The 57,390-nt window shown below is 53.7% G+C and carries 58 protein-coding genes and 1 tRNA gene (1 of these 59 only partly in view); 13 read left to right on the top strand and 46 right to left on the bottom strand.

Annotated elements, in window-relative coordinates:
* The 19 genes from CVU69_03655 to CVU69_03565 all read right to left on the bottom strand — a co-directional run.
* Positions 1–470: the 5' end (the start) of a type III restriction endonuclease subunit R gene (locus CVU69_03655; protein PKN13103.1), read on the bottom strand. It extends 2,377 nt beyond the left edge of the window; the window shows 470 of its 2,847 coding nt (coding positions 1–470); it begins with the start codon at positions 468–470; its stop codon lies beyond the left edge, outside the window.
* A gap of 175 nt (positions 471–645) precedes the next feature.
* Positions 646–722: transfer RNA gene (locus CVU69_03650), tRNA-Pro, on the bottom strand.
* A 54-nt stretch (positions 723–776) separates the two neighbouring features.
* Positions 777–2,078 (bottom strand): phenylacetate--CoA ligase, encoded by a 1,302-nt coding sequence (locus CVU69_03645; GenBank protein PKN13102.1) that lies wholly within the window; start codon positions 2,076–2,078, stop codon positions 777–779.
* Between the two features lie 8 nt (positions 2,079–2,086).
* On the bottom strand, positions 2,087–2,836 hold the full coding sequence (gene livF, locus CVU69_03640) for a branched-chain amino acid ABC transporter ATP-binding protein (GenBank protein ID PKN13101.1): 750 nt from the start codon (positions 2,834–2,836) through the stop codon (positions 2,087–2,089).
* A gap of 5 nt (positions 2,837–2,841) precedes the next feature.
* Positions 2,842–3,594, bottom strand: a complete 753-nt coding sequence (livG, locus tag CVU69_03635) for a high-affinity branched-chain amino acid ABC transporter ATP-binding protein LivG (GenBank protein PKN13100.1) — start codon at positions 3,592–3,594, stop codon at positions 2,842–2,844.
* The gene (locus CVU69_03630) at positions 3,587–4,555 is read right to left on the bottom strand and encodes a branched-chain amino acid ABC transporter permease (GenBank protein PKN13099.1); all 969 of its coding nucleotides are present in this window, start codon (positions 4,553–4,555) and stop codon (positions 3,587–3,589) included. The genes livG and CVU69_03630 overlap by 8 nt, the downstream gene beginning before the upstream one ends.
* Positions 4,556–4,562: 7 nt before the next feature.
* On the bottom strand, positions 4,563–5,444 hold the full coding sequence (locus CVU69_03625; GenBank protein ID PKN13098.1) for a branched-chain amino acid ABC transporter permease: 882 nt from the start codon (positions 5,442–5,444) through the stop codon (positions 4,563–4,565).
* A 112-nt stretch (positions 5,445–5,556) separates the two neighbouring features.
* Positions 5,557–6,696 (bottom strand): ABC transporter substrate-binding protein, encoded by a 1,140-nt coding sequence (locus CVU69_03620; protein ID PKN13097.1) that lies wholly within the window; start codon positions 6,694–6,696, stop codon positions 5,557–5,559.
* 15 nt (positions 6,697–6,711) lie between these two features.
* Entirely contained in the window at positions 6,712–7,851 is a 1,140-nt protein-coding gene (locus tag CVU69_03615) for an ABC transporter substrate-binding protein (GenBank protein ID PKN13096.1), read from the bottom strand.
* A gap of 47 nt (positions 7,852–7,898) precedes the next feature.
* The gene (locus CVU69_03610) at positions 7,899–8,330 is read right to left on the bottom strand and encodes an amino acid-binding protein (protein PKN13095.1); all 432 of its coding nucleotides are present in this window, start codon (positions 8,328–8,330) and stop codon (positions 7,899–7,901) included.
* Between the two features lie 26 nt (positions 8,331–8,356).
* Positions 8,357–9,664 carry a phenylacetate--CoA ligase gene (locus CVU69_03605; GenBank protein ID PKN13094.1) on the bottom strand — a complete coding sequence of 436 codons (1,308 nt, stop codon included), beginning with the start codon at positions 9,662–9,664 and terminating at the stop codon, positions 8,357–8,359.
* Between the two features lie 17 nt (positions 9,665–9,681).
* Positions 9,682–10,260, bottom strand: a complete 579-nt coding sequence (locus CVU69_03600) for an indolepyruvate oxidoreductase subunit beta (GenBank protein ID PKN13093.1) — start codon at positions 10,258–10,260, stop codon at positions 9,682–9,684.
* A gap of 21 nt (positions 10,261–10,281) precedes the next feature.
* Entirely contained in the window at positions 10,282–12,051 is a 1,770-nt protein-coding gene (iorA, locus tag CVU69_03595; GenBank protein ID PKN13092.1) for an indolepyruvate ferredoxin oxidoreductase subunit alpha, read from the bottom strand.
* A 155-nt stretch (positions 12,052–12,206) separates the two neighbouring features.
* Positions 12,207–13,100 carry an exopolyphosphatase gene (locus CVU69_03590; protein PKN13091.1) on the bottom strand — a complete coding sequence of 298 codons (894 nt, stop codon included), beginning with the start codon at positions 13,098–13,100 and terminating at the stop codon, positions 12,207–12,209.
* Positions 13,097–14,797 carry a Na/Pi cotransporter gene (locus CVU69_03585; GenBank protein PKN13090.1) on the bottom strand — a complete coding sequence of 567 codons (1,701 nt, stop codon included), beginning with the start codon at positions 14,795–14,797 and terminating at the stop codon, positions 13,097–13,099. The genes CVU69_03590 and CVU69_03585 overlap by 4 nt, the downstream gene beginning before the upstream one ends.
* A gap of 195 nt (positions 14,798–14,992) precedes the next feature.
* Positions 14,993–15,286, bottom strand: coding sequence for an integration host factor subunit beta (locus CVU69_03580; GenBank protein PKN13089.1), 294 nt, complete (start codon positions 15,284–15,286; stop codon positions 14,993–14,995).
* Between the two features lie 115 nt (positions 15,287–15,401).
* Complete coding sequence (locus CVU69_03575) at positions 15,402–16,688, bottom strand: hypothetical protein (protein ID PKN13088.1); 1,287 nt, start codon at positions 16,686–16,688, stop codon at positions 15,402–15,404.
* 17 nt (positions 16,689–16,705) lie between these two features.
* The gene (locus CVU69_03570; protein ID PKN13087.1) at positions 16,706–17,275 is read right to left on the bottom strand and encodes an XRE family transcriptional regulator; all 570 of its coding nucleotides are present in this window, start codon (positions 17,273–17,275) and stop codon (positions 16,706–16,708) included.
* Positions 17,276–17,298: 23 nt separating this feature from the next.
* Positions 17,299–17,865: an XRE family transcriptional regulator gene (locus CVU69_03565; protein ID PKN13086.1), complete on the bottom strand. Its 567-nt coding sequence runs from the start codon at positions 17,863–17,865 to the stop codon at positions 17,299–17,301.
* A 193-nt stretch (positions 17,866–18,058) separates the two neighbouring features.
* Between CVU69_03565 and bioB the strand changes: the two genes are divergently transcribed.
* From bioB to CVU69_03545, 4 genes are read left to right on the top strand one after another with little or no spacing between them, the layout of a single operon-like run.
* Entirely contained in the window at positions 18,059–19,045 is a 987-nt protein-coding gene (gene bioB, locus CVU69_03560; protein PKN13085.1) for a biotin synthase BioB, read from the top strand.
* A gap of 1 nt (position 19,046) precedes the next feature.
* Complete coding sequence (bioD, locus tag CVU69_03555; protein PKN13207.1) at positions 19,047–19,760, top strand: dethiobiotin synthase; 714 nt, start codon at positions 19,047–19,049, stop codon at positions 19,758–19,760.
* Positions 19,761–21,110 carry an adenosylmethionine--8-amino-7-oxononanoate transaminase gene (gene bioA, locus CVU69_03550; protein ID PKN13084.1) on the top strand — a complete coding sequence of 450 codons (1,350 nt, stop codon included), beginning with the start codon at positions 19,761–19,763 and terminating at the stop codon, positions 21,108–21,110.
* A 28-nt stretch (positions 21,111–21,138) separates the two neighbouring features.
* A complete protein-coding gene (locus tag CVU69_03545) occupies positions 21,139–21,438 on the top strand; it encodes a ribosome assembly RNA-binding protein YhbY (GenBank protein ID PKN13206.1) in 300 nt (99 codons plus the stop codon).
* A 67-nt stretch (positions 21,439–21,505) separates the two neighbouring features.
* On the opposite strand, the gene CVU69_03540 is transcribed toward CVU69_03545, so the two are convergent.
* Positions 21,506–22,639, bottom strand: coding sequence for a deoxyguanosinetriphosphate triphosphohydrolase (locus tag CVU69_03540; protein PKN13083.1), 1,134 nt, complete (start codon positions 22,637–22,639; stop codon positions 21,506–21,508).
* A gap of 154 nt (positions 22,640–22,793) precedes the next feature.
* Here CVU69_03540 and rsmD point away from each other — a divergent pair, with 154 nt between their 5' ends.
* From rsmD to CVU69_03525, 3 genes are read left to right on the top strand one after another with little or no spacing between them, the layout of a single operon-like run.
* Positions 22,794–23,363 (top strand): 16S rRNA (guanine(966)-N(2))-methyltransferase RsmD, encoded by a 570-nt coding sequence (gene rsmD / locus CVU69_03535; GenBank protein PKN13082.1) that lies wholly within the window; start codon positions 22,794–22,796, stop codon positions 23,361–23,363.
* Entirely contained in the window at positions 23,360–23,854 is a 495-nt protein-coding gene (locus CVU69_03530; protein ID PKN13081.1) for a pantetheine-phosphate adenylyltransferase, read from the top strand. Before rsmD ends, CVU69_03530 begins: the two co-directional genes overlap by 4 nt.
* 20 nt (positions 23,855–23,874) lie before the next feature.
* The gene (locus tag CVU69_03525; GenBank protein ID PKN13080.1) at positions 23,875–24,066 is read left to right on the top strand and encodes a disulfide oxidoreductase; all 192 of its coding nucleotides are present in this window, start codon (positions 23,875–23,877) and stop codon (positions 24,064–24,066) included.
* Between the two features lie 79 nt (positions 24,067–24,145).
* Here the strand turns inward: CVU69_03525 and CVU69_03520 are convergent, their stop codons facing one another.
* Positions 24,146–24,985: an MBL fold metallo-hydrolase gene (locus tag CVU69_03520; GenBank protein ID PKN13079.1), complete on the bottom strand. Its 840-nt coding sequence runs from the start codon at positions 24,983–24,985 to the stop codon at positions 24,146–24,148.
* Positions 24,985–25,389: a PaaI family thioesterase gene (locus CVU69_03515; protein PKN13078.1), complete on the bottom strand. Its 405-nt coding sequence runs from the start codon at positions 25,387–25,389 to the stop codon at positions 24,985–24,987. Before CVU69_03515 ends, CVU69_03520 begins: the two co-directional genes overlap by 1 nt.
* 185 nt (positions 25,390–25,574) lie before the next feature.
* On the opposite strand from CVU69_03515, the gene CVU69_03510 reads away from it, so the two are divergent.
* Positions 25,575–27,839 carry an NADP-dependent malic enzyme gene (locus tag CVU69_03510; protein PKN13077.1) on the top strand — a complete coding sequence of 755 codons (2,265 nt, stop codon included), beginning with the start codon at positions 25,575–25,577 and terminating at the stop codon, positions 27,837–27,839.
* Positions 27,840–27,894: 55 nt separating this feature from the next.
* Here CVU69_03510 and CVU69_03505 read toward each other — a convergent pair whose 3' ends face one another.
* From CVU69_03505 to CVU69_03475, 7 genes are all read right to left on the bottom strand, one after another.
* Entirely contained in the window at positions 27,895–30,018 is a 2,124-nt protein-coding gene (locus CVU69_03505; protein ID PKN13076.1) for a DNA helicase RecG, read from the bottom strand.
* Positions 30,019–30,029: 11 nt separating this feature from the next.
* Entirely contained in the window at positions 30,030–30,230 is a 201-nt protein-coding gene (locus CVU69_03500) for a disulfide oxidoreductase (protein ID PKN13075.1), read from the bottom strand.
* An 8-nt stretch (positions 30,231–30,238) separates the two neighbouring features.
* Positions 30,239–30,715, bottom strand: coding sequence for a transcription elongation factor GreA (locus CVU69_03495; GenBank protein PKN13074.1), 477 nt, complete (start codon positions 30,713–30,715; stop codon positions 30,239–30,241).
* A gap of 149 nt (positions 30,716–30,864) precedes the next feature.
* Positions 30,865–31,311 (bottom strand): universal stress protein, encoded by a 447-nt coding sequence (locus CVU69_03490; protein ID PKN13073.1) that lies wholly within the window; start codon positions 31,309–31,311, stop codon positions 30,865–30,867.
* Between the two features lie 32 nt (positions 31,312–31,343).
* Entirely contained in the window at positions 31,344–31,727 is a 384-nt protein-coding gene (locus CVU69_03485) for a response regulator (GenBank protein PKN13072.1), read from the bottom strand.
* 92 nt (positions 31,728–31,819) lie between these two features.
* Positions 31,820–32,809 carry a UDP-glucose 4-epimerase GalE gene (galE, locus tag CVU69_03480; protein ID PKN13071.1) on the bottom strand — a complete coding sequence of 330 codons (990 nt, stop codon included), beginning with the start codon at positions 32,807–32,809 and terminating at the stop codon, positions 31,820–31,822.
* A gap of 21 nt (positions 32,810–32,830) precedes the next feature.
* Positions 32,831–33,841, bottom strand: a complete 1,011-nt coding sequence (locus CVU69_03475) for a capsular biosynthesis protein CpsI (protein ID PKN13070.1) — start codon at positions 33,839–33,841, stop codon at positions 32,831–32,833.
* Positions 33,842–34,137: 296 nt separating this feature from the next.
* On the opposite strand from CVU69_03475, the gene CVU69_03470 reads away from it, so the two are divergent.
* Positions 34,138–35,157 carry a hypothetical protein gene (locus tag CVU69_03470; protein PKN13069.1) on the top strand — a complete coding sequence of 340 codons (1,020 nt, stop codon included), beginning with the start codon at positions 34,138–34,140 and terminating at the stop codon, positions 35,155–35,157.
* Here the strand turns inward: CVU69_03470 and CVU69_03465 are convergent.
* The 8 genes from CVU69_03465 to CVU69_03430 are packed head-to-tail and all read right to left on the bottom strand — an operon-like array spanning position 35,127 to position 44,016.
* The gene (locus tag CVU69_03465; protein ID PKN13068.1) at positions 35,127–36,188 is read right to left on the bottom strand and encodes a hypothetical protein; all 1,062 of its coding nucleotides are present in this window, start codon (positions 36,186–36,188) and stop codon (positions 35,127–35,129) included. The two genes, CVU69_03470 and CVU69_03465, sit on opposite strands and share 31 nt — an antisense overlap.
* The gene (locus CVU69_03460) at positions 36,185–37,651 is read right to left on the bottom strand and encodes a phosphohydrolase (GenBank protein ID PKN13067.1); all 1,467 of its coding nucleotides are present in this window, start codon (positions 37,649–37,651) and stop codon (positions 36,185–36,187) included. Before CVU69_03460 ends, CVU69_03465 begins: the two co-directional genes overlap by 4 nt.
* A 38-nt stretch (positions 37,652–37,689) precedes the next feature.
* Complete coding sequence (locus tag CVU69_03455) at positions 37,690–38,040, bottom strand: histidine triad nucleotide-binding protein (GenBank protein ID PKN13205.1); 351 nt, start codon at positions 38,038–38,040, stop codon at positions 37,690–37,692.
* Positions 38,012–40,252, bottom strand: coding sequence for a hypothetical protein (locus tag CVU69_03450; GenBank protein PKN13066.1), 2,241 nt, complete (start codon positions 40,250–40,252; stop codon positions 38,012–38,014). Before CVU69_03450 ends, CVU69_03455 begins: the two co-directional genes overlap by 29 nt.
* On the bottom strand, positions 40,249–41,379 hold the full coding sequence (locus tag CVU69_03445) for a DNA repair exonuclease (protein PKN13065.1): 1,131 nt from the start codon (positions 41,377–41,379) through the stop codon (positions 40,249–40,251). Before CVU69_03445 ends, CVU69_03450 begins: the two co-directional genes overlap by 4 nt.
* An 18-nt stretch (positions 41,380–41,397) precedes the next feature.
* The gene (locus CVU69_03440; GenBank protein PKN13204.1) at positions 41,398–42,159 is read right to left on the bottom strand and encodes a TlyA family rRNA (cytidine-2'-O)-methyltransferase; all 762 of its coding nucleotides are present in this window, start codon (positions 42,157–42,159) and stop codon (positions 41,398–41,400) included.
* Between the two features lie 8 nt (positions 42,160–42,167).
* The gene (locus CVU69_03435; GenBank protein PKN13064.1) at positions 42,168–43,367 is read right to left on the bottom strand and encodes a 30S ribosomal protein S1; all 1,200 of its coding nucleotides are present in this window, start codon (positions 43,365–43,367) and stop codon (positions 42,168–42,170) included.
* A 34-nt stretch (positions 43,368–43,401) separates the two neighbouring features.
* Entirely contained in the window at positions 43,402–44,016 is a 615-nt protein-coding gene (locus CVU69_03430) for an isoprenylcysteine carboxylmethyltransferase family protein (GenBank protein ID PKN13063.1), read from the bottom strand.
* 330 nt (positions 44,017–44,346) lie between these two features.
* Here CVU69_03430 and CVU69_03425 point away from each other — a divergent pair, with 330 nt between their 5' ends.
* Both CVU69_03425 and CVU69_03420 read left to right on the top strand, forming a co-directional pair.
* Complete coding sequence (locus CVU69_03425) at positions 44,347–44,727, top strand: desulfoferrodoxin (GenBank protein ID PKN13062.1); 381 nt, start codon at positions 44,347–44,349, stop codon at positions 44,725–44,727.
* A 35-nt stretch (positions 44,728–44,762) separates the two neighbouring features.
* On the top strand, positions 44,763–45,326 hold the full coding sequence (locus tag CVU69_03420) for a hypothetical protein (protein PKN13061.1): 564 nt from the start codon (positions 44,763–44,765) through the stop codon (positions 45,324–45,326).
* On the opposite strand, the gene CVU69_03415 is transcribed toward CVU69_03420, so the two are convergent.
* Positions 45,323–45,856: a uracil-DNA glycosylase gene (locus CVU69_03415; protein ID PKN13203.1), complete on the bottom strand. Its 534-nt coding sequence runs from the start codon at positions 45,854–45,856 to the stop codon at positions 45,323–45,325. The genes CVU69_03420 and CVU69_03415 overlap by 4 nt on opposite strands.
* Before the next feature lie 269 nt (positions 45,857–46,125).
* Here CVU69_03415 and CVU69_03410 point away from each other — a divergent pair, with 269 nt between their 5' ends.
* Positions 46,126–47,034, top strand: coding sequence for a hypothetical protein (locus tag CVU69_03410; protein ID PKN13060.1), 909 nt, complete (start codon positions 46,126–46,128; stop codon positions 47,032–47,034).
* Here the strand turns inward: CVU69_03410 and coaBC are convergent.
* Genes coaBC through CVU69_03385 form a run of 5 tightly spaced genes read right to left on the bottom strand, consistent with a single transcriptional unit; the run spans position 47,031 to position 52,786 of the window.
* Complete coding sequence (gene coaBC / locus CVU69_03405) at positions 47,031–48,227, bottom strand: bifunctional phosphopantothenoylcysteine decarboxylase/phosphopantothenate--cysteine ligase CoaBC (protein PKN13059.1); 1,197 nt, start codon at positions 48,225–48,227, stop codon at positions 47,031–47,033. The genes CVU69_03410 and coaBC overlap by 4 nt on opposite strands.
* A 22-nt stretch (positions 48,228–48,249) precedes the next feature.
* Positions 48,250–48,882, bottom strand: coding sequence for an MBL fold metallo-hydrolase (locus tag CVU69_03400; GenBank protein ID PKN13058.1), 633 nt, complete (start codon positions 48,880–48,882; stop codon positions 48,250–48,252).
* Between the two features lie 3 nt (positions 48,883–48,885).
* Entirely contained in the window at positions 48,886–49,992 is a 1,107-nt protein-coding gene (locus tag CVU69_03395; protein ID PKN13057.1) for an HD family phosphohydrolase, read from the bottom strand.
* Positions 49,989–51,590 carry a hypothetical protein gene (locus tag CVU69_03390; GenBank protein ID PKN13056.1) on the bottom strand — a complete coding sequence of 534 codons (1,602 nt, stop codon included), beginning with the start codon at positions 51,588–51,590 and terminating at the stop codon, positions 49,989–49,991. The genes CVU69_03395 and CVU69_03390 overlap by 4 nt, the downstream gene beginning before the upstream one ends.
* On the bottom strand, positions 51,587–52,786 hold the full coding sequence (locus CVU69_03385) for a hybrid sensor histidine kinase/response regulator (GenBank protein PKN13055.1): 1,200 nt from the start codon (positions 52,784–52,786) through the stop codon (positions 51,587–51,589). The genes CVU69_03390 and CVU69_03385 overlap by 4 nt, the downstream gene beginning before the upstream one ends.
* Positions 52,787–53,004: 218 nt before the next feature.
* On the opposite strand from CVU69_03385, the gene CVU69_03380 reads away from it, so the two are divergent.
* On the top strand, positions 53,005–54,294 hold the full coding sequence (locus tag CVU69_03380) for a phosphopyruvate hydratase (protein PKN13054.1): 1,290 nt from the start codon (positions 53,005–53,007) through the stop codon (positions 54,292–54,294).
* A 142-nt stretch (positions 54,295–54,436) separates the two neighbouring features.
* Here CVU69_03380 and CVU69_03375 read toward each other — a convergent pair whose 3' ends face one another.
* From CVU69_03375 to CVU69_03365, 3 genes are all read right to left on the bottom strand, one after another.
* Complete coding sequence (locus CVU69_03375) at positions 54,437–55,792, bottom strand: adenylosuccinate lyase (GenBank protein PKN13053.1); 1,356 nt, start codon at positions 55,790–55,792, stop codon at positions 54,437–54,439.
* 90 nt (positions 55,793–55,882) lie between these two features.
* On the bottom strand, positions 55,883–56,659 hold the full coding sequence (locus CVU69_03370; protein PKN13202.1) for a dioxygenase: 777 nt from the start codon (positions 56,657–56,659) through the stop codon (positions 55,883–55,885).
* A gap of 85 nt (positions 56,660–56,744) precedes the next feature.
* Positions 56,745–57,281, bottom strand: a complete 537-nt coding sequence (locus tag CVU69_03365; protein PKN13201.1) for a protein yceI precursor — start codon at positions 57,279–57,281, stop codon at positions 56,745–56,747.
* Positions 57,282–57,390 lie beyond the last annotated feature (109 nt).

Here is a 57,390-nt window from a genome sequence, read left to right as displayed (position 1 = left end):
GCCATTGAAGCGCCGCCAAAATCGGCAGGAAGGCCGTCGGAGATCAGGGAAGCATCGAGCCACTTGGCGAGATTCTCAGGGCGATGGAAGGCAAAGACGTTGCGGGAGCGCGGCTCGGGATCGAGGCCGTTGGTGAAGCGGGTTTCAACACCCGTTGATTCGTAGCAGAAAGGGAGTGGATTGTGCCAGCGCGGCAGACCGGAAGGGAGGCCTTGCGTGTACTTGGCGGATTGAACTTCGACGCCGGTCAGGGTGCTGCCGACCTTCTTCGCCTCGATCACTCCGGCGGCCTTGCCGTCGATGTAGAGGAGGTAGTCGGCGAAACCGAAGCCGGGGAGCGGGAACTCGCGGATCGCCACCCCCCGCGCCGCATGGATGTGCGCGGCACTGGCATCCTGCACCGACCAGCCGGCGGCGGTCAGGAGGGTATCGATCTGAATGCGCGCTTCAGCTTCCGGTGCCGGGGTCAAGGTGCCCTCCCATGGGTAGATGATAAAAACATTCGAATTGTAAAAGCAAAATATACTAAATCATTTTCATCCTGACCAGCTTAATCTCATAGATCTGCATAGTCACTGAAATAGCATATGCACCCCAACGCAAATAGGCCACCTCTTTCGAGATGGCCTAAGTACTTGTTTGTTATGGTCGGGGCGAGAAGATTCGAACTTCCGACCCCCAGCACCCCATGCTGGTGCGCTACCAGGCTGCGCTACGCCCCGACGATGAACGAGGCGGATTATCGGCAAATCAGCCGCCGTTGTCAAGGCATTAATTTACATTATTCGCCGATCGATGACACGTTGCGCCTTGCCTTCGCTGCGGAGAATACTGCTCGGTTCCACCAGCTTGACTTTGACACCGATACCGAGGGCATTGGCAAGACGTTTTTCTGCGGCCAGGACAAATTCCCGCTGCCGCTTCATTTCATCAAAGAAGATCGACTCATTGACTTCGACCTGAACTTCGAGGCGATCGACATTATCGATCCGCTCAATCACCAACTGATAATGGGGTTCACACCCCTCGACCTGAAAAAGGATCTCTTCGATCTGGGTGGGGAAGACGTTGACCCCTTTGATAATTAACATATCGTCGCTGCGCCCCATGGTCTTCTGCATCCGCACCAGAGTCCGTCCGCAGGCGCAGGGAGCATAGTCGAGGCGGGTGATATCGCGGGTGCGGTAACGGATCATCGGGAAGGCCTCTTTGGTCAAAGAGGTCAAGACCAGTTCGCCGACACTGCCGGGCGGAAGGACTTCACAGGTCTGGGGATCGATAATCTCGGCGATAAAGTGATCTTCGAAGATGTGCATGCCGCATTTCTGCAGGCAATCGCCGGCAATCCCCGGCCCCATGACTTCGGAGAGGCCGTAATTGTCAGTGGCAACAATATGCAGACGCTCTTCGATCTGCCGCCGCATCTCTTCGCTCCACGGCTCGCCGCCAAAGAGGCCGACGCGCAGACTCAAATCCTGCGGCTTGACCCCGAGCTTCTCCATGCGATCAGCGATAGTCAGGGCATAGGAGGGGGTGCAGACGAGGACGCTGGTCTTGTAATCCTGCATGATCATGATCTGCTTGTCGGTATTGCCGCCGGACATGGGGATGACCGAAGCGCCGATCGTTTCGGTGCCGTAATGGAGGCCGAAGGCGCCGGTAAAGAGTCCGTAACCAAAAGCGATCTGCACGACGTCATCGTGCGTCACTCCGGCGGCGGTCATGAAGCGGGCCACCAGATTCGACCAGGTATCAAGATCGTGGCGGGTATAGCCGACGACGGTCGGTTTGCCGGTGGTGCCGCTCGAAGAATGAATGCGCACCACTTCCCGCAGCGGCACGGCAAACATGCCGTAAGGATAGTTAAGACGCAGATCCTCCTTCTCGGTAAAGGGGAGGCGGCTCAGATCGGCGAGGGATTGAATATCCTCGGGAATAATGCCGGCGGCATTGAACTTATTACGGTAACAGGAAACATTCTTGTAGACGCGATTGAGGGTCGCCTGCAGACGCTCAAGCTGCAACTGTTCAAGTTCTTCCCGCGGCATACATTCGTGTTGACGATCCCAGATATTCATAGCAGACCTCACTTCTCCCAGATCTCTTTCTTCTCTTTACCAAGATAAGCCCGCTGCACTTCCGGATTATCGAGAAGTTCAGACGCAACTCCAGACAGGATGACCTTGCCGGTCTCCAAAACATAGCCCCGGTCGGCCAGTTTCAAGGCAGCTTTGGCATTCTGCTCAACGAGGAGGATGCTCGTCCCCTTGTCACGGCACAGGGCGGCAATGACGCCGAAGATCTCCTGCACGACCAAGGGGGCGAGCCCCATGGAGGGTTCGTCAAGGAGGAGAACTTTCGGTTTGGCCATCAATGCCCGGCCGATGGCGAGCATCTGCTGTTCGCCGCCGGAGAGGGTGCCGGCAAGCTGTTTGCGGCGTTCACGCAGGCGCGGAAAGAGGATGTACATCTCCTCCAGATCCGCCCGAATGACTTTACGTGACTCGCGCCGCCGGAACCGGAGATAAGCGCCGAGTTCGAGATTATCCTCCACCGTCAGCGGTTTGAAGACCTGCCGCCCTTCCGGGACCTGCGAGATGCCGAGTTCGACGATCCGCTCCGGCTCACACCCTTCGATCCGCTGCTGGTCGTAAAGGATCTCCCCGGATCGGGCGGGAGTGACCGCCGAGAGGGTATTGAGCAGCGTCGTCTTGCCAGCGCCATTGGCACCGATGAGGGTGACGATCTCACCGCGATCGAGATGCAGGGAGACATTCTTCAGGGCGTGGACGGCGTTGTAATAGGTATTGATATTCTTGATTTTGAGAAATTCCATCGGCCCTACCCTTCCCCAAGATAAGCGGCGATCACCGCGCTATTGTCCTGAATCTGTCGCGGTGTCCCCTCGGCGAGCTTCTGGCCGAGATTGAGGACGACGATGGCGTCGCAGACATCCATGACCAGTTCCATGTCATGCTCAACCAGAACGACAGTAACGCCGCTGCTGCGGATCTTGCGGATCAAATCGCCGAGTTCCCAGGTTTCACGACTGTTAAGACCGGCGGCCGGCTCATCCATCAACATTATCTGCGGTTCGAGCGCCAGGGCGCGGGCAATTTCGAGGAGACGCCCTTTGCCGAAAGGGAGGCTGGCAGCGGACTGCTCGGCAAGATCGGCAATGCCGACATAGTCGAGGAGTTCAAGGGCGCGGGCGCGAATTCGCTTCTCCTCAGCCAGATGCCAGGGAAGCTTGAGAGCACAGGCAAGGATGCCGCAACGGCTCTTGGTATGCAGGCCGACCATGACGTTCTCAAGAACGGTCATCTGCCCGAAGAGTTCGATATTCTGGAAGGTACGGACCAGTCCGAGGCGGGCGAGTTGATCGGGGGGCAGGCCGCTGATGTCGCGACCGTTAAACAGGATCTGGCCGGCGGTGCGACTGTAGATGCCGCTGACGATATTAAAGAGAGTGGTCTTGCCGGCGCCGTTCGGGCCGATAACGCCGGTAATCTCCCCCTGACGAATGGTAAAGCTGACCTTGTCGAGCGCGATCAGTCCGCCAAAGACACAGGTGATCTCCTTGACTTCAAGCATCCGCGCCCCCCTTCCCGTTCCAGGACTTGCGGAGATAATTCCAGGCCAGAGTCCCGCCCTGAATCAGACCGCCGGGGAGGAAGATGGTCATGATCATCAGCAGAGCACCATAGAAAACGATGTCGTAATCATGAAAGGTACGGAGGATTTCCGGCAAAAGGGTAATCAGGGTGGCACCGAGGAAGGAGCCGTAGATGCTCCCCAGACCGCCGATTACCACCATGGTCAGGAGTTCAACCGAGAAATGAAAGCCGAAGGTACTGGGAGAAACGAAGGTGATGTAGTGGGCGTAAAGGCTGCCGGCGAGGGAGGAGATCATCGCCGAGCAGGCAAAGATCTGCACTTTGAGGAGACGGGCATTAATACCGAGGACCTGGGCCGCAACTTCGGAATCGTGAATTGCCCGCAAGGCACGGCCGATGCGTGAACGGGCAAGGTTGATCGCCAAAAGCATAACGCCGAGGGTCGCCCCCCAGACCAGATAATAGTTCTTCATATCGCTGTCGAAGCTGAAGCTGCCGACGCTCAGATTGGGGATACCGGGAAAGCCGGAGGGGCCGCCGGTGAGATCGACATATTCGTTGATGACGATATAAACAATGATGCCGAAACCGAGGGTCGCCATCGCCAGGTAATGCCCCTTGAGCTTGAGGATCGGAAAGCCGATGACAAAAGCAAGGGCGCCGATCGCCAAAGCGGCAAAAATCATCGCCAGCCAGGGGTTAAAACCGTGCGTCGTCGTCAGGATCGCCGAGACATAAGCACCGAGGCCGTAAAAGGCGGCCTGACCGAGAGAGATCTGCCCGGCAAAGCCGAGCAGCAGATTTAAACCGATGGCAAGCATGGTATTGATGCCGACAAAGACCAGGACATTGAGGATGTAACCACCCTGAAAGTAGAGGGGGGCAGCGACCAGGACCAAGGCAGCGAAGAGGGCAAATTTTAACAGTTCCCGTTGCATAGCGCTGCTAGACCCTTTCACTTGAACCGCGGCTGAAAAGGCCTTGTGGTCGGAAGAAGAGGATCAAGAGGAGGATGACAAAGGCGACCGCATCTTTATAGCCCGAAGAGAAACCGGCCCCGAGGGATTCGAGGACGCCGAGCAGGAGGCCGCCTATGACGGTGGGGAGACCGCTGCTCATGCCGCCGATGATCGCCGCACAGAATCCTTTGAGACCGAGCATAACCCCGACATCGTAAGAGGTCATGGTCAAAGGGGCGATGATAATCCCGGCCATGGCGCCAATGGCGGAAGAGAGGATAAAGGAGAACATGATCATCCGCCGCACATCGATACCGACCAGTCCGGCGGCGCGGCGGTTGACCGCACAGGCTGACATCGCTTTGCCACTGATGGTGTGGGAAAAGAAGAGCTTGGTGCCGATAATCAGCAAAATTGTGATAGCAAAGATCCACAGATGCTGCGGCAGGAGGGTTGCACCGACAAAGGAGATCGGATCGTCACCGGAGAAGGTCGGCAGGACGTGGGTATCTTTCCCCCAGGCGATCATCGCCACGCCGCGCAGGAAGATACTGCCGCCAATGGTGATAATGACCATATTCATCGGCGTCGGTCGTCGTAAGGGACGAATGGCAAAGCGCTCAAAAAGAACACCACACAGAGCTGTGACCACGACCGCGAGGAGAAAAGCGATCGGTAGTGCCAACCCCTGTTTATGAAAGAAGTAGACCCCCAGCATGCCACCGAACATAACAAACTCCCCCTGGGCAAAATTGATGATGCCGGTGGAGTTATAAATAATGGCAAAACCGAGGCCAATCAGGGCATAGATGGCGCCGGTGGATAAACCGGAAAGGATATATTGCGTCAATTGATCGGTTAAATTCATGCCGTTCCTGTAAAAACCGGCAGCGGAGGCAAAGTATGCGCCTGCGCTGCCGGTTGCTGCTTGCGGAATAAACTGTGAGTTCAATTACGAGGGTGTAGCGGTGTCGTAGTAATTAGTCAAGAGCCTGCCAATCGCCACCCTTGATCCGCACCAGGACAAAAGCATCCTTGCTGAGGCCGGCATGATCCTGGGCCGAGAAGTTGAAGACGCCGCCGATGCCGGCGAAGTTGCTGCTCTTCTCAATCTGCTCGCGAATCGTTTCCCGGGTGGTCGCCCCGGCTTCGATGGCGCGCCTGACCAGATTAATGGCATCCCAGGCGTGCCCACCGAAATGATCCCCGGCAACGCCGTAGATTTTCTGATAACTCTGCACATAACCGACCAGGGAGCTCTTTTGCGGATCGCTGGCCGGCAACTGCTCAGCAACAATGACTTTACCGGAGGGGAGGATAATTCCTTCGGCCGCATCGCCAGCAAGTTCGATGAACTTTTTAGAAGAGACACCGTGGCTCATATAAAGGGGAAGTTTAATCCCCAACTGCTTGACATTCTTGGCGATAACGGCCGGACCGGGATTGGTCCCCCAGCAGATGATCGCCTGGGCTTCACTGCCGCGAATCTTGGTGAGCTGGGCGGTCATATCCGTATCTTTAGGACCGTAGGTATCATCGACCACCAGGGAAATACCGTAGCCGGCGGCATGGTTTTTCAGCTGTTCACGGCCGGAAGCACCAAAACCGTCAGAGACCGTAAGGATCGCGACTTTATTGATTTTGTTCTTTTGCAGGTTTTCAAAAATTTTAATGACGGCGAGACCGTCGTTCTGGGCGGTCTTGAAGACCCAGGGTTTGACCGGATCGGTAATCTTGCTACCGGCAGCACAGGAGATCAAGGGAACCTTTTCCTTTTCAACGACCGGAATGACCGCCATCGTTTCACCGGTGGTACTCGGGCCGATGATCGCGACGACGTTGTCATCCTTGATGAGCTTGTTGGCAAGCTGCACCGCCTTGGTGGCGTCGCCAGCCGTATCGTAAGTCACGAGTTCGAGCTTGCGCCCCTTGATCCCGCCACTTTTGTTAATTTCATCGACCACCATCTGCGCCGTGTTGCGCTCCGGCTCCCCGAGAAAGGAGGGTGGACCGGTTACCGAAAAGAGGGCGCCGATCTTCAGCGGCTCAGCGGCAAAGGCCACAGCAGTCAGGAGCATTACTGCAAAAAATGTCAATAATTGCGCGGTCCGTTTCATCATCTCGCTCCTTGCTGATTATTGGGCAAGTGCCCAGTCGCCTTTAACAATCTTCACCATCTCGAAAGCCGAGAGATCGAGGCCATTGTGGTCGGTCGCGGACATATTGAAAACACCGGAGATGCCGACAAGATTGCTGCTTTGCTCGATTCCGCTGCGAATCTGCTCGGGAGTGGCGCCATTCTTCTTGATCGCTTCGGTAATCAGTAACAGACCGTCATACGCATAACCACCAAAAGTCGAGGACTCAACGCCGAAGGCTTTACGATAGGCGGCATCGTATTCCGCCAGGAGTTTGGCCTGGGGATCAGTTGCCTTGAGTTTATCAAAGATCGCCAACTTGCCGGCGGGGAGCATGACCCCCTCGGCGGCTTCAGGACCGGCCAGTTCGATGTATTTCTTGGAAGCGACGCCATGGCTCATGTAGAGGGGAGTGGTCATGCCGAGCTGCTTGACATTGCGGGTGACGACTGCCGGGCCGGGATTGGTCCCCCAGCAGATGATCGCATCAGCGCCGGCTCCGCGAATCTTGGTCAACTGTGCGGTCATGTCGGTATCTTTCGGGCCGTAGGTCTCATCGGCGACGATGGTGAAACCCTTTTTTGCCGCCAGAATCTTGAGCTGCTCACGTCCGGAAGAGCCGAAACCGTCAGAGACGGTCAGCAGTGCCAACTTCTTCTGTCCGAGTTTTTCGGCATGATTGAGAATTTTCTCTCCGGCAATCTGATCGTTCGCCGGAGTCTTGAAGGTCCAGGGGTTAGCCGGATCAGTGATCTTGATGCCGGCGGCACAGGAAATCAGCGGAATCTTCTCTTTCTCCGTCACCGGTTTCACGGCCATGGTCTCACCGGTGGTACTCGGTCCGACAATCGCCACGACCTTGTCATCCTTGATCAGGCGATTGGCAAGCTGGACAGCCTTGGTTGCGTCCCCGCCGGTATCGTAGATCACCACTTCGAGGAGGGAGCCCTTGACCCCGCCCTTGGCGTTGATCTCCTTCACCAGCATCTCAAGAGTGTTCTTCTCCGGTTCGCCAAGAAAGGCAGCCGGACCGGAGACGGCAAAGAGGGCACCGATTTTGATCGGTGCCGCCGCCTGAGCAGCGGCGGAGGTCAAAAGGAGTCCGATACATACTAGAAACACCTTGAATTTACCCATAGTTTTTCTCCTGTCCTGTTGACGGTTGTTGGTGGATTTTAAAGCTATTAAACGCTGTAAACGCGTTCGCCAGTCAAAATTGTCACCCCTTGATCATGCAGGCAGCGGATGGCTTCATCGGTATTGTCAAAACGGAAGATCATCACCGCACTGCCGCTGCAACGCTCGACAAAAGCATACATATACTCAACGTTCACGCCGCAGTTATCGAGAATGTTCAGCAAGTTAAAGAGACCTAGAGGCTGATCCGGCACTTCCACCGCCACGACATCAGTCATACTGACGGTAAAACCACGTTCACGCAGAATGCTCTTGGCAACTGCCGGTTGATCAACAATCAAACGCAGGATGCCAAAATCGGAAGTATCGGCTAAAGAGAGAGCACGGATATTGACACCCGCTTCACCGATCGTCCGCGTCACCTCGGCGAGGCGTCCTGATTTGTTTTCAATAAAGATCGAAATCTGTTCAACTTTCATGGCCTAACCTCCCGAAAAACCTGCCCTTACCATTTACGATTATCAATGACCCGCTTGGCTTTTCCTTCGCTGCGCTGAATCGTTTTCGGCTCCACCAATTTAACCCGGCTGGTGACACCGAGATTCTCCTTGATCTCCTTCTCGATCCGCTTGGCCAGGGACTGCAGCACCTTGATTTCATCGGAGAAGAGCTCTTCGCCGACCTCAACCTGCACTTCCAGGGTGTCAAGATTCTCTTCACGATCGACAATCAGGAGGTAGTGCGGCTCCACCCCTTCGACACGCACCAGGATCGATTCGATCTGTGAGGGGAAGACATTGACACCGCGAATGATCAGCATATCGTCGCTGCGGCCGCTCATGCGGGTCAGTCGGGCATGTGTCCGCCCGCAGATGCACGGGGCATAAGTCAGGCTGGTAATATCGCGGGTGCGGTAACGGATCAGGGGGATTCCTTCTTTGGTAATCGTCGTGATCACCAGCTCGCCCTGAGCCCCCTCGGGGAGGACTTCACCACTGTCGGGATCGATGATCTCCGGAATAAAGTGATCTTCCCAGATATGCAGCCCGCTCTTGGCTTCAATACATTCGATGGCGACACCAGGGCCCATGATCTCCGAGAGACCATAGATATCGATGGCATCGAGATTCAGCTTGGCCTCGATCTCTTTGCGCATCGCTTCCGACCAGGGCTCAGCGCCAAAGATACCAACGCGCAGTTTCAGTTTCTTGAAGTCGATCCCTTCCGTCCTTGCTTCCTCCGCCATGAAGAGGGAGTAAGACGGGGTGCAGGTCAGGACCGTGGAACCAAAGTCCTGCATGATCATGATCTGGCGCCTGGTATTGCCGCCGGAGATGGGGATGACCGAAGCTCCGAGGCGCTCGGCCCCGTAATGCGCCCCGAGTCCGCCGGTGAAGAGTCCATAACCATAGGCATTGTGGATGATGTCGCCGCGATGGGCGCCGGCAGCGACAAAAGAGCGGGCCATGAGGTCGCTCCAGTTGCTGATGTCCCGACTGGTATAGCCGACCACGGTCGGCTTGCCGGTTGTCCCGGAAGACGCGTGAATACGGACAATCTCTTCCATCGGTGCCGCAAAGAGGCCGTAGGGGTAGGAATCTCGCATGTCCTGCTTGGTGGTAAAGGGCAACCGCCGCAGATCGGCCAGGCTCCTGATATCGTCGGGAGAAATTCCGGCGTTATCGAAACTTTCTTCGTAAAAGGGAACATTGCGATAGACCCGTTGCAGGACCTGTTGCAGACGCTTGAGCTGAAGCGCCTCCAATGCCGGGCGCGGCAGGGTTTCGAACTCTTCGTTGAAGTAGCTGGCCATGCTCTCTCTCCTTGCGTTTACAGGGCACGGCCCATCTGAAAGGCGCGAATGTTGACCTCCAGAGCTTTGGCCGGGACCATCTTGCGCAGCGCGGCCAGCCAGTGCTCTTCAGCAATCGCCAGACGCTTTGAAACCGCCCCGAGAAGGACAGTGTTGGCGGCCTTGGGATTGCCGGCCTCACTCGCCAGATGGAGACCATCGACCAGGAGAAAATCGGGAAAACGACTGCGAATCCGGTCGGCGAGGTCGTCGGGATAAACCTCCTGGCCGAGGAGGACCGAGGGGGGCGGAATGCGGTAGTCATTGACCACCACCTTGGCCCCGGCATGGAGCAGGGGAAGATAGCGGTAGGCTTCCAGGAGTTCGAAGCCAAAGAGGACATCCCCCTCCCCTTCCGGCACCGTCGGCGATGCGACTTCGCGGCCGAAACGGACATGTGAGACAACACTGCCGCCGCGTTGCGACATGCCGTGAATCTCGCTCTTCTTGACGTCAAAGCCGGCGAGCATGAAGGTTTCGGAGAGGATCTCCGAAGCGAGCAGGGTCCCCTGTCCACCGACGCCGACCAGCAGAATATTAGTGACTTTATCGTTCATCGTTTAAATTCCTCGTCAAGGTCAGTTGATCGCGTCGAATTTACAGAGCTGCTGGCAAACCGTACAGCCGGTACAAAGGAGCGGGTCGATATAGGTCTTCCCCTTCTTGCCATCGCTGGAGGGTTGCCACTCAATCGCCGGACAGCCGAGCCGCAGACAGGCTTTGCAGCCGGTGCACTTATTCTGATCGACAGTGAGGATCTTCCCCTTCTCGAAACGACACTCCCCCTTAATCAGACAGCAGGGACGATTGGTGATGATCACCGACGGCTCCGGACGCTGCATTTCAGCCTCCAGCACGGCGCGGGTGGCGACAAGATCATAGGGGTCGACGGTGACAACGTTCTTGATGCCGAGGGTGCGGCAGAGCTCGGCAATATTGACTTTCGGTGCAGGATCACCATTCAGGGTAAAACCGGAGGCCGGAGTCTCCTGGCGACCGGTCATGGCGGTGATACTGTTATCGAGGATCAAGACCGTGGCCGGCGATTGATTCCAGGCCATCTCCATCAAGGAATTCACCCCGGTATGCATAAAAGTTGAATCACCGATGACCGCCACGACTCGCTGTTGCTCTTCAGGCGGCAGGGCGCGAACGATGCCGGAAGCGGTACTGATCGACGCCCCCATACAGACGCAGGTATCCATGGCGTTCAAGGGCGGCAGAAAACCGAGGGTATAACAGCCGATATCGCCGGTGACATAAGCATTAAGGCGATTAAGGAGATAAAAGACCCCGCGGTGCGAACACCCCGGGCACATGTTCGGCGGGCGTGGCGGCAGCTTCTCAGCCGCTAGCGGTGCTAAGACGCTTTTCGGCAGCAGACCACCCTGCTCCAGTGCACTGCGGATGCGACCGGGGGAGAGCTCGCCGCAAAGGGAAAAGAGCGCTTTGCCGGTGACGTCAAGTCCCATCGCCTTGACCTGCTCTTCGATGAAGGGATCGAGCTCTTCGATCACAAGCAAGGTCTTGACCTTGGCTGCAAAGTCACGAATCAGGTCATGCGGCAGCGGATGAACCATGCCGAGCTTGAGGATCGAGGCTTCCGGAAGGATTTCCCGCACATATTGATAAACGACACCGGAGCAGATCACCCCGATCTCCGCGGAACGGATCTCGCTGCGGTTGATGGCGGCGGTAACACCCCAGCGGGAAAGGTTGACAATGCGCTCTTCGACCTTGGGGTGACGCACCCGGGCATTGCCGGGGAGCATGACCAGCTTTGCGGCATCTTTAACCAGGGCCGGCGCCGGCAAATTATCAACCCGCTCCCCCAGAGCCACGATCGACTTTCCATGAGAAATACGAGTGACACTGCGCAGCATCACCGGAGTGTCAAATTTTTCAGAGAGTTCAAAGGCAAGGCGGGTAAATTCCTTGCACTCCTCGGAATCAGCCGGCTCCAGCATCGGAATTTTCGCAAATTTAGCGTAGTTGCGGCTGTCCTGCTCGTTCTGCGAAGAGTGCATCTCCGGATCATCAGCCACCACCAGCACCAGCCCGCCGCGCACTCCCGTGTAGGACAGGGTGAAGAGAGGATCGGCGGCGACGTTGACGCCGACGTGCTTCATGCACGCCAGAGCACGAGCGCCGCCAAAAGAGGCACCGATAGCAACTTCGAGGGCAACCTTTTCGTTCGGCGCCCAGGATGCGTCGACCTCACTGTAGTTGATGACGTTCTCGAGAATTTCGGTGCTCGGGGTGCCGGGGTAGGCCGAAGCAACTTTGACACCGGCTTCATAGGCCCCACGGGCGATGGCTTCATTGCCGGAAAGAATGGCGCGGTCCATGCGATTCCTTATAAAATGGTTTCAGTGATTAAAGAACGATGAATGAGCTGAAAATGAAACGGCATATTAATCAAGAACGGGCCTGGTTGTCAATCAAGAGAACCGGCCCGAACGATGATACTCAACATGTTTAGCTAAAGGAGAAATCCATTTCATCACATGGAAAGAAGGGTCCCTTCCAGCAAACCGAAATCACTGATCCGCAACTCATCCTTGTCCAATAATTGCATAAGAGCCAGGACGATATCAGCGCCATGGACAATCAAATCACCACGGCCCTTTTCTATACCGGGAAGAAGTTCACGTTCAGCTGCAGATAAAGGGAGGAGACGCTGATACAGGGAAAGCAGAGCGGACCGGGATAACAAATAGTTATTAATCCGTTGCCAGTCATACTCGGTCATGGCGAGATCAAAGGCGGCCAGGGTTGTCACTGTCCCTGCCGTCCCTACCAGTTCACAATCTGCGCCGGCGAGGAGGGAATGAAAACCGGCAACGCGCAGATCGTCAGCCAGAACGGCCAGCATCTCTGCAATCACCAACTCAGGATTGGGCGTTTCTGCGAGACTGACGACGCCCAAAGGATAGCTCTTCTGCCAAAGACGTTGCCGGTCTTTGATGACAATAAGTTCCGTGCTGCCACCGCCGATATCAAAAATCAGTGCCTCTAGCGGTGGCGGTTGCAGGCCGGAAAGAACCCCGGCCGAACTCAAGGCCGCCTCCTCGTCCCCGTTGATAATTTCAACAGAAATACCGGTATGCGCCAGCACATCAGCAACAAACTGCTCGCCATTAACCGCGCGACGAACGGCTTCGGTGGCGACTGCGCGGGTACAAACCGGCTTTGTCTGGTCAAGAAGTTGTGCAAAGGCTTCAAGGGCTGACAGGGTCCGCGCCCGCGCTGCGGCAGCGAGCCCTGACTGAGGATCATATCCGCCCGCAAGCCGGGTGATGTGACGAAAGTATTGGTGAGGAACGACTTGTTCGCCAACAACTTCGCCGAGCAGCAACCGCACCGAATTACTGCCGATGTCGATAGCCGCCTTCACTTTTTATCCCCGCTGAGACACCTGGCAACACTGAAAGCGTGATCGGAAATTTTTTCAAGGGCCTGAATCATATCGATATAGATGAGGCCGGGACGAACCGCACATTCACCGGTTGTCAGTCGTTGCAGGTGGTCATTGCGCATCTTTTCTTCACTGCGATCTATAAAGTTCTCTCGGGTTTGGGCCTCGGCCAGGACGTCATCGGCACCGGTATCCAGCGCCCCAACAACATAATCGACAAATGCAACCGTCTCAACAGCGAGAGCATCGAGTTCACGCCGGGCAATTTTAGAAAAAACCACCTGCCATTCCTGTTTACGCAGCGACAGACGAACCAGGGTCTGACAATGGTCACCGATTCGTTCAAAATCGGCAACCATGTGCATCATCAGGGCCACTTCGCGCGCTGATGTATAGGATGAGAAACGATGCGATAACTCAACGAGAAAACTGATTAACTCCTTTTGCAACAGGTCGAGGAGATTTTCATAGCGGGTGAGTTTATGTAACCTCTCGGACTTCTGATCGCCGAGATAAAGCCTGGTTTCATGGAGCGCAGCCTGCGCCGTCTGCGCCATGCGGCGCAATTCCGAGCGCGCCTGGGACAAAGCAATGGGCGGGGTGTTCAGTACCCGATAATCGATAAATTGCAGCCCATACTCGTTGACCGTCTCTCTCCCGCGGATAAAGTATGTCGTCAGTCGCGTAATCTGCTGCAGAAACGGAAGAAAAAAGAGAGCGGCAAAAAGGGCAAAAAAGGTATTGGCATTAGCAAGGTGACGGGTAATAAAGGGTTTTTGTCCCAGTGATACTTGGTACCACTGTGTTTGCTCAAAAGTTGTCACGACATAATCTGCATCGCCGGGGGAAATAAAAGAGATAATCCCGATAAAATAAGGAAAGAGAAGTGCAATAACACCGGCCGCAGCAACGACAATCAGGAATTGCGCGGCCGCTACGCGGCGAGCAGCGAGAGACCCGTGAATAGCGGCAATAATCGTTGGTGCACAAGAACCAATATTGGCACCAAGGATCAGGGCAACTCCGGAGGCAAAATGAAGATGGCCACTGGCACCTAAAGCAATGATCAAAGCAATAACGGCAGTAGAATTCTGCACCAGAGCCGCCAAAAGCGCGCTACAGACAACGCTTAACCAGAGATGATTCTGCAGAACACTAATGAGCTGGCCAAAGGCGGGATTGTCCCGGAGCGGTTCAAAAGATGACGTCATCATCGCCAAACCGAGCATTAACAACGACAACCCGAAGAGGACGGAGGCCGCATCACGGAGGTAGGTCTGGCGAGCAAAAAAACGCAAAAAAACGGAGACAACAAGGAGAGGGAAGAGCATCCAGCCGGGATTAAAAGCTATAAACTGCAAAATAAGACTTGCACCGATGCTCGCACCAAGAACGACAGCAATACCATCAACCAGGGAGATAATCCCATGACTGACAAAGCCGATAGTCAAGACAGCAGTGGCTGCGGAGGATTGGGTGAGCGAAGTAATTGTGAGACCGAAGAGGCAGCTTTTCAGACGATTTTTAACCAGTCCGGCAATAATAAAACGCAGACGTCCACCGGCAATATTTTGCATCCCTTCCGTCGTTCGCGTCAAACCAAAGAAGAAAAGGATCAAGCCGCCAATAAAAGCAAAAAAAGAGGCATGCGAAAGCACGGGAAGGGAATTGAGCACCGGAGTTACTTCATAATCTTATAGAGAGAAATGAAAAGACCATCTATTGATCTCCTGTGTATTTTCGGTAATTTATAGCATTCAAGAAAAGAAAATCAACCATACGAACAAAAGTAACCGCATATAAAAAGGACCGACTTTCGTCGATCCCTTACTTTAATTTGAAACCTTTCTCTTTTGCTATCGGCACGAAACTTATCTCGCCTGGAAATCCTCTCCGTTGACCCGGTCGCGTAATTCTTTTCCGACTTTAAAAAAGGGAAGTTTCTTCGGCTCAACGTGAATCGATTCGCCTGTTTTAGGATTACGTCCCTGATAGGATTTGTAGTCTTTGACAACAAAACTACCAAAACCGCGAATTTCGATTCTCCCCCCGTCAATCAATGTTTTGGACAGAGCAGAAAATATCGTATTGACGATCTCTTCTGATCTTTTGTAGGTTAATTCCTTTTCTTTCGCCAGCGCCTCGATTAATTCTGATTTATTCATCTTTTTCACCCCTATCTGAAGAATTAGATGGCCGGAAGGAAAATAATTTTAAACTTTTTCAAGAATAGCTTAAAGCGTCAAACTGTCAACAGAAAGGTGAATAAACTAAAAAAAATCAAGCACTGCCCTTGAGTAACTGGATGGCATTTTCACGTAATGATCCGTCTATCGAATCAGCTTCAACAAAAGCCCGAAGTATCTGCTTTGCCTCTTTTGTCCATCCCAGCGCTAAATAAACCCGGGCAATGTGATAACCCCATAACGGGTTTGTCGGTTCTCCCTTGGCTGCATTTTTAAACATTTCCAGAGACTTCTGCAAGTTTTTCTTGTGTCGCAACCAAAAATCTGCCAGCTCGACATTGGCGCCACCGGAACAGCCTCCTCCTACCGGGATTGAACTTAAAACTCTTTCCGCTTCATCAATACGGCCCTGCTCTTCCAGGGTGCGTGCAACAAAGACCATGAGCTCGGGTTCGTTATGACCAAGTCTTAAAGCCTCAGTTGCATGCTCAAAGGCTTTGGCTGAATCCCCTTGCGCCTGACAAATGACCGCAAAGCGCGCATGGCAATAATCGGGCATGCAATTCGCCTTGAGCATTTGTGACAACAAATTACCCGCAGCAGCGAAATTCTGGTTTCCGATATGAAGATCAACCAGGGTCAGTGCGGCAAGGACAAAAGCCGGATTCAAACTTATCGCCTGTTGCAAAGCCTTTACGGCCTCGGAATATTGCTTTCTGCGCGCAAAGAGCGTCCCAGATTCATAATAAAATATATCATTATATTCATTTGCCGGTACCTTCAAGAAGAGGGCTAACGCTTCATCATCACTCTCCTCATGCGCCAGAAGGATGGCTTGCCGCATCAGTGTTGAAAGTTCCAGGTAACGGGGACGCAGATCAACCGGGTAAGCAGTGAGCACCAGTTCAAAACGGGTTTCTTCATCAAAAGCACCTGCAAGCTCAGTCGGCGCCACAGCACCTGAATCAACCGTTCCGCAACAGGAAGAGGAACAACTGCGCTTGCTGACAGTGGCCTTCTGTGCTGGTATATTGTCCGATAAAACAGTATTGCCACCGCCGATACGTAAAAATTCAGCATCTATTAATTCCCGCAGCGCACAGGAACGAACCAACTGCCGGGCAAGATCAAAATGCTCGATACCACGACGAAAATCATCGGCACGCAGAGAAGCTAAACCTTCCTCAAAATTGATACGAGACAAATTTTCAGCCGCGACATCGACAAGCTCGCGCAGCTCTGCTTGATCACCGGCCGGCAAAGAATTATCCTCTAATGCCGATGCAAAACTGAGAACATCAGCCCAACGCTCCTGATTTGAAGCTTTGCGAATTTCATCCAGTGGATTACAGGAGCCAAACCAACGCGAGAAAAATGACATGTTTTTTCCTGCCTGCGCTAAAGTGTTGTAAAGGGCGAAAGAGTCCAGATTACTTTGGTCTCACCATTTCCTGAATTATGCCAACGATGGGGGAGATGTGACTTGAAGGACAAGCTGTCGCCAGCATAAAGTTCATGCGTCTCATCGGCAATGGTTAACGACAACTGGCCTTGCATAATATATATCAATTCATCCCCTGGATGGTACATATTCTTTTCGCCGCTGCTCCCTCCGACCTTGATCGTACAAAAAAAAGACATGAATTGCGGGTCGCGCAGTCCGGAAGTAAACGACTCGGTCCGCATGTTTTCAGAGGGATCATCATAAATCGTCGTATCCCTTTGCCCCGGACGTGAATATACGATTTCATGCGTGTGCGAAACTTCCTCGACAAAATAATTAATACTTTTATCAAAGACGCTCGCCAACTTCATCAGAATTTCGACTGAGGGGATTGTCAACCCTCTCTCAATGCGCGAAATCATATTGGATGAAACTCGTGAACGCTCCGCCAATGACTGAATGGTCAAATTACGCTTCAAACGGATATTTTTGAGTTTTTTGCCGATAATTTTTTTAAGTTTCATTTTGTCAGCCAGTCAAAAAAGGTTTAACGCGACACCGAGGGGGCAGGTGAAACGACCCAGAGAACCTGGGCACGGCCCGGACTCAAATTTTTCCAGCGATGTGGTCGAGAAGCTTTAAAGGCGATCGAGTCACCGACATTAACAAGGTATTCTTCTTCATCGACAAAAAATGCCACCGACCCTTCCAGGACATAAGCAAACTCCTCGCCGGAATGAACCATCCCCCCCTCCCCGCTATTACATCCCTTTTCGAGGATATCGATAAAAACAGAAAATCCCGGATCACGAATGCCTTGCGTGAGACTGAAAATCTGATGTTTGTCCTCAAAGAAGAAGATCGGTTCCCCCTGCCCGTTCCGGGTATGCACGAGCGTAGACCCTTTTTCTGCTTCTTCGATGAAAAAATTCATACTCATGCCGAAGGAGGAGGCAAGACGCATAAGAATTTCCACCGACGGCGTTGTCAAACCCCGCTCTATGCGTGAAATCATATTGGATGAAACCGCGGCACGTTTCGCCAACTCCTGAATCGTCATGTCATTTTTCAGGCGGGTCGCCTTGAGCTTCTGTCCGATAATACTTTTGATCATAGCACCACCAATGCAAGAATTTAGAATGATGTTTTATCATTCCATTTAATGACAGTCAACCAGATAGCAGGAATTTAAATTTAATCATTCATAATCCTGATTGTAAACCAGTAAAAGCAAATGTGGTTGACAAGTGGATTTCACTGCATGTAATCTTTGAAAGATAAATTCAACAAACAGACTGGATGTTCTAATGTTTTCATTCCCTTCGACTCTTTATCAAAAAGCCAAACAACGGATCGCCCCTTCTCATGACGAAGCACTGCAGATTTTACACTCGCAGGGTGCGGATTTAACGGCCATCTTTGCGGTTAGCCAGGCGTTACGTGAAGAATCTTTCGGCAACACAATAGAACTCTGCTCGATCATCAACGCTAAATCCGGGCGCTGTGCCGAAAATTGTGCTTTCTGTGCCCAGTCGAGCCACCACACCAGCACTGCCCCGGTCTTTCCGCTCAAATCACAGGAAGAGATCGTCCAGGGGGCGCGGCAGGCGGCCAGCGAGGGGTCGCACTGTTACGGCATTGTCACCAGCGGCACCCGGGTCAAGGCCGGGGAAGAATTCGAGCGCATCCTTGCTTCCCTGCGCGATATCCGCACCACCACTGTCATCGACCCTTCCGCCTCCCTCGGCCTTCTCGACCCCGCCAACGCCGCTGCTTTGGCTGCGGCTGGCTGCGTCACCTATCATCACAATCTCGAAACAGCGCGCTCATTCTTCCCGCAGATTTGCAGCACGCACGACTACGAAGAAGATGTGCAGACCGTACAGGTCGCCAAGGCGGCAGGAATGAAAGTCTGTTGCGGTGGCATCTTCGGTCTCGGTGAATCACTGGAACAGCGGGTTGAACTCTGTCTGACCTTGCGTGAGCTCGATGTCGACTCCATCCCCCTTAACTTCCTGAATCCGATCCCTGGGACGCCTTTAGCCGATCTTCGGCAGCTCACCCCTCTTGACTGCCTGCGCATTATTGCTCTCTTCCGCATTGTCCACCCGACAAAAAGGATCAGCATCTGCGGCGGTCGTGAACAGAACCTGCGCGATTTCCAGTCCTGGATCTTCATGGCCGGAGCCAGCGGCACCATGATCGGCAACTACCTCACCACCACTGGTCGCGATCGTGAAACAGATCTGCAAATGCTCCGTGATGCCGAGGTGAGTGTCAATGTCTGCCGTTAATCTGCCCTTTAAAGGGATCTTTGTCACCGGCACCGACACCGGCGTCGGCAAGACCATGGTCAGTGCAGCATTGGCGCATTTCTTAACAGAACGCGGTCTCAAAGTCGGCGTAATGAAGCCGGCCGAGAGTGGTGTCAGCGACCCGTCGTGCCTTGGCGACGATGGTAGTCTGCTGCAATGGGCCGCCAGCAGCCAAGACCCTGTGGAGGAGATTTCTCCCTACCGTTTACGCGCTCCCCTGGCGCCAGCACAAGCAGCAGAGAAGGAAAAATGTTTCATCGACTTTGCCAGACTGGTCGCGACGGCGCAAAAGCTAGGTCAGCGCCACGATTTTCTTATCATCGAAGGCGCCGGCGGGCTGATGACCCCCTTGTCCGGCGGATTGCTGATGGCGGATCTCGCCAAAGCGATCGGACTCCCCCTGCTGGTCGTGACCACCGCCCGACTTGGCACTCTCAACCAGACTCTACTGACCATCTTTGCCGCCCAGCAGATGGAAATTCCGGTGGCCGGTTACATGATCAACCGCATGCCGGCTCAGCCGGACGAAGCTGCGGAAACGGCGCCGCATACCCTCTCCTCCCTCGCCTCGGCCGATATCCTCGGAGTCCTGCCGGAGGTGGACGGTGCTGATCGGGACAAGGTTCTCACCCTCAGTGCCGCCCTCAAAACCCTGCCATCCCTCCCCTGGCTTATTGCGGCAATCGGAATTTAGATGACTAAAGCCGAACTTATCCGCCTTGATCGCGCCCACGTCTGGCACCCCTGCACACAGGAAAAGGATCACGAACTCCTGCCGCCGATCCCCATCGCCCGTGGCGAAGGTTCCTGGTTGATCGATGTCGATGGCAAGCGCTATCTGGATGGCGTCTCTTCGTGGTGGGTCAACCTCTTCGGCCACAATCATCCCCGCCTCAATCACGCCCTGAACGAACAGGCTGGCAGGATCAGTCACCACATCTTTGCCGGCTTCACCCACCAGCCGGCGGTGGAACTTGCCGAGCGTCTCTGCACCCTGGCGCCGGGAAATCTTTCCCGCGTCTTCTTTGCCGACAACGGCTCCTCAGCCATCGAAGCAGCGCTGAAGATGTCCTTTCAGTACTGGCAGCAGACCGGTAAACCCAATAAGAGACGCTTCCTTTCCCTGAGTGAGGCCTACCACGGCGAGACCCTTGGCGCCCTGGCCATCGGCGGCTGTGAACTCTACCGTGACGTCTACCGACCACTCCTCCTCGATACTCTGCAAGCAGCGGGTCCGGACTGTTTCCGCTGCCCCTACGGATTGTACCGCGACAGTTGCGACGCTGAATGTTTTGCCGCCCTTGAACAGATTGCGGAAGCGAAACAGAATGAGATCGCTGCGATCATCGTCGAACCGCTGATTCAGGCCGCTGCCGGGATGCGGATCTACCCGCCACGTTACCTGCAAAAGTTGCGAATCCTCTGTGACCGCCTAGCGATCCACTATATCGCCGATGAGATCGCCGTCGGTTTTGGCCGCACCGGCAAGATGTTCGCCAATGAACATGCCGGCATCGGCCCCGACCTCCTTTGCCTCTCCAAAGGAATCAGCGGCGGCTATCTCCCCCTTTCAGTGGTTTTAAGCACCGAGGAGATCTATCAGGCGTTCTACGACGACTACCCGACGATGAAAGCCTTCCTCCATTCCCACTCCTATACCGGGAATGTTTTGGCCTGCGCTTTGGCAGTGGAAGTACAAAAGATCTTTGCCGAAGAGAACATTCTGGGGCAACTGCCGGTAAAGATGGCCCGCTTCGACGCCGCAGCTTCTCATTTTTCAGCATTAGAAAATGTCGGAGAATTCCGCCGCTGCGGCATGGTGGCGGCGATTGAACTGGTGCAGGACAAGGCGACGAGGAGCGGATATCCCTGGCAGGAACGACGCGGCTATCAGGTTTACCAGCAGGCCTTGCAACGCGGCGCGCTGTTACGGCCACTGGGGAATGTCATTTACTTTATGCCGCCCTTGACGATCAAAGTAGAAGAGCTGGATTTGTTGCTGGAAATCGCCTATGATGCGCTCCTTACAGTAACCAACCCATAAAATGCTTTCCAAGGACAAGACAAATATTATGGCAACTAAAGCTCTCACTGGCAAACAGGCCCGCTTTTTGCGCGGACTCGGACATCATCTCAACCCCATCGTCATGATCGGTCGCGGCGAACTTAGCGACGCCGTTCTGCGTAGCACTGACGAGGCACTTAAAGTCCATGAACTGATCAAGGTCAGACTTCAGGAAGGGTGCGAACTCGACCGCCGCGAAGTCGCAGCTCAACTCGCAGAAAAGAGTGACGCGCAAATCGCGCAGATCCTTGGCAAGACCTTCCTCCTGTATCGTGAGGCGGAAGAAAAGAAGATCATCCTGCCATAAGTCGTTTTTTCAAAACACAACGCAAAAGGCCGTCCAGAGGGACGGCCTTTTGCGTTGTGTCGCTTCTTTAGCTGCGTTCGTAGGGATCAAAAAGGCGCTGATATTCGTCGAGAGCAAACCGATCGGTCATGCCGGCGATATAATCGCAGATAACCCGCTCCCGTCCGTAAAGATCGAATTTTTGCTGGTATGGGCGCGGCAGCAAGGTCGGGTTTTGACAATAAGTTTGAAAGAGCTGGGTTAAAAAGCGATCCGCCTTGATCCTCATCCGTTCAACTTTGTGGTGGCGGTAAAGATGCTGGAAAAGGAACTGTTTGAGTTCGCGATTCTTTTTCTGGAGATCACCGCTGAAACAGATGAGATTTTTTGGCTGACGCCGGACCTGATCGAGAGTGATGATATCGAGATCGGCGAGACGGGTGCGCGTCGTCGCGACCAGATCATCGATAAAGACGCCGATAAGATGGCTGATGGTTTGATAGATTTTACGTTCCTGCTGTAAACCGGGATATTTGCTGTCGACAATTTCCGAGGTTTCACGCCACAAAGTGATGTCATCAAGTTCCGCGGGACAGATGAGGCCGGCCTTGATGCCGTCATCAATATCGTGATTATTATAGGCAATTTCATCGGCAAGATCGATAATCTGCGCCTCAAGGGTCGGTCGCCATTCCGGGTGGTAATCCTGCAGTTCCGGAGAACGGCCGCCGTCATATTCCGATGAGTGCTTGATGATCCCCTCGCGCGTTTCCCAAGAAAGATTGAGCCCGTTGAACGCGGGGTAGCGCTCTTCAAGGGTCTCGACAACCCGCAGCGACTGACGATTGTGCTCGAAGCCGCCATGATCGACCATCAAACGATTCAAGGTTTCTTCACCGGTATGACCGAAGGGCGTATGGCCGACATCGTGTGCCAAAGCCAGCGCCTCGACAAGATCTTCATTCAACTGCAGGCGTCGGGCAGTACCACGGGCGATCTGTGCTACCTCCAGCGAGTGGGTGAGACGGGTACGGTAATAATCCCCTTCGTGATTGACGAAGACCTGGGTTTTATATTCGAGAAGACGAAAGGCTGCACAGTGGATAATGCGATCGCGATCCCGTTCAAAAGCCGGACGATCATCTTTGAGCAGCTCCGGGTGAGTCCGTCCCAGACTTTCACTGCTGCGGGCTGCGTAAGGGGCAAGATCGGGTCTTTCCATAAGGAAAACTGCACTCCTTCAATCGTAATCAGCTGATACTACGAAAAGTTATAGCCTTACCACGGCGGGGAATCAAGCCGGAATCGGCGGTTGACGCCTTCAGGGGGGTGTGTTAATTTTTGTAAGCTTTTAAAAAGATTGGAAAGGGCAGAGATTGCGAATTATTAGCGGCCGGGCACGCGGCAAGAAACTGGTCGAATTCGCTGGCGCTCAAGTCAGACCGACGGCCGATCGGATACGGGAAGCTCTCTTCAGCATCCTGACCAGTCGCCTAGGTTCCCTGCAGGGATGCAAAGTTCTCGACCTTTTCGCCGGGACCGGCGCCCTCGCCCTCGAAGCATTGAGTCGCGGCGCTCAAAGCGCTCTTCTTTTGGAGGTCCATCCGGAATCGATCAAAATCATCCAGACCAATATCGAGGGCTGCCGCATGCAGGATAGTGCCCGGGTTCTGCGTGGCGAACTCCCGGCAGCGCTGCCGCTTGCGGTAAAAAGTGGCCCCTTTGAGCTGATCTTTCTCGATCCGCCTTACGCTCAGGGCCTGGCGCAGGCCACATTGATGCAAATTGCCGCCCTTGAACTGCTCAGCACCATAGGGATCATCGTTGTTGAAACAGCCAAAGGGGAGATTCTCCCCGAAAAGATCGGTTCCCTGCTCCGTACTGACCAGCGCCATTATGGCGTCAGTTCCATCACTTTTTTTGAGAGGACGACATCGCCGGCATGAAACACCACATCGCCGTCTATCCAGGATCCTTTGATCCGATTACCTACGGTCACCTCGACATCATTGATCGCGGCCTTGAAGTCTTTGACGAACTGATCGTCGCCATCGCCCGCAACTCCGGCAAGCAGGCCCTCTTCAGCATTGAAGAACGGACTGCCATGATTCAGCGTGTCGTCGGGAACAACCCGCGGGTGCGTGTCGGCACCTTTGATGGCCTCCTTGTCGATTATGTTGTCGAGAATAATGCGCGCGTTATTCTCCGCGGCCTGCGGGCTGTCTCCGACTTTGAGTATGAATTTCAGATCGCGCAGATGAACCACACTGTCAAAAAAGAGGTGGAAACTCTCTTCATGATGACTTCGGTTCCGTATGGCTATCTCAGTTCGTCCATCGTCAAAGAAGTGGCCGCCCTGCACGGACCAATCGAAACTTTTGTCCCGCCACCGGTTCGAGAAGCTCTCGAAGCCAAATTTACGAAAAAACTACCGTAAGATTCCGAGGAGACCGGCCCATGATCAGCAAAGAGATGACGATTGAAGAGATCATTCAACGTTACCCGCAAACAATTCCGGTCTTTACCCGCTTTGGTCTCGAATGTGTCGGTTGCCAGATTGCTTCCTTCGAAGCCTTGGAACACGGTGCGGGTGTGCACCATGTCGATGTGGAACAACTTCTGAAAGAACTTAACTCTGTGTTGAGGTGATCTTTACAGCAAAGGGCAGCATTGAATCCGTCTGGAATTGCTGACCCCCAGCCTTGTCCGCCACTGATCAGTGCGGTGTTCAGGGAAATTCGAGGACCGTCCCGGTGGCGGCGAAGAAAGAGCGTCCGGAAAATTCCTGAAAAAGCTGCGCGCCACGGTTTAATCCAGTGCAGTGCGACAAACCAATCCTGCCAATGTGATACCGTTTAAGTTTGGTCACGGTCGCCTGAAATTGCTCTTCTGAGGCCGGACCAAGGTGGGTGCCGCCGATCAGGGCACAAATCCTCTCTTCACCGCTTTTCTCCCGAAACTGCTCGATAATATTGATCACTCCGGCATGCGCACAACCGAGGAGAATAACCAATCCTTTGTTGGTGGTCAGCGCCAGAGAGAAGTCGTCACGGAGCGGATCCGGACTATAACCACCGTGACTGTCCGGAACTACCAGGTGCGGATCGCCGATCTCAAAATCCGTCAGCCGTATCACTTCACCGCTGCAATAAAGATCCTTCGTCAACGCTTGATAGTCACAACCCAGAGAAAATGAAGCGCCCTGCGCTTCCAGCTCTGCACGTTGCGCCACCATACCGATCGGACGCAGCTCAAAGTTGCTCCGCCAGTAACGGCTACTGAAAATATCCGGGTGCGCTACAACCTTCAGCGGTCTTTGCAGATGATCAAGGAGCACCGGCAGACCACCGGTATGGTCACAATGACCATGACTGAAGACAACAGATGAGATCTTCTGTAAATCCAGCTTCATCTCGCGGGCATTATTGAGCAGTCCGAAGCCCTGGCCGGTATCAAAGAGTATGGAGTCCTGTGGCGTTTCAATTAGAGCCGCAAAACCGTGCTCAGCGATAAGACCTCCCGGTCGGGCGACACTGTTTTCACAAAGGATCGTGATACGCGTTGTCATTAGCTTTCTCCCGCGACAATAAACATCTTTGCATTGGCTTCAGCGTAAAGCTCTCCGTCAATTTCAATTTGCCCCTTCACCTCAATAATTTTACGGCGGCGACTGACGACGGTGGCCGTGACCAGCAATTCAGTTTCAAGAGGTACCGGCTTTTTATAGCGCACTGTCATTTCGCTTGTCACAACATGAGCCACCAATCCCTTGGCAGCATAAGCACAGGTTTCGTCAAGGAGCGTCGCAAGGATGCCGCCATGAACAATTCCCTGCCACCCCTGAAAGTCTCGCGGAATAGCGAGACGCATGGTGGCACTCTGGTTGGGTGCATCGATCAACGGCCTGACCCGTAGCCCGTTCATGTTTAATGCGCCGCAAACAAAACAATGATTGTCGTCCAATATTTCCATTGATTTAGCCTTTCGTTAGGTCTAATCTTTTTCCCTTGACAACGCAGCCAAGCAAAGATAATTTTAAAAAAATTTATTTATCTAAAATAAAATAAAATCAAGATTCATCGATTTTACATGGAAAAGAGCGCAAGAAACGAGGAAGATTTTTATTTTTGGTAAACACCCAAGAGGAGTATAAGATTATGTCCAAACGCCAGGATGCACTCGATTATCATAGCAGCGGCCGCAAAGGGAAGATCGAAGTGGTCGCAACTAAACCGTGCGCTACCAGTCTTGACCTTGCCCTCGCTTACAGCCCCGGCGTCGCTGAACCCTGCCTTGAAATCGAAAAGAATCCCGCCGACGCTTACAAGTATACAGCCAAAGGGAACCTCGTCGCCGTCGTCTCGAACGGCACCGCCGTCCTCGGTCTCGGTGACATCGGCGCACTCGCCGGCAAACCGGTCATGGAGGGCAAGGGAATCCTCTTTAAACGTTTTGCAGATATCGATGTCTTCGACCTGGAACTTGACACCAAAGATTCAGACGAAATTATCCGGACCGTTAAAATTCTCGAGCCGACCTTCGGTGGTATCAACCTTGAAGACATCAAGGGGCCCGAGTGCTTCTACATCGAGGAAGAGCTTCAAAAGATCATGAATATTCCGGTCTTCCATGATGATCAGCACGGAACAGCAATCATTGCCAACGCCGGACTCCTCAACGCTCTGATGATCACAGGCAAGAAGATAGACGAGATCAAAATCGTCGTCAATGGTGCGGGTGCCGCCGGCATTGCCTGTGCCAATATGGCTCTGGTCCTCGGCGCCGATCCGAAAAAGATGATCGTTTGCGACACCAAGGGCGTTATCTTTAAGGGTCGTACCGACGGAATGAACGAATACAAGTCACGTTTGGCCAACGATACCAGCGCCCGCAGCCTGGAAGAAGCCATGGTCGATGCCGATGTCTTTTTCGGGGTCTCCGCCAAAGGCGCCCTGACTCCGGAAATGGTGGCAAGCATGGCCGGCGATCCGGTTATCTTTGCCATGGCCAATCCCGATCCCGAGATTACGCCGAGCGATGCTAAAGCGGTGCGTGACGATGTCATCATCGGCACCGGCCGCAGCGATTACAACAATCAGGTCAACAACGTCCTCTGCTTCCCGTTCCTCTTCCGTGGTGCTCTCGACACCCATGCCAGCGCCATCAATGATGAAATGAAGATGGCCGCTTGTATGGCCCTCGCCAATCTCGCCCGCCAGGATGTCCCTGACTCGGTTCGCAAAGCTTACGGTGATGTCGAAATCAAGTTCGGCCGTGAATATCTCATCCCCAAACCTTTCGATCCGCGGGTGTTGCTGCATGTGGCCCCGGCGGTAGCACAGGCAGCGATGAACAGCGGCGTGGCGCGCCGCCCGATCGCCGATATGAACCGCTATCTGGAGAGCCTGGAAGCATTGCAGGGGCGCTCGAAGGAAATCATGCGTCTGCTCATCAATAAGGCCAAGGCCAATCCGAAACGGATTGTCTTTCCGGAAGGAGAGGAAGAGAAGATCCTGCGCGCCGCGCAAATCCTTATTGAAGAAGGAATCGCCATCCCGGTTCTGCTCGGCGACGAAGCCGAGATTCGCACCAGGATCGACAGTCTGGGACTGGATCTCGGCGAAGTCCAGATTATCAACCCGAACAGCAGCGCGCAGACGGACCGCTATATCGAGGATCTCTTTAATTTACGCAAGCGCAAAGGGGTCACACTGGCCGAAGCCCGCCGCCTGATTCGTCGCAATCGTAACTACTACGGGTCAATGATGGTACAGGAGGGGGATGCCGATGCCCTCCTTTCCGGTCTCAATCATCACTATCCCGACACCATCCGTCCGGCATTGGAGATCATCGGTAAACAGGATGGGCTCTCCAAGGTGCACGGGCTCTACATGATGGTCTTCAAAAAGGAAGTCGTCTTTTGTGCCGACACCACCGTCACAATCGAGCCGACTGCAGAAGAACTCGCCGAAACAGCCATCCTCGCTGCCAAAAAGGCGCGCGATTTTGATGTGGAACCGCGAGTGGCGATGCTCTCCTTTTCGAACTTCGGCAGCGTCGATCATCCGTTAACCAACCGAGTCCGCCGCGCGACAGAACTGGTTAAAGAGGCGGCTCCGGATCTGATCATTGACGGAGAGATGCAGGCTAACGTCGCCCTGGATCCTGAAATTACCGAAAAGCAGTTCCCCTTCTCCGACCTGAAAGGAAATGCTAACGTCCTGATATTCCCGGATCTGCAATCAGGGAATATCTCCTACAAACTCCTATATAAACTCGGTGGTGCAGAAGCTGTCGGCCCGATTCTCATGGGGATGAATAAACCGGTGCATATCCTGCAACGCGGCGACAGCGTTGCCGATATTGTCAACATGGCGGCCATTGCTGTTGTTGACGCCCAACAAGCGGATCGCGAAAAATAATCTCTGCAGTGCATAACACAAGGACGGCGCTCGAAATTTTCGGGCGCCGTCCCTGTTAACCGATACCTGCCAATTCCAGACGACTTCCCCATCGCCCCCGTAATTCCTGCCGGGTTATCGCATACTCATCACTGCTCAAAAAATCCGGACGCTCAGCCAGGGCAAACGCCGCTGCGCGGGCCTCCTCAAGGATATGGCCGTCGCGGAGAAGATCGGCCACACGCAGATCGGGGATGCCTGATTGTTTGGTGCCGAGAAATTCTCCTGGTCCACGGATCTTGAGATCCGCTTCGGCGACTTGAAAACCGTCGTTGGTGCGCGCCAGGACCGCTAATCGCTCCTCACCATCCTGTCCGCACTGACTCCCTTTCAACATAAAGCAATGACTCTCGGCAGCGCCGCGTCCGACCCGGCCGCGTAATTGATGGAGCTGTGCCAATCCGAAGCGTTCGGCATGTTCAATCACCATGATCGTCGCGTTCGGCACATCGATACCGACTTCAATGACGGTCGTGGCGACCAACAGATGAATCTCTCCGGCAGCAAAAGCGGTCATGACCGTTTCTTTCTCTTCCCCGCGCAGTCGTCCGTGCAGAAGGCCGACCTTGAAATCCGGGAAAATTGCCCTCTGCAGGCGCTCTGCCCCGCTCTCGGCGTCAAGGAGATCGACCTTCTCCGACTCTTCGACCAGAGGATAGACAATATACGCCTGCCGCCCCCGGCTTAATTCACGGCGGATCATCTCGTATACCCGCCCCCTCCCCTCCTCAGTAAAGACCTGCGTCACAATCGGCGTCCGTCCCGGCGGCAGTTCGTCGATGACTGAAAGAGCCAGATCTCCATAAAGGGTCAGAGAGAGAGTACGGGGGATCGGTGTGGCAGTCATGACCAGAATGTGCGGCGAGACGCCCTTGCGGCGCAACTGACTGCGCTGCCGGACGCCAAAACGATGCTGCTCGTCGACAATACCGAGGCCAAGACGCTGAAACTCGACCCCTTCCTGCAGAACGGCATGCGTACCCACCAGGAGATGAATCGCACCGTTTTGGGTTGCAGCGATAATCTCCCGCCGCTCCTTCGCCCCGGTTGAACCGGTTAAGAGGGCGCAACAGAGATTGAGTTGCTGCATCCATGGAGCAAACTGACGATAATGCTGTTCAGCGAGGATTTCCGTCGGCGCAAGAAGTGCCACCTGACAATCATTTTCAATGGCCAGAAGCGCCGTCATCAGGGCGACAATGGTCTTGCCACTGCCGACATCTCCTTGCAGCAAACGATTCATTGGTTGCGGTCGGAGCAAGTCGTCGCGAATTTCACCAAGAACCCGCCGTTGCGCCGCAGTGAGTTTATAGGGGAGGAGTTGAGCCAACGGTTTGGTAAAAAGATGGGTTATGGTAAAGGGAATGCCGGTTTCCAGTGCCAGACCCTGCCGCTTGAGGGCAAGACCAAGTTCGAGAAAAAAGAATTCGTCAAAGGCCAATGTCCGGCGGGCCGGACTGCGTCCTTCATTCAGGGCGATAAAATTACTGGCATCGTCAGGAGCGTGGACCTCCTGCAATGCCTGTCCGAGGGGCAATAAAGCGTGTTTAGCAATAATATCCGAAGGAATCGCACTGTTGACCTCGCGGGCGTAAAGAGTACAGGCGTTGTGCCAGAGTTTGCGAGCACTCCGTTGCGTCAACCCCTCCGTGAGCGGATAGACCGGCAGGATATGGCCGACAAGATCGCTTTTTTGCTGCGGGTCATCGATAAACTCGATCTCGGGATGATGGATTTCGCGAAGATGTCCAAAGCGTTTCACCTCGCCAATCACGTAGAGATGCCGTCCGACCTGGTACTGCTGGCGCATTGCAGCCAGGCGATAGTGAAACCAGCGCAGCGCTACCTGTTGACCGCTGCCATCCCCGACCAGCACTTCGTACAAGCGCCGCCCCTTGCCGGTCTGAGTTTCGCCGCTGCTAACGATCCAGGCACGAAAGATCTCTTGCGCCCCGACTTGAAGCTGACCGATGCTGCGCAGGGTGCGACGGTCTTCGTAACGACTGGGGAGAGTAAAAAGGAGGTCGTCAACGGTACGCAGGCCGAGACGCTGCAGTCGTTGCAAAAGGGTTGGGCCGACCCCGCGAAGTGATTCGAGAGATCGGCCCAAAATTTGTGGATTCGATTGTGTCGGGGACATCCTCCCCCCTCTTAAAGTGCAGCGTTCAAATCATGCAGCAACGCGTTAAGATCGATGCCGTGGGCAATGGCACCACGCTCGATGGTTTCGTGTTTTATTCCGTGACAACCGATGCAACCGAGGCGATATTTTTTTAAAACCTCCGCGGTCTGCGGATATTCTTGCAGCATTTTCGCCACATTGGTCTTTTTATCAAGAATCGGCACGAGCATGGCCTCACTTATTCAAAACGGATATTGGTTATTTCGAAAATCTTGATTCCCGATGGAACCTTGATACGAACTTCCTCGTCGAGGAGATGACCGATCAACGCCTTACCTACCGGAGAGGTCACGGAAATCTTGCCATTCTTGATGTCCGCTTCATCCTCACCGACAATTTGATAGGTGACCTCTGTATCGGTATCCGGATCAAAGAGGGTGACGGTTGCACCAAAGACGACTTTATTGCCGGCCAGGTCTGCGGGATTAATGACTTGTGCACGGGCGATTTTATCGTTGAGTTCCTTGATGCGACCCTCAATAAATGCCTGGCGGTCTTTGGCCGCTTCATATTCAGCATTCTCGGACAGGTCGCCATGACCACGGGCTTCGGCAATCGCCTGAACCACTGCCTGTCTTTCAAAACGTACTAAACGTTTCAGCTCTTCCTGAAGGCTTTGATAGCCACCAGGGGTCATCGGTATGGAATGGGACATGAAATTGAAAATCCTCACACGCTGGAAAATATACGGGCGGGGAGAACCCGCCCGGTTAATCGTTAAATCATCTGGAGTGATTTAGCCGCGGTGATAATAAACACCCCGTGCCATTTCGTCAAGACGTTTTTAAAATGCACATAACCCGTTTAGTCATTTTTCCTGACCGTCAAGACCGGTACCGGCGATTTTCTGACGATCTTTTCTGCGTTGCTGCCAAAGAGAAGATGATCCAAACCGCCACGCCCATGGGTCCCGACAACGATTAAATCAGCGTGCTCCTGCTCGGCAACAGCGATGATCTTTTCGAAGGGGACACCCGAGACAACGTCATATGCATAATTGTCGGTCTCCTTTAAATGTACTGAACAGAAATCGCTTAACATCTTTTTTGCACTAGCAATAATTTCTGATTCCAGAGAATCAAACGAGATGTGCGGTACGTAAAAACCTCGCATATCAACTGGTTCACTGATTACGTGCAACAAGAAAAGACGGGCTCCGAAACTACGGGTAAAGGAAAGCGCATAAGCAAATGCCTCGTCAGAAGATGCAGAAAAATCGGTGGCAAAGAGCACGGTCTTGATCGCTTTCATAGGTCTTACCTCTCTATTTAAAGTTAGCAGCTTTAGTTAGTGGTTTTGGCAAAGACTTTGAGCATGGCAAGCTTGAGCTCGTCAGTACGGACAGGTTTATGCAAATATTCAAAGGCACCGAGATTCATCGCATCGATATACGATTCAACTTCACCATAAGCTGTGACCATGATAATTGCCGTCTCTGGATGCTGGCGATTCACCTCGCGCAACAAACTCATGCCATTCATCCCCGGCATATTAATATCACTGATGATTAAAGATGTATGAGGATGTTCCCTTAAAATCTCCAGAGCTTCTTCGCCATTACTGGCGGTCTCGACTTCGTACCCTTCCTGACAAAGAAAGCAGGACAGTCCGATACGGGCATTCTCCTCATCATCAACGATCAAAACAGTTTTTCGTTCGCTCGCCACAATAGTCCCTGCTTTCTATTTCTCGATATAAAATCACATTGAGAAAAATAACAGAGATTTGCGACTCGTCAACATAAACAAGTCTGCTAACGCTATTTGATGTCACGGTCCGCGCAGACCCTTTCCCAGTGCAGAGCGCTGGAAATAATCAGCTCGAGATCGTCATTCTGCGGCAGCCAGCCGAGTATCTTTTTAATTTTATCATTCGCAGCGATAAGCTTGGGAGGATCACCCTCTCGCCGAAGGTCCAGTTCAACCGGGAAATCTACTCCGGATAGTTGTTTGACCACTCTGATGACCTCAGCAACGCTGGAGCCGTGACCGTAGCCGCAATTAAATATCTGTGATCCCCCTCCTTGCAGCAGGTAATGCAAAGCCGCCACATGGGCACGGGCCAGATCATCAATGTGAATATAATCGCGAATACAGGTGCCATCCGGAGTGGCGTAATCATCACCAAAGACCTTCATGCCCTGACGTATACCGATAGCCGCCTGACAAGCGACCTTGATCAGATGAGTGGCCTCAGGGGTTTCCTGTCCGAGTTCTCCCTGCAGATCAGCGCCAGCGACATTGAAATAGCGCAGGATGACATGCCGTAACGACGAGGCGGAACTCAGATCCATCAACATTCGTTCGCTCATCATCTTGGAAGCACCATAGGGATTTATCGGCAGCAGGGGGGAAAGTTCGTTCACCTGGCCGGTCTCCGGGATCCCATAAACAGCGGCAGTTGAACTGAAGATAAAACGCTCTATGCCGAATTCATGACAGAGTTCGAGAAGCTGTAAGGTATTTCTGGTGTTGTTGTTGTAGTATTTCAGGGGGTTGCTCACCGACTCCGGCACGACAATATGTGCTGCAAAATGAAGAACAGCGGCGAAATTCCCTTGGGCAAAGACCTCTGACAACAAAGCCCGATCGGCCAGATCGCCGACAATCAGCGGAGCACCAAGTAGGGCATGTTTGTGCCCGGTCGAAAGGTTGTCGTAGACCAGCACCTCATGTCCGGCAGAAATCAACTGCTTCAGGACATGGCTGCCGATATAACCGGCGCCGCCGGTGACCAATAGTTTTGCCATGAATTGTTCTCCGCGCAATGATCAACAATGGTAATAATCGCGATACCAATCGATAAACCGATTGATGCCGACCTCGATTGGAGTTGCTGGTTTAAAATCGACATCCTGCATCAAATCAGCGACATCAGCACAGGTCGCCGGGACATCGCCAGGCTGAAGCGGCAGGAGGTTGACTTGGGCCTTGCGGCCAAGCTTCTCTTCAATCGTGTGAATAAAGTGGAGAAGTTCGACCGGTGAGTGATTGCCGATGTTGTAGACCCGCCAGGGGGCAAAGCTCGAACCGGGGTCGGGAGTTGCTCCGCTCCAGTCCGGGTTGGGCTGCGCCGGACGAGCAGCAACTCGGACAACCCCTTCAACGATGTCATCGATATAGGTAAAATCACGCTGCATCTGGCCATGGTTAAAGACATCGATGGGACGCCCCTTGATAATGGCATCTGTAAAAAGGAAGAGGGCCATATCCGGACGACCCCAAGGACCGTAAACTGTAAAAAAGCGTAAACCGGTCGTCGGCAATCCATACAGACTCGAATAAGTATGTGCCATCAACTCATTCGCTTTTTTTGTTGCCGCGTAAAGGGAGAGAGGATGATCGACATTGTCATGAATGGAAAAGGGAAGTGTAGTGTTGGCGCCATAAACTGAGCTGGAAGAAGCATAGGTCAGATGCTGCACCTGATGATGCCGACACCCCTCGAGGATATTGATAAACCCGACCAGATTTGAGTCGATGTAGGCGTGCGGATTCTGGATGGAGTAGCGAACCCCGGCCTGAGCCGCAAGATGAATGACTGTGTCGAATTTTTGTGACAAAAAGAGTTCATCCATCCCGGCTCGGTCCGCAAGGTCTAGACGCCTGAATGAAAAGTTCTGCATCCCATGCAGTCGAGTGAGGCGTGCTTCCTTCAGACTCACATCGTAATAGTCATTAAGATTATCAATGCCAACGACCTCATACCCGGATTCAAGCAACTGCCGACAAGTGTGATAACCGATGAACCCGGCTGCACCGGTTACAAGAATTTTGTTCATATACTATCCTTTATGAAAAAGTCCTAAATCCAACCAGAGCATAGTGTCAGTAGAGACATCCACTCCCGCTAGAATTGTTAAGGTTCTCTTGTGGCAAAATGATCTTAATAAATCTATAGAGGGAAACACAAATAATCAAGGGGCATTATACTGACCGCAAGAATTTAATCCTCACAGACAAGAAAAAAATGATTAAATATCAGCATGTTAAACTTAAAACAAAGGATTATCTTGCTTTAAGGAAAAGTTCATGGTATTTTATGTAATTCGCTACTCAAGCGGACTTTACTTTTTTTATGCAGATATCTTATAAAGTACTCGTCATATTCGCCTTGCTTCCCCTCCTCTTGGGGTTATCCGGGTGCCAGAACAATCAAAAAAACACCTTGTCTGTCGATAGCGCGACTTATACAGCGCTGGATTCGCAGCGGCGCTTGGAAGTGATTTCACCGCAATCCCGCCACGACCTCTATCGCTATTTTTCAGAAATTAATTACACCTGGAACACCGTCATGCAGGGTGTTCCAGCCGTGATTGTCGAAAAATTCCCTGACGATTTTTATGAATTGACCGCGGGTTCAGAACGCACAAAAATATTCTTTCTCACCTTGCTGCCGATGATCCTTCTCGTCAATGAGGAGATTGACTCCGAACGCACGGCGCTTCTCGAAATCTTTTCTCGTCATGATCGTAATGAATCCCTCAACGCCAGAGAAATAGAGCAGATTGCCGCGGCAGCACACTACGCAAAAGTCAAAAGTGACCCTTTAACCGATCGCCGGGCCCGCCTCTTACTCCTTAATCGCCTCAATAAAATCCCCCCCTCACTGGCTTTAGCGCAGGCAGCCAGCGAATCCGCCTACGGGACTTCGCGCTTTGCCCGTTTAGGGAACAACCTGTTCGGCGAAATGGTCTTTACCGCCAACGCCGAGGGGATTACGCCCCTGAATCGTCAGGAAGGGGAAAAACATCGTGCGCGGGTCTTCCCGACGCTCATCGATTCGCTCCGGGCGTATATACACAATCTCAATACCCATCCGGCTTATCAGGAATTACGACAAATCAGGGCGGAGATACTGATGCGTGGGGAAGATGTCCGGGGAATGGAGTTAGCCAAGGGATTACAGTTATATTCGACGCGCAAAGAAGCGTATGTCGATGATATCCGCGCCATTATTCGCGCCAATAATTTACCGAAACATACCGCCAAAGCCAGCCTGCGACGCGAAGAAATATCGTCGGTATTACCTGTTGAGTATCTCCCCCCGCAAGCATCCAGACAATTTTATGGTCGCGATCTGTTAAGCCAAAACTGAGTGTAAGCGTAATAAGTTCCCGCTTCTCTTCCTGGTGCCGTAATAATATATCGACTCCGCCCAGTCCCCAAAACCTTGTCACCGCGCACGATAATTCGCCGAGGATGTTGCTGATCATGCTGCACCATTCCTCCGGGTTGACCATTGACAAAGAGGCGCAGAGTTTTGATATCAAGTTGCGGATCGAGAATTTCAAGGATCAGCGTCGGCGGATTTTCCTTGTCGAGTAAAGTATCAGCGGGTGCGACAACTTTGACCGGCATGGGGCGTAATGCAAGCTTTTGCTGCATTTGTCCGAGTGTCGCATAAGGACCGGCCAATGGCGTTCTTGCCAAAGCAAAAAGAGGATTATTTTTTTCAATGACCCCGGAATATTGTGCAAATGCAGCTAAAAAACCGTATTCTTCGACGATCTCTTGAGCGAGAAGTGAATATTCTCCATAAGGATAAGCAAAGAGTTGCGGGGTAATGCCGAGTTCACGGATCAAGACCTGTTGCGCCCGATCAAGATCCGTATGCAGACGTTGCCTGAAATCGCTGACACTTTCCTTTGCGGGTTGTACTGCCAGAGAGCGATGCGTGGCAGTATGATTGCCAATCTCGACCCCTTCTAACACTAATTCCCGAAGTTCGTCCCAGTCAAGACTATCCTTTCTACCCACACTGTCGGTATTAACAAAGAGAGTGACAGGAAAACCATACCGACGCAAAATCGGCATTGCACCGCTTTTGAAGGTTTTATAGGCATCATCGACGGTCAGTACGACTGTTTTCGGTGGCAGAGATTTTTTCTCTCGCAAGAGAGCGATCACTTCCCCTGCCCGCATGACCCGATAGTCATGATCACGCAGATAACGCATTTGTGCAGAAAAATCGGCTAAGGAGATATTCGTACTGGGATAGCGATTATCACCAAAGCGGTGATAGACGAAGGCATGAAGATGGTTGGCAGCAAAAACCGACGGAACAAACAGGAAAATGACGAAAAGAAAAACGGATGGGATACAGATAGTTAATACGAATTTCTTCATTCAGTTCCTGAGTTTTCGCGGAGAACAGAGCGAAGGTATTTACGGATCGCATTTCTCGATTTAGGCGTCACTGCCCACTCCAGACATTTGGGCAGAATTTGCGGTGTTGCGGCACGCTCAATCGAGACTTGATCACCATCCATCAAGCGCGATTTCAGTAGCCGTGTTTGGCCGTTGACCTTGGCACGCACGGCGTGCAAGCCGAGTTCTTCGTGAATCTCAAAAGCAAAATCGAGAGCACTGCTTCCTTCCGGCAAGGTCCGGCGTTCACCACGCGGCGTATAAACCTGTATCGCCGCCGACGCAAGGCGCAAACTATCCGTATCGATTGCCGACTCTCCGTCAAGAAGCGATTGCATCAAGGCAGAAAAGTTCTCCATGTGAAAATCAAAACCCGGCGCCAAAACTCCGGCAAGATTGAATCGTGCCAGTTTACGCGTTGTAATCTCGACACGAATACGATGCTCACCTGCCTGCACAGTGGTTTTCAATGCCTGATAGCCAAATTGGGAGGGAGTACGAAGATGGTCACGTAACTTCCCGGGAATTGGTGAAAAAATGCCGTGTAACAACCCCAAACCAATATACGCATCACGGGTACGATCAACTTGAATTTCGAGAGTATAAATTGAGGCGAGGCCGCGTTGTGCGTCATGAGCTGCAACTATAGAAAAAGGCCGCCAACGATCACGGATGATGACCGGAAGCTTGGCATGATCGAAAGCGTGTTGGATTTCACCCTTGATTTTACGCAGATAGGAATCGACACTCTCTTGCAGGATGCGCACAGCTTCACGGTAACGCCTGGCCCGGCGTGGATAAAGGACCGCCAGTGAAAGGGCTTCCAGCTCAGAAGCCGCTCGCCCCATTCCCAGATGCCGGGCCAGAGGGACATAGACCATACGGGTCTCCTCAGCAATCAACGACTGTTTATCCGGGTGCAGGGCACCTATCGTTTGCAGATTATCGGTCCGATCCCAAACCTTCAGACAAAGCACTCGAACGTCACGAATTGCTGTCAACAACTGCTTGCGATAGGTTTCGGCCTTGAGGTCTTCACGACTCAGGTCCGGATTCTCCGCCTTGGTCAAGCCGTCGACGAGCAGCGCCACATCGCTGCCGAACTGGTCCTGAATCTCCTTGATGGTCACCGGCGTATCTTCAACAACATCATGGAGAATAGTGGCTATGATCGAAGAGAAATCCATCCAATGCCTGGCGGCAAGATGGGCTACACGGATCGGATGAATAAAGTAAGGTTCGCCTGATTTCCGCAGTTGACCGGTATGTGATACCCGCGCCAGAACAATAGCATTCTGCAATTGATCCAAAGCCTTATCCAGCTCTTCCTCGCTAAGAGCTCCCCCGTAATGGGTCACGAGTAACTCATGGATTTCATTTATAAGGCGCTTTTCATGACGCTCGTAATCGCCAGTTTTAGCCTGTTTTGATTTGTTAGACATAACCACTCACTTTTAACTCGATGCTATTTCGGCGGAGATTAGCCTGGTGGCCAACTCAGTTTGCGCCCACCAAGAAGGTGAAAGTGCAGATGCCAAACCGTCTGCCCGCCATCCTCCTTACAGTTGTTGACAATCCGGAAACCGGCGTCAGCGAAACCGAGTTGAAAGGCAATTTTTGCTGCGACCCGATAGATATGGCCAATCAATTCCATATCAGCGGTATCGATGTCAAGAGTTGTGCAAATATGCTGGCGCGGCACAAGCAGTAAATGGTGGGGCGCCTGAGGATTGATATCACGAAAAGCGACAACCAATTCATCTTCATAAACGATCCCTGCGGGGATTTCACCACTGACTATTTTACAAAAGAGACAGTTGGTTGGCGTCATCGGCATGCTTCTCCCTTTCCTTTTCTTTAGCTTTGGCTTGCGGGGCCGCAAGGGAGCGGTTCACCGAAAACTCCATCAGCGGAAGAATACGCCAACCACTCTTTTCTGCGCGGTGCAACAAAGTCTCACTGTGAGAAAAAAGCAGGAGTTGGTGCTCCTGAGAGACCCGCTCCAAAAGCTTGAGCATCTCGGCGAGTCTGACTTTGTCAAGGTGGACAAAAGGATCGTCGAGTAACAAAGGCAAATGACGACTTCGGGTCAGATGCCGGGTCAAAGCGAGACGGACAGCAAAGAAAACCGCATCCTGAGCGCCACGGCTCAAACGTTCGACACTTTGCCAGAGATCCTCGCGCACTTGTACCTGAGGGTTAAAGTTATCGTCCAGCCGGACCGCCTGATAACGGTTACGAGTAATAAACGCCAGCGAGTGACCGATCTCTCCAGAGAAACGATCGACGTAAGTGTGACGAAAATCGTCAACCGCACCGCGCAGCAGGTCATAGGCAAGGGCCAAAGCTTCTTTGCGACGCAGCAAAAAGCATTCTCTTTCCCGCAGACTGACCCGCTCTTCGTCAAGACGGCAGGGATCGATCGTCCCCGCACCGCGCACCTCAGCCTGCCGGCGGGTGAGCTCGAGAAGGGTCTCTTCCGTTGCCGTTATATCGGCTTCAAGTCTGGCCAGTTTACTCTCCGCATCAGGGAGGTCTTCCGGTCGCAAGATCTCCGCCCGGGACGGACGCCCCATCTCTTTACGCTCAGCAAGGACCGCCATCTCGCGGCTCAAAGTCTTCTCTTCACCGGAGATCGACTCAGGGTGATCAAGGACTTGTAAGGCACTCTCGATCTCTTTTATCCGTAGAACCAGAGAACGATGCCGGTCAAGACTTTTCTCCATCTTGACCATCTCTACGGCCGAGGCAGGAAGACCAAGACAACGCACCGCTTCTTCGATTTCTGCCAGAGACGCTAAAACTTCGCTACGACGTTGACTTACCTGGTCGAGTTGTCCTCCCAAAGCCGCTCGCACCGCATTCAAACGCATCAGGCGAAAGATAAAGAATCCCCAGATAAAAACTGTAAGGATACCACCCAAAGCCAGAAAGTTTGTCGAGCCTTTGCCGAGCAAACCAAAGCCGACAAGGACAAGAACCGACAGAATTACGGCCGGAATCCAGGGTGCTTCTCCAAGAAGGGAGCGTTCCCGCCTTAAGCGTGTCATCTCTTCCTGGAGCGTGATCAGCTCCTTGCGGATAACTTCAGCGCCGGTCAATAATTGCGGCAGGGACTCGGGAATTTCCACTGGCAAACCGGTATATGTCAGATTTTTTTGCAGGTCAATGAGCTCTTCCTGTAAATCTTCGACCTTCCCGGCAACTTTTTGCACCCGGGAATAATCCTTTTGCAGACTCGTTTCCTTCTCTTCGAGTTGCCATTGTCGGCGCACCCACTCCAGATAGCGCTTGCCTTCCGCCAATTGCCCCTTCTTCTCGGTCAACTCTCCCCTGACGGCGGCTATCTGTTGTTGCAGACGCTCCTCTTCGACGAAATGGCTACGCCCGTCAGTCCAGAGTGTTTCGAGTTCCTTTAGACGACTCCGGAGCTCTTCAAGTTCTCGCTCCCGGGCTTTATCCTTTCCCCAGGGGTTCTCGCGGGTAATGGCAAAGTAGTCTTCATGCAACGATTCAAGCACTTGATCGTAATCGACTTCAGCACAGCCGGAAAGAAGGGTTTTGATGCGACTGGCAATCTCTCCCGGCGCATCAATCTCCAAACTCCCCTGGGCAAAGAAGAGGGAGGCTCGAAAGATCTCTTCATCGGCGTGGCCGGTAATCCGTTCAAGATGTTCCAGATAAAGGGCGCGTTCACTGGAGCGTCCCAGGGGAGCAATCTTCCCTTCAAACGACAGCAGCACTGTCCCCTGCCGGTCGGTTTCGGTCAAGGTGACGCGATCACTGATAATTTCCCGCTCGATACGGACCTCTGTCCCCTTGGCTGTTTGCAGAACCAGAGCCACCGAGCAACTCCCTTCCCGCCCCCAGGGACGATAACGTTCCTTGTCACGAAGGCCGTAGAGAACGGCGGGAATTGCGGCCATGATCGTCGATTTCCCGGCTTCATTGGGGCCGGTGACGAGATTGATACCGGCTTTAAAATCAAAATCAGCTTCGACAAAGCGACCGAAGTGTCGCAACTCAATGCGGGAAATCATCATAGTTCACCTCCCGCGGCCGTGAAGCGGGCGAGAACTTCCCGAAAGGCTTCTTCAACTATCGGTCGCCGCTCCGGCGGAGATTCTTCGATGAGCCGACGCATACGCCGGACAAAGAGACCACGGACAGTCTCCTCATGTTCAATCCGCCGGGCATAAGCACTATCGTACAAACGGGTGGCATCCAGTAGTTCCAGCCAAAAGAAATCATCGCGACAGGCAGCCAGAAGCGATGGTAAGGCCAAGGGAATCTCGACGGTACCGGTGAGCCTTAAACGTAAAATGAGATCCGGGTTGGCAAAGCGCCGGATCTCAGCTACAGCCCCCTCCAGAGTCACAATCCCGCTCAGGTCGATCTCTTCCTCAGCGAGGACGCGACCATTAACTTCAAGAGCTTCAATCCGGGCACCACCGGCGCTCAATGTGACCAGCGCACAGTAGCGGGGGCCGTCTTCACCAAAACGTTTTCCTTCCGGTGACCCCGGATAAGCAGCAATGTTCCTGCCACTTTCATCCTGCAGAACTTCAAAGGTGTGGTAATGACCCAGGGCAACGTAGTCGAGACGCAGAGACTCCAAGTCAGCAAGGTCGAAAGGGAGATCCTTATGCCGGTAATTCCATTCCGGACTCCCGCGCCGTGAACCGTGGAGTAAAGCAATATGAAATCCCGGCAGATTCCGGCGCTGCAAGGACGGGAGCAGTTCTTCAGCCTTGCCGCTTTGGTAGGCAAAGCCGTAGAGATAACAGCTCACGCCCTTGATGAGGAGATGCTGGGGTTCACTCAACTGCGCTTCGTTGAAAATAATTCCGGGAAAAGTCTCGCGGCGGTAGATGGAGTTTTTCGGGGCATAGGGATCATGGGTCCCGGGTAAAAGGACCGGAGTGATGCCCCGCTCGACCAGGCGCTGCAGTTCGCTCTGCACCCGGACAACCGTGGCCGGTTCCGGATGGGGAGTGTCAAAGAGGTCGCCACTGATGAGCAGGAGCTGGACATCATTCTTGATGGCCAGATTGACAATGCGCTCAAAAGTTTTCAGGAGGTCGGCACGACGCAGCGACTCCTTTTCGCCCCAGACAGGGAAATGGGCATCCAGATGGAGATCGGCGGTATGAAGACAGCGAATAGTCATGTTGTCCTGGCTGAGAGATCAATTTTCGTTCTGAAGCTGAGAAGTGCCATCCTTTTGCAGACAAATCAAGAACTCCTTGTTCCCCTTCGGACCAAGGATGGGGCTTTCGGTAACGCCAATGACATGACACCCTGACTGTTCAGCCAGGCACCGGATTTTTCTTACGACCTGTTCATGTTGGTCGCTATCACGAACCACCCCCCCTTTACCGACCGCGCCTTTACCGACTTCAAACTGTGGCTTGATCAAGGCGACAATGATAGCATCGGCTGTCAGGAGAGACAAAGTTGCCGGCAGTACGATCGACAAAGAGATAAAAGAAGCATCAATCACTGCCAGATCAGGACGCTCGGAAAGATCCTCACCCCGCAAATGACGAATATTGGTCCGTTCGAGATTGACGACCCGGGGGTCGGTGCGCAGCGACCAGGCGAGCTGGCCATAACCGACATCGACAGCGTAAACTTTTCTTGCCCCCCTTTGCAACAAACAGTCGGTAAAACCTCCGGTCGACGCCCCGACATCAAGGGCAATCCGCTCCCGGACATCGAGGGCAAAGGCATCCAGTCCTTTTACCAGCTTAAGTCCGCCCCGGGAAACAAAGGGGATATCCTCACCTTTGAGGCGAATTTCTGCCTCCCTGGCAATCTGCGCCCCCGCCTTGTCAACCACCTGTTCGTCGACCAACACCGCCCCGGCCAGAATCAGCGCCCGGGCCCGTTCTCGCGAAGCCACCAGTCCACGATCAACAAGAAGTTTGTCGATCCGTTCCTTTTTCAGTGACACGGCTACTTGCTCTTGCCGGCCTTTTTCAGCAAATCGCCAAAGGAGCCGAAAGAGGTTTTCTCTGTCTTGGCGGCAAGCTGACGAAATTCATCGACACTCTGCGTCGCTTCTTCCGCTGCACGACTGACGGTTGCCAGGACCAAAGAGATTTTGCGGGCGGTAAGATCGATCGATTCAATTTTGACTTCGAGTTTCTCCCCTTCACGGACGGATTCTTTGGGGTGGGCAATCCGTTTGCCGGCTCCCAACTTCGAAATATGGATCAGTCCGTCAATGCCGGGCTCCAGGGTCACAAAGGCGCCAAAGGGGACGAGACGCGCCACTGTGCCGACATGAAAACTCCCTTCTTGATAACGATCACCAATTGTTTGCCAAGGATCGGATCCGGCATCACGCAGACTGAAAGAGAACTTGTTATTCTCCCAATCGAGTTTTTTCACTGTGACCTGTACGACCTGACCGACACTGAGAATTTCGGCCGGATCGGTCACCCGGCTCCAGGCAAGTTCCGAGATCGGGATCAGTCCATCAATACCGCCAATGTTGATAAAGGCACCAAAAGGGAGGAGGGAGCGGATCGTTCCGGTGACAATCATCCCCACTGCCAGACTTTCCCGCAGCAGCTCCTTTTGCTGCTGCGCTTCCTCTTCGAGGATAATCCGCCGGGAGACGACGATATTGCGACCGTCTTCACTATACTGAATGACCCGGAAATCACAGCGCCGGCCGATGTACCCTGCCGCATCGCCGCGATAAAGATCGATCTGGGAAAAGGGACAAAAGGCCCGCACGGCGCCGGGGAGTCGAACTTCGAAGCCACCCTTCAACTCTTTTTCGACCGACCCCTCAACCGGAATGGCACTGCGCCAGGCTTCTTCAATCTGCGCACTCCCCTGCCCACCCTTGGCTCCAATCCGCGTCGTAAAACGGGTTTCACCTTCGACCTGCCCAAGGTAGATAGCGCGAATGGTATCTCCTTCAGCAATAGAGATAGTCCCATCCTCTTTCAGAAATTCTTCACGGGAAAGGACCCCTTCGCCCTTACGTCCGGTGTCAATAAAGACCCAGTCGCCACTGATCTTGACAACAGTCGCATCAACACTCTGCCCTTTGTTCAATTTCTCGGCGCCACCAAGATTTGCTTCGAGGAGGGTGGCAAAATCATCTTCTTCAACTTCTTCTTCAACAAAATCAGACATCATTTTTTCTCTCTTGTGATGGGGGAGGATGAACTTATCAATACAGGGTAAAGAGGGTCGGGATATAATCCAAGGTGCGAAGAGACGCGATCAACTGCAAAAAAAAGACGATCCAGATGAACCAGATTGCATCGCCGAGATCTTTACGAAAAAGTTTTGTCTGAACCGTATACTCCCCCGGTTCATTCAAAGCGGAGAATCGGGGAAAAAAAGCCGGCGTAATCTTGCAATAATTGTGAAAGCGCTCGCCATGAATCACTGCGAGGCGCGCTTCTTCGCCACTGACAACCAGAGGATAGTAGAAGGTAAAAGCGGCAATGATCATCACCGGGACAGTAAAGTTGCCCATGGAGAAGCCAACCCCGAGAGCACCGATAAAGCTGAAAAAATATAAGGGATTACGACAAAGAGAGTAGGGCCCTTCACTGATCAGGGTATTATTTTTGTATCCGGAAATATAAAGAGAACACCACAAACGGCCAAAAGCGCCGATAGCCGCCAGGCTACCGCCGAGGGCGAAGAGGATTTTGCCGAGCAAAGACGCCTGATAACTGCTTTGGCCAAAGATTGCCAGAATGATAACAAAGAGGGTGAAAAACCAGGTCATACTGATCCGGAGACGTTCAAAAAGGGTTCTTCTGGAATGAGACATAATCTCTTTTTCTCTTTTCCAAAAATTCAGGAGTCCCGAAACCAACCAAAAGAGTGGTATATTCCTACAAAGACACCTTTTAAAGCAAGAAAATCTTATGGGATTTAGCGCCAATCTATTTCTTGCAACTTCCACCTCAACTGGTAATATTAAAAATATTGGCAAAGGAAAATCATCTGCCGTCACTCAATGGCACCGACATTGACAAGAATATTCTCGCTGCATTTGCCGGCGAAAACCAGGCGCGCAACCTCTGCCTGCAACCACCTCAGGGCATACTTTGAACGGCTCGGCGAAAACGACTGAACCCAACAACCCAAGGAGAGAGAAATGACGCAAAAACTGGAAATTTACAAATGTTCAATCTGCGGCAACATCGTCGAAGTTCTGCACACCGGTGCCAGTGCTCTGGTCTGTTGCGGCGAAGAGATGAAACTGCTGGCGGAAAACAGTGTCGATGCGGCCAAGGAAAAGCATGTTCCGGTCATCGAAGTCGGCGCCACATCCATCACCGTCAAAATTGGCAGCGTTCCTCACCCCATGGAAGAAAAGCACTATATTGAATGGATTGAGCTCATCGCCGATAATAAATCTTATCTGCACTTTTTGAAACCTGGCGAGGCGCCGGAAGCGACCTTCCCCCTGATTGCCAAAAAAGTCACGGCCCGTGAATACTGCAACCTGCACGGGCAGTGGAAGAGTGAAAGCTGATCCTGCAACGTGTTAAGTTCGGAAGGAAAGGGGGGGTGAAACTGACAGGTTTCACCCCCCCTTTCCTTTTCACCTCTATTGAATTTTTTCTCTATTTTCTCTATAATCCGGCAACTTCACACAGCAAAGGATCCTGTCGCATGATGAAGCTGCCCCAGGTGTCATCCCTCACCCGTTTTTTTCACTTAGCCATCTTTCTTGGCCCTCTCGCACTTCTTGCCGGTGTCATCATCGCGTTATATGGCGACAATAGCAGCCAGCCCGACACGACCCTGAGCGGCCTGATCTTTGTTGCCGCAGGGTTGATCATCTGGGGCTGTCATGGCATGCGCCGCCGCGGCAAACGACCCGGATTTGTCCTGATGGCGACGTTCGGCAGCGCCTTCTTCCTTCTCCATCTTTTTTATCGCTACAGTGATTACCGTTGGGCCAAGATCAACGCTATGGTCTTCAAGAGTGTTGACTCGGCGACTTTGACTCACCTCGAATCGCGGGTTGCGCTCTTTATCTCAATCTTCCTGCTCAGCGCCTTGATCGGACTCCTCCCTCCTCTCCCTGCGGCCAACCGCTCTCGCAAGCCGCTGCAACGCGACGATTAATCCTCTTGGCGCATTCGCCGTAAAACTTCCTTCAAATCGTTCCAGGCTTCCCGCTTTTCGTGCGGATGGAGCAAAAGGTAGGCCGGATCGAAGGTCGGCATAACGTCGATTCCCTGATATTTGAACCAATGCCCGCGAATCTTGCTGAAGTCCTCGCCCTGATCGCTCAAAACACCGGTCGGGATCTCCCCCATGGCGACAATGATCCGGGGCGCGATGACCGCAAGTTGGCGCTGCAGAAAAGATCGGCAGGTGGCGATTTCATCCTGATGCGGCGGCCGCTGCCCGGGACGACACATGACAACTTCACAGACGTAGACAGAAGATCGCTCCATCCCCAGGGCAAAGAGGATGCGATCGAAGAGTTCACCGGCCAAGGGTTCTCCCGTCGTATCGGCCGCTTTGCTGGGGGCACCGCCAACAAAGACGATGCGGGAACCGGCCATCCCCGCACCAAAGACGATCTGCGTCCGACTGTTGCAAAGGGGACAGCGCTGACAATCCCCGAGATCGGCACGGATCTCCTCCAGCGTCTCCTGCCGGCAGCCGGCATCGCCGCCGCGATCGAGTCCGACGGTTCCCGGGGGACAAGGTTGCAATTCCCGCAGATCGGCAACCTGCAGATCATGCAAGCCGAGCGAGCGCAGATCCTCCAGCCAGGCACGAACTTCATGCAGGGTTGTGGACAACGATTTTTGCAGTTGATCGGGCATCGCTCTTTACACCATGAGAATTAAGGATTAAATTGATAAGTTATTGAACGCAGAATTCATAGCACGCAGCGGAGCCTACCACCATCATGATTTTAACCGTTATTCTTTTATCCCTGTTTGTTCTTCTCCCTGGGGAAGCTTTGGCCTGGGGAATGGGCGTCCATCTGGAGATCGGCTCCCGCCTCCTTGCCCATGCCGATGATTTCAATCCGGCTTTGCGGGCCCTTTTGACGGCACATCCCAACGATTTTCTTTACGGTTGCTTAAGCGCCGACATTACCGTCGGTAAAAAATTTACCCATTACCTGCGAAACTGTCATTCCTGGAATATGGGGAAGAAAGTCCTGGCCAGCGCCAAAAGTGACCGCGAAAAAGCCTGTGCCTGGGGCTATCTCGTTCATCTTGCCGCCGACTGCGTCGCCCACTCCTACTTTATCCCTTACAAGACCGTGCGCACCTTTAACACCACCCTGCACAATCATGCGTACTGGGAGATGCGCATCGAAGCACGCCTGCCGCCGCAAATCTGGACACTGGCGCGAGAAGTTGCCGTCGGCGATAATCGCGACAACGACCGGATGCTGCGCGCGGTTCTCGCCCGCACCCTCTTCTCCTTTGGCACCAACAAACGGATCTTTAATTCGATTATCCTCCTCAGCCAGATTGAACGTTGGCAAAAGGGGCTGCAACTGGTCGACAATCGTTCCCGCTGGATTCTCGAGGGCGATGATCTCGCCGATTACCTCGAAACCGCTTATCAGGCCGCCCACAGTTTTCTTGCCGAAGGGGATGCCAGCCCCTATCTGAAGGCCGACCCCACCGGAGAACGGGCCCTGCGGGCTGCCAGCGCTTTACGCCGCAACCTTAACCACCTCTGGCTAGAAGGGAAATTATCGGAAAGCGCCATAGAGAAACAGATGGCGGAAGTCAAAAGCCTTTTCCGCGCCGGGATAACTCAACCGGAAAGACTTCTCGAGTTGCTCTCTGATCATTAATGGCCGCGCAGGCGGGCGATGCGGTCCAGCAGCCTCCAGGCTACTTCACTCTTGTCGAGCAGGGGGAGATTCTCTACCTCACCATCCGCAAGGAGAAAGCGTACCCGGTTGGTCTCGACATCAAAACCGGCCCCGGCTTCAGTGATATCGTTGGCGACAATCAGATCAAGATTTTTACTGAGGAGTTTCTTCCGGGCATTCTCCAGCAAATCAGTCGTCTCAGCAGCAAAACCGACCACCAGCCTCCCGCCTTTATTCGCGCCGACCTCCGCCAGGATATCGGCGTTTTTGATCAGGGGGAGCGTCATCAAATCATCGCTGCCTTTCTTGATCTTTGTGGCACTGACCTGGGCCGGTCGATAATCAGCGACCGCTGCCGCCTTGATCACGACTGTCGCCGCCTCCAGATGCGCCAGGACTGCCTGCCGCATCTCCTCGGCGGTCACGACATTCACTACCTCAACCCCGAGCGGGACAGGAATCGCCACCGGACCGCTGACGAGAATCACCCGGGCGCCGCGCTGCTGGGCCGCCCGGGCAATGGCATAGCCCATCTTCCCGGAAGAATGATTGGAAATATAACGCACCGGATCGATCGCTTCGCGAGTCGGTCCGGCGGTCACCAGAATCGTTTCTCCGAGCAGATCTTTCGGCTCCAGGAGCGCGGCCGCGTGCTCGACGATTGTTGCCGGCGCCGGCATCTTCCCCTTCCCTTCCCAGCCACACGCAAGATAGCCGCACTCCGGTTCGAGCAGGTGGTAGCCCGCTCCCCGCAAAATCCCTTCATTGCGCTGATAAATCTGATTCTCGTACATATTGACGTTCATCGCCGGGACAAGAAGAACCGGCGCCTTGGTCGCCATCAGCGTCGTCGTCAACAGATCGTCGGCAATTCCCCCGGCCAGTTTGCCGACAAGATTGGCCGTCGCCGGCGCGACGATAAAGAGATCAGCCCGGTCCGCCAAAGTAATGTGACCGATCTCCATCTCCTGCAGCAGGTTAAAGAGTTCGGTATGGACGGGATGGCCGGACAGGGTCTGAAAGGTCAAAGGGGCAACGAATTCACCGGCACTCCGGGTCATGATCACATGAACTTTGGCTCCGGCTTTAACCAGCAGGCGCAGAAGTTCGACGGATTTATAAACGGCAATTCCGCCACAGACACCGAGAACAATAGTTTTGTCTTTCAGCATCGTCATCTCCCTTTTGATTTCATTACGCCCCGATACCGACATAAGGGTTCAATTTTTTTTCACGGCCGATGGTCGTATCCGGACCATGGCCGGGATGAACAATTGTTTCATCCGGGAGGATAAAGAGCTCTTGGCGGATCGACGCGACCAGGGTGTCGTGATCCCCACCGGGGAGATCGGTGCGGCCGACGGAATCGGCAAAGAGGGTATCGCCGGAGAAGAGGTGATCGTCGATCAAGAGGCTGATCCCGCCCGGCGTATGGCCGGGAGTCGCAATCACCTGGATTTGCAGAGTGCCGACAGTGATCGTTTCCCCCCCTTGCAGCAGCCGGGTCGGGGACGGAGAGATCCGCACCTCGAGGCCATATTTGCGGCCGTGTTCTTGAGCTTTCGGGAAAAGAGCCGCATCAGCGCCGTGGATCAGGAGTTCAACACCACTAGCACTGTCCATCAAAAGTCGATTGGCGCCGATATGATCGAAGTGGCCGTGCGTATTGATGATCATTTTGAGCTGCAGACCGAGAGCGGCAAGACGGGCAAGGATGCGCTCCCCTTCTTCCCCGGGATCGATGACCAGCGCTGCTTTGCTCACTTCACAACCGACAATAAAACTGTTCACCTGTAACGGGCCGACCACATGTGCTTCTAAAATCATGCCTTAAGACTCCTTGTTAAAAAGATCGAGATTGGCGCTGCGCAGTTGCTCCCCGAGGTTAAGGCCAAAGGATTTCTGCGGCTGGTTCTTTTCCACCGGAGCAGGCGCTGGAGTGACTGGCAGCACCGGCACGACAGGAGATGATACAGGCGCGGTGACGGGCTTCTCCCCTTTGTAGAAGTAACGATCGTAAAGACGGTGGTGGCTGGTCCAGTCGGAAGCGCTCTCGGCCTCGCGATCGATATGCGCCGAGACCCCGTTAATCTTCGAATCGAGGTCATCGAGAAAATTGAGGACGATCGCCTCCAGGGTCTTGGGACGTTTGGGGGAGCCGTAATCATATTGGCCGTGATGGGACAGGATCAGGTGTTTGATCAGCATCGCCGTTCCGCGCGGAAAATCGGCAAGGGTGCGGATGCGCTCGTCAATCATCTCCACCCCCATGACAATATGACCGATCAACTTCCCTTCATCGGTATAATCAAAACTGCGCACATAACTTAACTCGTCGATTTTGCCGATATCGTGCAACAGGGCACCGAGAATCATCAGATCACGGTTGAGCGCCGGATAACGCGGCACCATCAAGTCGACGAGGGCAGCGATCGCCAAGGAATGCTCGAGGAGACCGCCGATATAGGCATGATGCATACTCTTGGCCGCCGGGGCGGTGGCAAAAGCGCGCAGCAACCCGGCATCATAAAAGAAGGACTCGGCCAGCGCCCGCAACCACGGATCGCACAAAGTGGCGACCAGCGCTTTCAGTTCGCTGCGCATCTCCTCATTGTCACGCGGCGAAACCGGCAGAAAATCGGCGAGATCGATCGTCTCTTCGCTGATCTTGCGCAGATTGCTGATCACCAGCTGTTTTTTGTTGAGGTAGGTACTGGCCTTGCCATGCACGATGATAAAATCGTCACGATCGAAGAGGGCATCGAATTCATCTACCCGATCCCAGATCCGTCCTTCAATCTCGCCGCTGCGATCGATGAGTTTCACCGTCATGTAGGGCTTGCCGTTTTTCGCCATGGCCAGGGTCTTATCCCGGACCAGAAAAGGACTTTCAATGACATCGCGCTCGCGAATCTGCTCCACAAATACCTTTTTCACAAAGACTCCTGCTCTTTTAAATGAAGGTGCTTTTCCCCGATAAAGCGTGCAATCCGCAGCCCGTCGATCGCTGCGCTCATAATTCCGCCGGCATAACCGGCCCCCTCTCCGACCGGATAAAGTCCGGGATGGCTGAGGGATTCCCCCGCTGCATCGCGTAAAATCCGCAAAGGGGCCGAAGTACGGGACTCGATGCCGATCAGGGTTGCCTCGCTGGTGATAAAACCCCGCATCTTCCGCTCAAAATGGGGGAGCGCCTGGCGCAGCCCCGCACTGACAAAAGCCGGGAGAATCGTCGTCAGATCCGCCTCACGCACACCTGGTCGGGTACTGACCCGGGCAAGAGCCCCTTTACCGCCGAGAAAACTCATGAGATTCTGGGCCGGAGCGTAATAATCACTGCCACCGCAACGGAAAGCAGCTTCTTCCCAATGCCGCTGAAAACGGACCCCGGCCAGCGGATCACTGCCGTTAAAATCTTCGGGTCGGACGGTGACGACCAGAGCGCTATTGGAATAGGGGCTATCCCGCCGCAAGCGACTCATACCGTTCACCACCACCTCGCCAACTGCCGAAGAACTGAGAATAACCTCCCCGCCCGGACACATGCAAAAAGAGTAGATGCCGCGCTGACTTTGCGGATCATTCCAGGCCAGAGCATAATCGGCAGCAGGGAGACGGGGATGGTCAGACAGGCCGTATTGAATGGTATTGATGAGGGTGCGGGGATGTTCGACCCGCAGGCCGATGGCAAAGGCTTTCGCTTCCAGCCGCACCCCCTCTTGCGCCAAAAATTCATAAGTGTCCCGGGCACTGTGACCGGGAGCCAGAACCAGACTGTCACATGGAAGGCGCGTGCCGCTGCGGCAGAGACCGGCACAAATGGCCGACGCTTGCATCTCCAGGCCAATCAAGCGCTCTTTGTAGCGTAATTCCACGCCGAGCGCCACCAACTTTTGCCGTAAACGGATAAGGACCAGCCGCAGACGGTCAGTGCCGATATGCGGCTTGGCCTGAATCAGGATCTCTGCCGGCGCTCCGCAGGCCACAAGGGTGCGGAGGACTTCACTGGTCAGGGGATGATTAAGGCGGGTGGTCAACTTGCCGTCAGAGAAGGTGCCGGCCCCGCCCTCACCGAACTGGACATTATTCTCAGGATCAAGGGTGCCGTCGCGCCAAAAACGCTCGACCGCCGGCACCCGCTCTTCCACCGGACCGCCACGATCGATCAACGTGACCCGGGCACCGCGCAGCGCTAATGCCAAAGCAGCAAAAAGGCCCGCCGGCCCCATACCGACCACCAGCACTCGATGCCCCGGTGCTATCTTCGTCATCTGTTCCGGCAAAAGCTCGGAGACCCTTTCAAGGCGGGGGTGTCCGGCGCACCGCTTGAGGACTTCCTCTTCATTCTCCAGAGAAAATTCGACCGTATGGACGAGGAGGATACGGGATTTGCGACGGGCATCAATCCCCCGCCGCACCGTACGCAATGCGCCGATGCTCTCGACCGGAATCGCCAACTCTTCGGCCACCCGCAGCGGAATCAGTTCCTCGGACTCTTCAAGGGTCAGGGGGACTTCACGCAGGCGCAAGGTCACGCTGGATCCTCCTGCACAGATACCGGCACCGGCATTTGCAACGGCAGCACGACAGTAAAGGTCGTCCCTTTGCCGGGCTGACTGTTCAGGGAAATTTTACCTTTATAGGTTTTGATAATGCGAAGAACACTGGAAAGACCGAATCCGATCCCTTTGGTCCGGGTCGTAAAGAAGGGATCGAAAACACGCGCCTGATGTTCAAGGGGGATACCGCAGCCATTATCACTGACCTTGATCTGGATCGAATTCTGGATAGAGACGACACTTAAAGACAATTCGCCCCCTTCAGACATCGAATGCAAGGCATTCGAGATGAGATTGCTAAAGATCTGCCGCACCGCCTCTTGATCCCCATAAAAAGCCGGAGTGGGATTGACCTCTGTCTGCAATTGAATCTGCTGTGCAGCAAATTGCGGCTGAAAACTCTTGAGCACTTCCTCGGCAACGATATGAACTTCAACAAGCGAATCGACACGGTTCTGTGTCCTCCGACTCACCCCCAGCAACTTAATGAGGAGGTTGTCGATGCGGTCAATTTCCGACTGAATCCGCTCAAGAAACTCAACGCTCTGCGGAGAGGCGGCGTGATCACTTTTGAGGATCTGGGCGAAAAGGTTGATCGAATTGAGCGGGTTACGGATTTCATGCGTCAACCCGGCAGCAAGATGACCGAGGGTCGTCAGTTTTTCAGCCTGGATGATTTCAGCCTGCGCCGCCTCCAGCTCCTGGCTCTTTTCGGCGACACGTCTTTCCAACTCCATATTCCACTGCTGGATCTCCTGCAGATGACGTTCACGTTCAGCAAGAAGTTCAATATTTTGCATCTCCAGACGCCTTGAGCGCAGCACATTAGCGGTGCGTTCCAGGAGATCATGATTGCGAAAAGGCTTGATAATATAATCGGCAGCTCCGGCCTTCATGGCGTTCACCGCGATATTTTCACTCCCCATGCCGGTAAAGATGATCACAGCAATATCAGGGAAATCACGCTTGATCTCCTGCAAAACCTCCAGACCATCCTTCCCCGGCATCATAAAATCAAGGAGGACAAGATCAAAAGGCTCCTCGGCAAGGAGGTTCAGGGCGAGAATTCCATTTCCGGCGGTGCGCACACTATAGCCGTCACTGCGCAAAATAATCGATGCCAATTCAAGGATAACCCTGTCATCATCGACAATCAAAATTCTTGCACTCATGAGCTTAAACTCCCTGAATATATCGAGCAATTAGCTTGACAGAATAACCGTTACGCCAACAATTTGACAAGGAGAATCGCTAGACTTCCTGTCCTTGCAGGAAATGCAGATAATGAAAAAAAGTTTTCTATTTACCGGCGGGATTTGTTATAAACAGACGGTCGCGCACGACAACAAAACCGTGTTTTCGACATATTCCATAGTACGGAGGTCAAACCATGAGCGAAATTACAGACATCTATGCCCGTGAAATTCTCGATTCACGCGGCAATCCGACGATCGAAGTCGAAGTCTACACCGAAGCCGGCACCATGGGGCGCGCTGCCGTCCCGAGCGGCGCTTCGACCGGTGAGCGCGAAGCGATCGAACTGCGCGACGGCGACAAAACCCGTTATCTCGGCAAAGGGGTGTTGAAGGCGGTTGAAAATGTCAACGAGATCATCGCCGATGCCCTGATCGGCTGGGAAGTCGGTGATCAGGCCGGCATCGACCGTAAACTCATCGAAATCGACGGCACCGAGTTCAAGTCTCGGCTCGGAGCCAACGCCACCCTCGGCGTCTCCCTCGCCTGCGCCAAAGCCGCCGCCGAAGAAGCCGGTCTGCCGCTTTATCAATATATCGGCGGCAGCAACGCCAAAGAACTGCCGCTGCCGATGATGAACATCATCAACGGCGGCGCTCACGCCGACAACAACGTCGATATTCAGGAATTCATGATCATGCCCGCCGGCGCGATCAACTTCAAAGAAGCGCTGCGCATGGGCGCCGAAATCTTTCACGCCCTCAAAGGGGTACTGAAAGCCAAAGGCTACAATACCGCGGTCGGTGATGAAGGGGGCTTCGCACCCAACCTCAAGTCGAACGAAGAAGCGCTGGAAGTGATCATGGAAGCGATCGTCAAGGCCGGCTTCAAGCCGGGCGAAGATGTTCTCCTCGCCCTCGATGTCGCTTCGTCCGAACTCTTCAAAGACGGGGTCTACACCCTGGCCAATGAAGCGCAGCCGAAGAAGACGCCGGTCGAGCTCATCGATTTCTACGAAAATCTCGTCAACAAATACCCGATCATCTCCATCGAAGACGGCATGGCCGAGAACGATTGGGACGGCTGGAAGCTCATGACCGAGCGCCTCGGCAAACGCATCCAGATCGTCGGCGATGATCTCTTCGTCACCAACCCGAAGATCCTCAAAGAAGGGATCGACAAAGGGATTGCCAACTCGATCCTGATCAAACTCAATCAGATCGGCACCCTCACCGAGACCCTCGACGCCATCGAGATGGCGAAACGGGCCGGTTACACCACCGTCATCTCGCACCGCTCCGGTGAGACCGAGGATACCACCCTCGCCGACCTCGCCGTCGCCGTCAACTCCGGCCAGATCAAGACCGGCTCCCTCTGCCGCACCGACCGGGTTGCCAAATACAACCAACTCCTGCGCATCGAAGATGAACTCGATTCGATCGCCGTCTTCCGCGGCAAGGATGTCTTTTACAATCTGCGCAAGTAGACGCGTAGTTCAAGATCAACAAAAACAACAACGGCCCGCCAGTGATGGCGGGCCGTTGTTGTTCGTCGTCATACAGACGTTGCTCCTCGTCGTTATGTCCTCCGCCATCCAGCTCAAGAACAAGACTGGCAAAACACAACGATCAGTCGAGGAGCTCGACAATCTGCGGAGCCATACCGATATAGCCGGCCGGAGTCATCTCCAGCAACCGCTGCTTGTCTGCTGGCGCCAAATCGAGACCCTCTACGAATTGACGGATCGTATCGCGATCGATCTTCTGGCCGCGGGTCAGCTCCTTGAGCTTTTCGTAAGGCTTCTCAATCCCCGCCTTGCGCATCACCGTCTGGATCGGCTCGGCCAGAACTTCCCAGGCATTGTCGAGATCGTCGGCGAGATTCTGCTCATTGAGCTTCAGTTTGCTTAAGCCCTTAAGCGTCGAATGGTAGGCGATCATGCTGTAGCCGAAACCGACCCCCATGTTGCGCAGCACCGTCGAATCGGTAAGGTCGCGCTGCAGTCGGGAAATCGGCAGCTTGGCGGCGAGATGACTGAAGAGGGCGTTGGCGAGGCCGCAGTTCCCTTCTGAATTTTCGAAGTCGATAGGGTTGACCTTGTGCGGCATCGTCGATGAGCCGATCTCTCCCTTGACCGTTATCTGGCCGAAGTAGGCCATGGAGATGTAAGTCCAGAGATCGCGGTTGAGATCGGTGAGGATGGTATTCCAGCGCGCCATGGCGTCGAAGAGTTCGGCCATGTAGTCGTGGGGCTCGATCTGGGTGGTAAAGAGGTTCTGCACCAGGCCGAGGTCGTTCTCGATGACGCCTTTGGCCAAGTCCGGCCAGTTGACCTGCGGGTAGGCGGAGAGATGTGCGTTGAAATTACCGACGGCGCCGTTGAGCTTGCCAAGGAGTTCGACCTGGGCGATGCATTTGCTCTGCCGCTGCAGGCGCGCGGCGAAGACCGCCAACTCCTTGCCGATTGTCGTCGGCGAAGCGGTCTGGCCGTGGGTGCGGGCGAGCATCGGTACATTTTTGAACTCCTGAGCCAGTCTCTTCAGGGTAGCGACGATCTGCTCCTGCAGCGGCGCCAAGGCGGCGGTGCCGTCCTTGAGCATCAGAGCATGGGAGAGGTTATTGATGTCTTCCGAGGTGCAGGCAAAGTGGATGAACTCGGAGAGATCAGCGAGGGAGGTGCCGTCGATCTGCTCTTTCAGATAGTACTCGACCGCCTTGACGTCATGGTTGGTCACCGCTTCGATCTTCTTGATCTTTTCACCTTCGGCCGGGGTGAATTTGATGACGATGCTGCGCAGCTGCGTCTCTTCCTGCGCCGTCAGAGCGCGGCACTCGGGGATGCCGGTCTCTTTGCAGATGGCGAGCAGCCACATGACTTCGACCTTGACCCGGTTCTTGAGCAGGGCGTATTCGGAAAAGCACTCGGTCAGCGGCGTCACTTTTGACGCGTAACGTCCGTCGATCGGGCTGATGTCGGTAATCATAAGTTCACTCCTTCAATAAGTTCGGGCGGCAAATATAAACAAGGAGCGTCCGAACTGCAACCCCCTTCAGAGTGTTCTTAGGAGATTCTCTCAGCTCCAGGCAAAAGCCGCCATGGAGATCGCTCCGTAGTTGAAACTGTCGTGCAGTACCCGGCCTTCCTCCCCTGCTCCCATCGCCACGAACAACGGCAGTAAATGCTCAGGGGTCGGATGGTTCTTGTGTGCATGCGGGGCACGGGCGCTGTATTCGAGGAGATCATCTATCCGGCCGGCGCTGACCTGTTCTTTCAGCCATTCGTTAAAGTCGCGGGCATAGGGCAAGGGTTCGGCATCGATGTGCCGGCTAAAGAAGTCGCGCAGATTATGGGTCGCCGAGCCGCTCGCCACGATCAGTACCCCCTCTTCCCGCAGCGGTTGCAGAGCCTTCCCCATTGCCAGGTGGTGTGGGGGGCTCAGATGCGGCTGCACCGAGAGTTGCACCACCGGGATATCGGCGTCTGGATACATCAGCATCAAAGGAACCCAGGCCCCGTGATCGAAGCCGCGGCCCGGATCTTCCTTGCCGTCGATCGACTGATCGTACAAGAGGGTGAGGAGACGGCGGGCCAGGCGGGGATCGCCGGGGGCCGGATAGGTGAGTTTATAGAGTTCGTCGCTAAAGCCGCCAAAGTCGTAGATCATCCCCGGATGGGGATGGGAGCTCACCCGGGCAACCGGAGTTGTCCAGTGGGCGGAGACGCAGATAATCGCCTTTGGGCGACCGAGATCATGGCCCAACTGGCGAAAGAAATCCCGGGCGGGACTCTCGTCGAGGATGAGGCTCGGAGCACCGTGGGAGACAAAGAGGGCAGGAAATTTGCTCATCATGATCGCACTCGATTCTTCCGGGTTTGATATCGGCAGAATGAAGCCGGGTCGGAACGATAAGCTCTGACCCGGCTTCATTCTGTGCTTACTTCTTGATCAGCTCTATTTCAAGGGTAATGATGACGTCATCACCGACAACAACGCCCCCTGTCTCCAAAGCCGCATTCCAGAGGAGACCGAAATCTTTGCGATTGATTTTGGTCGTTGCTGTGGCCCCTTTGCGGATATTACCCCAGGGATCTTTACTATCCGGGGTCGGGCCTTCCACATCCAGTACAACCTCTTTGGTTACACCGTGCAGAGTCATGTCACCTGTGACTTTGAGATGACCAGCACCGGCGGCAACCACTTTTCTGGAGACGAAGGTCATGGTCGGATACTTGGCAACATCGAAAAAGTCGGCACTGCGCAGGTGCTCGTCACGCTTCTCGACATTGGTATTTATGGAGTTGGTGTCGATGATGACTTCAACCTTTGACTTACTGATATCTTTGTCATTGATCTCAACAGTGCCGGTAAATTTGTTGAAACTTCCCTTCACGTTGGAGACCATGAGGTGGCGGACTTTGAATCCGATATTGGAATGGTCGGGGTCGATGGTCCAGATGGAGGCAAAGGTCAGGGCCGGAAGGACGAGGGTGTAAAAAACTTTGTGTAAATGGTCATCGTCGGTTACAACCCGTAACCACTGGAGGAACCGATGGCCATACCGAAAGACGTGCTCGACTGCC

The organism is Deltaproteobacteria bacterium HGW-Deltaproteobacteria-4 (assembly GCA_002841765.1).
Taxonomy (GTDB): Bacteria; Desulfobacterota; Desulfuromonadia; order Desulfuromonadales; family UBA2197; genus UBA2197.
The sequence above is the reverse complement of the archived record's forward strand: the minus strand, read 5'-3'. Positions and strand labels throughout refer to the sequence as shown.

Excerpts from the sequence above, each read along its gene's own strand:
- CVU69_03460 (PKN13067.1), bottom strand. The coding sequence starts at position 37,651 with ATGTCTAACAAATCAAAACAGGCTAAAACTGGCGATTACGAGCGTCAT.
- CVU69_03580 (PKN13089.1), bottom strand. The coding sequence starts at position 15,286 with ATGAATAAATCAGAATTAATCGAGGCGCTGGCGAAAGAAAAGGAATTA.
- CVU69_03645 (PKN13102.1), bottom strand. The coding sequence starts at position 2,078 with ATGAATATCTGGGATCGTCAACACGAATGTATGCCGCGGGAAGAACTT.
- CVU69_03540 (PKN13083.1), bottom strand. The coding sequence starts at position 22,639 with ATGGAAAGACCCGATCTTGCCCCTTACGCAGCCCGCAGCAGTGAAAGT.
- CVU69_03620 (PKN13097.1), bottom strand. The coding sequence starts at position 6,696 with ATGATGAAACGGACCGCGCAATTATTGACATTTTTTGCAGTAATGCTC.
- CVU69_03615 (PKN13096.1), bottom strand. The coding sequence starts at position 7,851 with ATGGGTAAATTCAAGGTGTTTCTAGTATGTATCGGACTCCTTTTGACC.
- CVU69_03375 (PKN13053.1), bottom strand. The coding sequence starts at position 55,792 with ATGATTACCGACATCAGCCCGATCGACGGACGTTACGCGTCAAAAGTG.
- CVU69_03545 (PKN13206.1), top strand. The coding sequence starts at position 21,139 with ATGGCAACTAAAGCTCTCACTGGCAAACAGGCCCGCTTTTTGCGCGGA.
- CVU69_03570 (PKN13087.1), bottom strand. The coding sequence starts at position 17,275 with ATGAAACTTAAAAAAATTATCGGCAAAAAACTCAAAAATATCCGTTTG.
- bioA (PKN13084.1), top strand. The coding sequence starts at position 19,761 with ATGACTAAAGCCGAACTTATCCGCCTTGATCGCGCCCACGTCTGGCAC.
- iorA (PKN13092.1), bottom strand. The coding sequence starts at position 12,051 with ATGGACCGCGCCATTCTTTCCGGCAATGAAGCCATCGCCCGTGGGGCC.
- CVU69_03400 (PKN13058.1), bottom strand. The coding sequence starts at position 48,882 with ATGATTTTAGAAGCACATGTGGTCGGCCCGTTACAGGTGAACAGTTTT.
- CVU69_03500 (PKN13075.1), bottom strand. The coding sequence starts at position 30,230 with ATGCTCGTGCCGATTCTTGATAAAAAGACCAATGTGGCGAAAATGCTG.
- CVU69_03490 (PKN13073.1), bottom strand. The coding sequence starts at position 31,311 with ATGAAAGCGATCAAGACCGTGCTCTTTGCCACCGATTTTTCTGCATCT.
- coaBC (PKN13059.1), bottom strand. The coding sequence starts at position 48,227 with ATGCTGAAAGACAAAACTATTGTTCTCGGTGTCTGTGGCGGAATTGCC.
- CVU69_03530 (PKN13081.1), top strand. The coding sequence starts at position 23,360 with ATGAAACACCACATCGCCGTCTATCCAGGATCCTTTGATCCGATTACC.
- CVU69_03425 (PKN13062.1), top strand. The coding sequence starts at position 44,347 with ATGACGCAAAAACTGGAAATTTACAAATGTTCAATCTGCGGCAACATC.
- bioB (PKN13085.1), top strand. The coding sequence starts at position 18,059 with ATGTTTTCATTCCCTTCGACTCTTTATCAAAAAGCCAAACAACGGATC.
- CVU69_03605 (PKN13094.1), bottom strand. The coding sequence starts at position 9,664 with ATGGCCAGCTACTTCAACGAAGAGTTCGAAACCCTGCCGCGCCCGGCA.
- CVU69_03515 (PKN13078.1), bottom strand. The coding sequence starts at position 25,389 with ATGGAAATATTGGACGACAATCATTGTTTTGTTTGCGGCGCATTAAAC.
- CVU69_03410 (PKN13060.1), top strand. The coding sequence starts at position 46,126 with ATGATTTTAACCGTTATTCTTTTATCCCTGTTTGTTCTTCTCCCTGGG.
- livG (PKN13100.1), bottom strand. The coding sequence starts at position 3,594 with ATGCTTGAAGTCAAGGAGATCACCTGTGTCTTTGGCGGACTGATCGCG.
- livF (PKN13101.1), bottom strand. The coding sequence starts at position 2,836 with ATGGAATTTCTCAAAATCAAGAATATCAATACCTATTACAACGCCGTC.
- CVU69_03510 (PKN13077.1), top strand. The coding sequence starts at position 25,575 with ATGTCCAAACGCCAGGATGCACTCGATTATCATAGCAGCGGCCGCAAA.
- CVU69_03600 (PKN13093.1), bottom strand. The coding sequence starts at position 10,260 with ATGAACGATAAAGTCACTAATATTCTGCTGGTCGGCGTCGGTGGACAG.
- CVU69_03505 (PKN13076.1), bottom strand. The coding sequence starts at position 30,018 with ATGTCCCCGACACAATCGAATCCACAAATTTTGGGCCGATCTCTCGAA.
- CVU69_03470 (PKN13069.1), top strand. The coding sequence starts at position 34,138 with ATGCAGATATCTTATAAAGTACTCGTCATATTCGCCTTGCTTCCCCTC.
- CVU69_03610 (PKN13095.1), bottom strand. The coding sequence starts at position 8,330 with ATGAAAGTTGAACAGATTTCGATCTTTATTGAAAACAAATCAGGACGC.
- CVU69_03370 (PKN13202.1), bottom strand. The coding sequence starts at position 56,659 with ATGATGAGCAAATTTCCTGCCCTCTTTGTCTCCCACGGTGCTCCGAGC.
- CVU69_03455 (PKN13205.1), bottom strand. The coding sequence starts at position 38,040 with ATGACGCCAACCAACTGTCTCTTTTGTAAAATAGTCAGTGGTGAAATC.
- CVU69_03520 (PKN13079.1), bottom strand. The coding sequence starts at position 24,985 with ATGACAACGCGTATCACGATCCTTTGTGAAAACAGTGTCGCCCGACCG.
- galE (PKN13071.1), bottom strand. The coding sequence starts at position 32,809 with ATGGCAAAACTATTGGTCACCGGCGGCGCCGGTTATATCGGCAGCCAT.
- CVU69_03435 (PKN13064.1), bottom strand. The coding sequence starts at position 43,367 with ATGATGTCTGATTTTGTTGAAGAAGAAGTTGAAGAAGATGATTTTGCC.
- CVU69_03380 (PKN13054.1), top strand. The coding sequence starts at position 53,005 with ATGAGCGAAATTACAGACATCTATGCCCGTGAAATTCTCGATTCACGC.
- CVU69_03465 (PKN13068.1), bottom strand. The coding sequence starts at position 36,188 with ATGAAGAAATTCGTATTAACTATCTGTATCCCATCCGTTTTTCTTTTC.
- CVU69_03450 (PKN13066.1), bottom strand. The coding sequence starts at position 40,252 with ATGATGATTTCCCGCATTGAGTTGCGACACTTCGGTCGCTTTGTCGAA.
- CVU69_03630 (PKN13099.1), bottom strand. The coding sequence starts at position 4,555 with ATGCAACGGGAACTGTTAAAATTTGCCCTCTTCGCTGCCTTGGTCCTG.
- CVU69_03565 (PKN13086.1), bottom strand. The coding sequence starts at position 17,865 with ATGATCAAAAGTATTATCGGACAGAAGCTCAAGGCGACCCGCCTGAAA.
- CVU69_03525 (PKN13080.1), top strand. The coding sequence starts at position 23,875 with ATGATCAGCAAAGAGATGACGATTGAAGAGATCATTCAACGTTACCCG.
- CVU69_03385 (PKN13055.1), bottom strand. The coding sequence starts at position 52,786 with ATGAGTGCAAGAATTTTGATTGTCGATGATGACAGGGTTATCCTTGAA.
- CVU69_03625 (PKN13098.1), bottom strand. The coding sequence starts at position 5,444 with ATGAATTTAACCGATCAATTGACGCAATATATCCTTTCCGGTTTATCC.
- CVU69_03445 (PKN13065.1), bottom strand. The coding sequence starts at position 41,379 with ATGACTATTCGCTGTCTTCATACCGCCGATCTCCATCTGGATGCCCAT.
- CVU69_03430 (PKN13063.1), bottom strand. The coding sequence starts at position 44,016 with ATGTCTCATTCCAGAAGAACCCTTTTTGAACGTCTCCGGATCAGTATG.
- CVU69_03575 (PKN13088.1), bottom strand. The coding sequence starts at position 16,688 with ATGTCATTTTTCTCGCGTTGGTTTGGCTCCTGTAATCCACTGGATGAA.
- CVU69_03495 (PKN13074.1), bottom strand. The coding sequence starts at position 30,715 with ATGTCCCATTCCATACCGATGACCCCTGGTGGCTATCAAAGCCTTCAG.
- CVU69_03475 (PKN13070.1), bottom strand. The coding sequence starts at position 33,841 with ATGAACAAAATTCTTGTAACCGGTGCAGCCGGGTTCATCGGTTATCAC.